The organism is Pseudomonas sp. ITEM 17296 (assembly GCF_028895205.1).
GTDB classification, from domain to species: Bacteria; Pseudomonadota; Gammaproteobacteria; order Pseudomonadales; family Pseudomonadaceae; genus Aquipseudomonas; species Aquipseudomonas kermanshahensis.
This window is the reverse complement of the sequence record NZ_WJRS01000010.1, coordinates 55,930-112,617: the sequence shown is the minus strand read 5'-3', so window position 1 is coordinate 112,617 and position 56,688 is coordinate 55,930. Positions and strand designations below refer to the sequence as shown.

At 62.1% G+C, this 56,688-nt stretch carries 54 protein-coding genes, 1 pseudogene and 1 riboswitch (1 of these 56 only partly in view); of the genes and pseudogenes, 29 read left to right on the top strand and 26 right to left on the bottom strand.

Translation table 11 applies throughout. From position 1 onward, the window contains the following. From GIB19_RS13830 to GIB19_RS13800, 7 genes are all read left to right on the top strand, one after another. Positions 1-432 carry the 3' end of an ethanolamine ammonia-lyase subunit EutB gene (locus GIB19_RS13830; protein ID WP_027594933.1) on the top strand. Its footprint begins 963 nt before the window's first position, so only the last 432 of its 1,395 coding nucleotides appear in the window; its start codon lies beyond the left edge, outside the window; it ends in the stop codon at positions 430-432. 8 nt (positions 433-440) lie between these two features. Next, on the top strand, positions 441-1,259 hold the full coding sequence (gene eutC, locus GIB19_RS13825; RefSeq protein ID WP_099430860.1) for an ethanolamine ammonia-lyase subunit EutC: 819 nt from the start codon (positions 441-443) through the stop codon (positions 1,257-1,259). 108 nt (positions 1,260-1,367) lie between these two features. Next, positions 1,368-1,826: a GNAT family N-acetyltransferase gene (locus GIB19_RS13820; RefSeq protein ID WP_085274007.1), complete on the top strand. Its 459-nt coding sequence runs from the start codon at positions 1,368-1,370 to the stop codon at positions 1,824-1,826. 325 nt (positions 1,827-2,151) lie between these two features. Then, entirely contained in the window at positions 2,152-2,799 is a 648-nt protein-coding gene (locus GIB19_RS13815; RefSeq protein WP_027594930.1) for a DedA family protein, read from the top strand. 8 nt (positions 2,800-2,807) lie between these two features. After that, on the top strand, positions 2,808-3,623 hold the full coding sequence (locus GIB19_RS13810) for a M90 family metallopeptidase (protein ID WP_274886851.1): 816 nt from the start codon (positions 2,808-2,810) through the stop codon (positions 3,621-3,623). Between the two features lie 92 nt (positions 3,624-3,715). Beyond that, positions 3,716-4,243, top strand: coding sequence for an inorganic diphosphatase (gene ppa / locus GIB19_RS13805; RefSeq protein ID WP_016497835.1), 528 nt, complete (start codon positions 3,716-3,718; stop codon positions 4,241-4,243). A gap of 177 nt (positions 4,244-4,420) precedes the next feature. Beyond that, complete coding sequence (locus GIB19_RS13800; protein ID WP_274886847.1) at positions 4,421-5,122, top strand: LexA family transcriptional regulator; 702 nt, start codon at positions 4,421-4,423, stop codon at positions 5,120-5,122. Between the two features lie 356 nt (positions 5,123-5,478). On the opposite strand, the gene GIB19_RS13795 is transcribed toward GIB19_RS13800, so the two are convergent. From GIB19_RS13795 to GIB19_RS28270, 5 genes are all read right to left on the bottom strand, one after another. Then, on the bottom strand, positions 5,479-8,625 hold the full coding sequence (locus GIB19_RS13795) for a type I restriction endonuclease subunit R (protein ID WP_274886845.1): 3,147 nt from the start codon (positions 8,623-8,625) through the stop codon (positions 5,479-5,481). A gap of 98 nt (positions 8,626-8,723) precedes the next feature. After that, positions 8,724-10,013, bottom strand: coding sequence for an FRG domain-containing protein (locus tag GIB19_RS13790; protein ID WP_274886844.1), 1,290 nt, complete (start codon positions 10,011-10,013; stop codon positions 8,724-8,726). Further along, positions 10,010-11,275: a restriction endonuclease subunit S gene (locus GIB19_RS13785; protein WP_274886843.1), complete on the bottom strand. Its 1,266-nt coding sequence runs from the start codon at positions 11,273-11,275 to the stop codon at positions 10,010-10,012. Before GIB19_RS13785 ends, GIB19_RS13790 begins: the two co-directional genes overlap by 4 nt. Beyond that, on the bottom strand, positions 11,265-12,539 hold the full coding sequence (locus GIB19_RS13780; RefSeq protein ID WP_342456463.1) for an SAM-dependent methyltransferase: 1,275 nt from the start codon (positions 12,537-12,539) through the stop codon (positions 11,265-11,267). The genes GIB19_RS13785 and GIB19_RS13780 overlap by 11 nt, the downstream gene beginning before the upstream one ends. After that, positions 12,440-12,970: a type I restriction-modification system subunit M N-terminal domain-containing protein gene (locus tag GIB19_RS28270; protein WP_342456462.1), complete on the bottom strand. Its 531-nt coding sequence runs from the start codon at positions 12,968-12,970 to the stop codon at positions 12,440-12,442. The genes GIB19_RS13780 and GIB19_RS28270 overlap by 100 nt, the downstream gene beginning before the upstream one ends. Before the next feature lie 670 nt (positions 12,971-13,640). On the opposite strand from GIB19_RS28270, the gene GIB19_RS13775 reads away from it, so the two are divergent. Next, positions 13,641-17,252 (top strand): AAA family ATPase, encoded by a 3,612-nt coding sequence (locus GIB19_RS13775; RefSeq protein ID WP_274886842.1) that lies wholly within the window; start codon positions 13,641-13,643, stop codon positions 17,250-17,252. A 306-nt stretch (positions 17,253-17,558) separates the two neighbouring features. Here GIB19_RS13775 and GIB19_RS13770 read toward each other — a convergent pair whose 3' ends face one another. Together GIB19_RS13770 and GIB19_RS13765 are read right to left on the bottom strand one after the other, a co-directional pair. Continuing rightward, positions 17,559-18,056, bottom strand: a complete 498-nt coding sequence (locus GIB19_RS13770; RefSeq protein ID WP_274886841.1) for a hypothetical protein — start codon at positions 18,054-18,056, stop codon at positions 17,559-17,561. A 59-nt stretch (positions 18,057-18,115) separates the two neighbouring features. Next, positions 18,116-18,640, bottom strand: a complete 525-nt coding sequence (locus GIB19_RS13765) for a hypothetical protein (protein ID WP_274886840.1) — start codon at positions 18,638-18,640, stop codon at positions 18,116-18,118. Positions 18,641-18,705: 65 nt separating this feature from the next. On the opposite strand from GIB19_RS13765, the pseudogene GIB19_RS13760 reads away from it, so the two are divergent. Further along, positions 18,706-19,347: pseudogene (locus GIB19_RS13760) on the top strand (type II toxin-antitoxin system antitoxin DNA ADP-ribosyl glycohydrolase DarG); the annotation flags it as partial. 2 nt (positions 19,348-19,349) lie between these two features. Here the strand turns inward: GIB19_RS13760 and GIB19_RS13755 are convergent. Then, the gene (locus GIB19_RS13755) at positions 19,350-22,208 is read right to left on the bottom strand and encodes a TonB-dependent receptor domain-containing protein (protein WP_446731383.1); all 2,859 of its coding nucleotides are present in this window, start codon (positions 22,206-22,208) and stop codon (positions 19,350-19,352) included. Positions 22,209-22,477: 269 nt separating this feature from the next. Here GIB19_RS13755 and GIB19_RS13750 point away from each other — a divergent pair, with 269 nt between their 5' ends. The 3 genes from GIB19_RS13750 to GIB19_RS13740 are packed head-to-tail and all read left to right on the top strand — an operon-like array spanning position 22,478 to position 24,878. Further along, positions 22,478-23,017, top strand: coding sequence for a sigma-70 family RNA polymerase sigma factor (locus tag GIB19_RS13750; RefSeq protein WP_274886838.1), 540 nt, complete (start codon positions 22,478-22,480; stop codon positions 23,015-23,017). Continuing rightward, positions 23,010-23,957: a FecR domain-containing protein gene (locus GIB19_RS13745; protein WP_274886837.1), complete on the top strand. Its 948-nt coding sequence runs from the start codon at positions 23,010-23,012 to the stop codon at positions 23,955-23,957. Before GIB19_RS13750 ends, GIB19_RS13745 begins: the two co-directional genes overlap by 8 nt. A gap of 30 nt (positions 23,958-23,987) precedes the next feature. After that, entirely contained in the window at positions 23,988-24,878 is an 891-nt protein-coding gene (locus GIB19_RS13740; RefSeq protein ID WP_274886835.1) for an alpha/beta hydrolase, read from the top strand. A 113-nt stretch (positions 24,879-24,991) separates the two neighbouring features. On the opposite strand, the gene GIB19_RS13735 is transcribed toward GIB19_RS13740, so the two are convergent. Next, positions 24,992-26,206, bottom strand: a complete 1,215-nt coding sequence (locus GIB19_RS13735; protein ID WP_265970090.1) for an RtcB family protein — start codon at positions 26,204-26,206, stop codon at positions 24,992-24,994. A gap of 95 nt (positions 26,207-26,301) precedes the next feature. Further along, positions 26,302-26,443, top strand: a riboswitch (FMN riboswitch). 80 nt (positions 26,444-26,523) lie between these two features. On the opposite strand from GIB19_RS13735, the gene ribB reads away from it, so the two are divergent. The 5 genes from ribB (at position 26,524) to GIB19_RS13710 (ending at position 32,706) form a co-directional block, all read left to right on the top strand. Continuing rightward, positions 26,524-27,174, top strand: a complete 651-nt coding sequence (ribB, locus tag GIB19_RS13730; RefSeq protein WP_027594919.1) for a 3,4-dihydroxy-2-butanone-4-phosphate synthase — start codon at positions 26,524-26,526, stop codon at positions 27,172-27,174. A 329-nt stretch (positions 27,175-27,503) separates the two neighbouring features. Next, a complete protein-coding gene (locus tag GIB19_RS13725) occupies positions 27,504-27,746 on the top strand; it encodes an exodeoxyribonuclease VII small subunit (protein ID WP_027594918.1) in 243 nt (80 codons plus the stop codon). Then, on the top strand, positions 27,743-28,630 hold the full coding sequence (ispA, locus tag GIB19_RS13720; protein ID WP_027594917.1) for a (2E,6E)-farnesyl diphosphate synthase: 888 nt from the start codon (positions 27,743-27,745) through the stop codon (positions 28,628-28,630). Before GIB19_RS13725 ends, ispA begins: the two co-directional genes overlap by 4 nt. Before the next feature lie 183 nt (positions 28,631-28,813). Further along, complete coding sequence (dxs, locus tag GIB19_RS13715) at positions 28,814-30,709, top strand: 1-deoxy-D-xylulose-5-phosphate synthase (RefSeq protein WP_238212975.1); 1,896 nt, start codon at positions 28,814-28,816, stop codon at positions 30,707-30,709. Between the two features lie 122 nt (positions 30,710-30,831). Then, complete coding sequence (locus GIB19_RS13710; protein WP_274886833.1) at positions 30,832-32,706, top strand: TonB-dependent receptor domain-containing protein; 1,875 nt, start codon at positions 30,832-30,834, stop codon at positions 32,704-32,706. Here the strand turns inward: GIB19_RS13710 and GIB19_RS13705 are convergent. The 12 genes from GIB19_RS13705 to nrdR all read right to left on the bottom strand — a co-directional run bounded on the left by GIB19_RS13705 (position 32,684) and on the right by nrdR (position 41,474). Beyond that, positions 32,684-33,496 carry a cobalamin-binding protein gene (locus tag GIB19_RS13705; protein WP_274886832.1) on the bottom strand — a complete coding sequence of 271 codons (813 nt, stop codon included), beginning with the start codon at positions 33,494-33,496 and terminating at the stop codon, positions 32,684-32,686. The genes GIB19_RS13710 and GIB19_RS13705 overlap by 23 nt on opposite strands. Beyond that, complete coding sequence (locus GIB19_RS13700) at positions 33,496-33,915, bottom strand: MFS transporter (RefSeq protein ID WP_252826562.1); 420 nt, start codon at positions 33,913-33,915, stop codon at positions 33,496-33,498. Before GIB19_RS13700 ends, GIB19_RS13705 begins: the two co-directional genes overlap by 1 nt. Then, positions 33,912-34,529: a GTP cyclohydrolase II gene (gene ribA / locus GIB19_RS13695; protein ID WP_027594912.1), complete on the bottom strand. Its 618-nt coding sequence runs from the start codon at positions 34,527-34,529 to the stop codon at positions 33,912-33,914. Before ribA ends, GIB19_RS13700 begins: the two co-directional genes overlap by 4 nt. 217 nt (positions 34,530-34,746) lie before the next feature. Then, the gene (locus GIB19_RS13690; RefSeq protein WP_265970083.1) at positions 34,747-35,490 is read right to left on the bottom strand and encodes a substrate-binding periplasmic protein; all 744 of its coding nucleotides are present in this window, start codon (positions 35,488-35,490) and stop codon (positions 34,747-34,749) included. Between the two features lie 16 nt (positions 35,491-35,506). Then, positions 35,507-36,010, bottom strand: a complete 504-nt coding sequence (locus GIB19_RS13685) for a phosphatidylglycerophosphatase A family protein (RefSeq protein ID WP_027594910.1) — start codon at positions 36,008-36,010, stop codon at positions 35,507-35,509. Further along, positions 36,007-36,975 (bottom strand): thiamine-phosphate kinase, encoded by a 969-nt coding sequence (gene thiL / locus GIB19_RS13680; RefSeq protein ID WP_274886830.1) that lies wholly within the window; start codon positions 36,973-36,975, stop codon positions 36,007-36,009. Before thiL ends, GIB19_RS13685 begins: the two co-directional genes overlap by 4 nt. Before the next feature lie 18 nt (positions 36,976-36,993). Beyond that, positions 36,994-37,494 (bottom strand): transcription antitermination factor NusB, encoded by a 501-nt coding sequence (gene nusB / locus GIB19_RS13675; protein ID WP_099428217.1) that lies wholly within the window; start codon positions 37,492-37,494, stop codon positions 36,994-36,996. Beyond that, on the bottom strand, positions 37,491-37,967 hold the full coding sequence (gene ribH / locus GIB19_RS13670; protein WP_003255395.1) for a 6,7-dimethyl-8-ribityllumazine synthase: 477 nt from the start codon (positions 37,965-37,967) through the stop codon (positions 37,491-37,493). Before ribH ends, nusB begins: the two co-directional genes overlap by 4 nt. 91 nt (positions 37,968-38,058) lie before the next feature. Further along, positions 38,059-39,150 (bottom strand): bifunctional 3,4-dihydroxy-2-butanone-4-phosphate synthase/GTP cyclohydrolase II, encoded by a 1,092-nt coding sequence (gene ribBA, locus GIB19_RS13665; protein WP_012270288.1) that lies wholly within the window; start codon positions 39,148-39,150, stop codon positions 38,059-38,061. An 18-nt stretch (positions 39,151-39,168) separates the two neighbouring features. Continuing rightward, entirely contained in the window at positions 39,169-39,834 is a 666-nt protein-coding gene (locus GIB19_RS13660; RefSeq protein WP_027594907.1) for a riboflavin synthase, read from the bottom strand. A 42-nt stretch (positions 39,835-39,876) separates the two neighbouring features. Continuing rightward, entirely contained in the window at positions 39,877-41,007 is a 1,131-nt protein-coding gene (gene ribD, locus GIB19_RS13655) for a bifunctional diaminohydroxyphosphoribosylaminopyrimidine deaminase/5-amino-6-(5-phosphoribosylamino)uracil reductase RibD (RefSeq protein WP_099428216.1), read from the bottom strand. A 2-nt stretch (positions 41,008-41,009) separates the two neighbouring features. Further along, on the bottom strand, positions 41,010-41,474 hold the full coding sequence (nrdR, locus tag GIB19_RS13650) for a transcriptional regulator NrdR (RefSeq protein WP_009685710.1): 465 nt from the start codon (positions 41,472-41,474) through the stop codon (positions 41,010-41,012). Between the two features lie 105 nt (positions 41,475-41,579). On the opposite strand from nrdR, the gene GIB19_RS13645 reads away from it, so the two are divergent. From GIB19_RS13645 to trxA, 3 genes are read left to right on the top strand one after another with little or no spacing between them, the layout of a single operon-like run. Next, complete coding sequence (locus GIB19_RS13645) at positions 41,580-42,032, top strand: YbaY family lipoprotein (protein ID WP_027594905.1); 453 nt, start codon at positions 41,580-41,582, stop codon at positions 42,030-42,032. Continuing rightward, complete coding sequence (locus tag GIB19_RS13640) at positions 42,033-42,692, top strand: class I SAM-dependent methyltransferase (protein ID WP_099428215.1); 660 nt, start codon at positions 42,033-42,035, stop codon at positions 42,690-42,692. 31 nt (positions 42,693-42,723) lie between these two features. Then, a complete protein-coding gene (gene trxA, locus GIB19_RS13635) occupies positions 42,724-43,596 on the top strand; it encodes a thioredoxin (RefSeq protein WP_274886810.1) in 873 nt (290 codons plus the stop codon). 128 nt (positions 43,597-43,724) lie between these two features. Here trxA and GIB19_RS13630 read toward each other — a convergent pair whose 3' ends face one another. Continuing rightward, the gene (locus GIB19_RS13630) at positions 43,725-44,066 is read right to left on the bottom strand and encodes a hypothetical protein (protein WP_099428213.1); all 342 of its coding nucleotides are present in this window, start codon (positions 44,064-44,066) and stop codon (positions 43,725-43,727) included. A 133-nt stretch (positions 44,067-44,199) separates the two neighbouring features. On the opposite strand from GIB19_RS13630, the gene GIB19_RS13625 reads away from it, so the two are divergent. The 5 genes from GIB19_RS13625 (at position 44,200) to GIB19_RS13605 (ending at position 48,093) form a co-directional block, all read left to right on the top strand. After that, positions 44,200-44,799, top strand: a complete 600-nt coding sequence (locus GIB19_RS13625; RefSeq protein WP_274886809.1) for a DUF2796 domain-containing protein — start codon at positions 44,200-44,202, stop codon at positions 44,797-44,799. After that, a complete protein-coding gene (locus GIB19_RS13620) occupies positions 44,800-45,510 on the top strand; it encodes an ATP-binding cassette domain-containing protein (protein ID WP_274886808.1) in 711 nt (236 codons plus the stop codon). After that, complete coding sequence (locus tag GIB19_RS13615) at positions 45,510-46,775, top strand: ABC transporter permease (protein WP_274886807.1); 1,266 nt, start codon at positions 45,510-45,512, stop codon at positions 46,773-46,775. Before GIB19_RS13620 ends, GIB19_RS13615 begins: the two co-directional genes overlap by 1 nt. A gap of 9 nt (positions 46,776-46,784) precedes the next feature. Further along, positions 46,785-47,300, top strand: a complete 516-nt coding sequence (locus tag GIB19_RS13610) for a DUF3299 domain-containing protein (protein WP_274886806.1) — start codon at positions 46,785-46,787, stop codon at positions 47,298-47,300. A gap of 109 nt (positions 47,301-47,409) precedes the next feature. Beyond that, a complete protein-coding gene (locus tag GIB19_RS13605) occupies positions 47,410-48,093 on the top strand; it encodes an OmpW/AlkL family protein (protein ID WP_010951793.1) in 684 nt (227 codons plus the stop codon). Here the strand turns inward: GIB19_RS13605 and GIB19_RS13600 are convergent. Continuing rightward, positions 48,081-49,304: an MFS transporter gene (locus GIB19_RS13600; protein WP_274886805.1), complete on the bottom strand. Its 1,224-nt coding sequence runs from the start codon at positions 49,302-49,304 to the stop codon at positions 48,081-48,083. The genes GIB19_RS13605 and GIB19_RS13600 overlap by 13 nt on opposite strands. Before the next feature lie 98 nt (positions 49,305-49,402). Here GIB19_RS13600 and GIB19_RS13595 point away from each other — a divergent pair, with 98 nt between their 5' ends. After that, on the top strand, positions 49,403-49,846 hold the full coding sequence (locus GIB19_RS13595; RefSeq protein ID WP_099428208.1) for a winged helix-turn-helix transcriptional regulator: 444 nt from the start codon (positions 49,403-49,405) through the stop codon (positions 49,844-49,846). Between the two features lie 157 nt (positions 49,847-50,003). On the opposite strand, the gene GIB19_RS13590 is transcribed toward GIB19_RS13595, so the two are convergent. Together GIB19_RS13590 and GIB19_RS13585 are read right to left on the bottom strand one after the other, a co-directional pair. Next, positions 50,004-50,936, bottom strand: a complete 933-nt coding sequence (locus tag GIB19_RS13590; protein WP_099428207.1) for an NAD-dependent epimerase/dehydratase family protein — start codon at positions 50,934-50,936, stop codon at positions 50,004-50,006. Continuing rightward, positions 50,929-51,813 carry a sugar nucleotide-binding protein gene (locus tag GIB19_RS13585; protein ID WP_033694227.1) on the bottom strand — a complete coding sequence of 295 codons (885 nt, stop codon included), beginning with the start codon at positions 51,811-51,813 and terminating at the stop codon, positions 50,929-50,931. Before GIB19_RS13585 ends, GIB19_RS13590 begins: the two co-directional genes overlap by 8 nt. A 468-nt stretch (positions 51,814-52,281) precedes the next feature. Here GIB19_RS13585 and GIB19_RS13580 point away from each other — a divergent pair, with 468 nt between their 5' ends. After that, positions 52,282-53,100: a TSUP family transporter gene (locus tag GIB19_RS13580; RefSeq protein ID WP_099428206.1), complete on the top strand. Its 819-nt coding sequence runs from the start codon at positions 52,282-52,284 to the stop codon at positions 53,098-53,100. A gap of 27 nt (positions 53,101-53,127) precedes the next feature. On the opposite strand, the gene GIB19_RS13575 is transcribed toward GIB19_RS13580, so the two are convergent. Then, positions 53,128-53,937 (bottom strand): helix-turn-helix domain-containing protein, encoded by an 810-nt coding sequence (locus GIB19_RS13575; RefSeq protein WP_027594892.1) that lies wholly within the window; start codon positions 53,935-53,937, stop codon positions 53,128-53,130. A 175-nt stretch (positions 53,938-54,112) separates the two neighbouring features. Here GIB19_RS13575 and GIB19_RS13570 point away from each other — a divergent pair, with 175 nt between their 5' ends. Continuing rightward, positions 54,113-55,555, top strand: a complete 1,443-nt coding sequence (locus tag GIB19_RS13570; protein WP_027594891.1) for an alanine/glycine:cation symporter family protein — start codon at positions 54,113-54,115, stop codon at positions 55,553-55,555. A gap of 72 nt (positions 55,556-55,627) precedes the next feature. Beyond that, positions 55,628-56,617: an asparaginase gene (locus tag GIB19_RS13565; RefSeq protein WP_274886804.1), complete on the top strand. Its 990-nt coding sequence runs from the start codon at positions 55,628-55,630 to the stop codon at positions 56,615-56,617. Positions 56,618-56,688: the final 71 nt, after the last annotated feature.

Below are 56,688 nucleotides of genomic sequence, written 5' to 3'. Positions count from 1 at the left end.
CCGTTTCTGGTCAATACCGTGGTCGGTTTCATCGGCCCGGAGTACCTGTACAACGGCAAGCAGATCATCCGCGCCGGCCTCGAAGACCACTTTTGCGGCAAGCTGCTGGGCGTGCCGATGGGTTGCGACATCTGCTACACCAACCACGCCGAAGCCGACCAGGACGACATGGACACCCTGCTGACCTTGCTGGGTGTGGCCGGGATCAACTTCATCATGGGCATCCCCGGCTCCGACGACATCATGCTCAACTACCAGACCACGTCGTTCCATGACGCGCTGTATGCGCGCCAGACCCTGGGCCTGAAGCCCGGCCCCGAATTTGAAGCATGGCTGGCGCGCACCGGCATCTTTACCCAGGCCGATGGCCGGGTGCGCTTTGGTGACAACCTGCCGCCGGCGTTCCGCCAGGCGTTGGCACAGCTTGCATAGGGATGACCATGGACCCTCGCACCGTAACCCCCGACAACCCCTGGCTGGCCCTGCGTACCCTGACCCCGGCGCGTATCGCCCTGGGCCGCACCGGCACCAGCCTGCCGACCGGCGCCCAATTGGACTTCCAGTTCGCGCATGCCCAGGCCCGCGATGCCGTGCACCTGCCCTTCGACCATGCCGGGCTGACCGCCCAGCTCAGTGACCGCGGGCGCGACAGCCTGGTGTTGCACAGCGCCGCCCACGACCGTGACCAATACCTGCAGCGCCCGGACCTGGGCCGGCGGCTGAACGAAGACTCGATCGAAACCCTGCGCCAGCATGCCCAGGCCAACCCGGGCGGTGTCGACCTGGCCATCGTCGTCGCTGACGGCCTCTCGGCCCTCGCCGTGCACCGCCATACCCTGCCGTTTCTGACCCGTTTCGAGGAACAGGCCGCTGCCGACGGCTGGACCAGCGCGCCGGTGGTGCTGGTGGAACAGGGCCGCGTGGCCGTGGCCGACGAGGTTGGCGAGTTACTGGGCGCACGGATGACCGTGATGCTGATCGGCGAGCGCCCGGGGTTGAGCTCGCCCGATAGCCTCGGCCTGTATTTCACCTACGCGCCGCGGGTCGGCCTGACTGACGCCTACCGCAACTGCATCTCCAACGTGCGCCTTGAGGGCCTGAGCTATGGCATGGCGGCCCACCGCTTGCTGTACCTGATGCGTGAAGCCTGTCGCCGGCAGCTTTCCGGGGTGAATCTGAAGGACGAAGCCGAGGTCCATAGCCTGGAGAGCGATACCCCCGCCAGCCAAAAAGGAAACTTTCTGCTCGGAAAAGGGTAAAAATCATGTCACGGAAGGCGGATTGCGCTTCTCGCACGCATTAGGCAGCATGCTGTTGAGAGCGGCTGGCAATCCGCTGTTTCCCCAAATGGATCCTGAGGGCCGCACATGCGTATCATCAAGGCAACCCTGGAACACCTCGACCTGCTGACCCCCCTGTTCGTCAAATACCGCGAGTTCTATGGGCAATTACCCTATCCGGACAGCTCACGCAGCTTTCTGGAAAAGCGCCTGAAGCGGGACGAGTCGGTGATTTACCTGGCACTGGCGGATGACGATGCCAGCAAATTGCTCGGTTTCTGCCAGCTGTATCCAAGCTTTTCGTCGCTGTCGCTCAAACGCGTGTGGATTCTCAACGACATCTATGTGGCCGAAGACTCGCGACGCATGCTGGTGGCCGACCACCTGATGCGCGAGGCCAAGAAGATGGCGAAAGAGACCAATGCCGTGCGGATGCGGGTGTCGACCAGCGCCAACAATGAGGCAGCGCAAAAGACCTACGAGTCCATCGGCTTTCGCAAGGACACCGAGTTCGAGAGCTACATCCTGCCGATCCATCAGGATTGACCTGCGCAGGCCTTATCACCTGTACCTGTAGGCGCAGCCTTGTGCTGCGAAGAGGCCGGTGCCAGCACTGTTAATCTCTACTGCTGGCACCGGCCTCTTCGCAGCACAAGGCTGCTCCTACAAGGATTGCGTATGGCCAGAGGTATGGGTGGGCCTGCCGAGTGAGGTCGGTACAGGCAGTATGAATCTTCCCCTTCCGTAACCCGCCGCTACAAACTCCCCGGGCATGATCCTCACTTCGCCGTATAATGCCCCACTTGTCATGTGTGAAAATTTACCCATCCCCTGGTAACCGAGCCTACGCCCCAGAACACAGGTGCTGTACATGGATTTCAACCCGCTGGACCTTATCCTGCATCTCGATGCCTACCTCGATCTGCTGGTCACCAATTACGGTCCCTGGATCTACGCCATCCTGTTCACCGTGATCTTCTGCGAAACCGGCCTGGTGGTGATGCCGTTCCTGCCAGGTGATTCGCTGCTGTTCATCGCCGGCGCCGTGGCGGCCGGTGGCGGCATGGACCCAGTCCTGCTGGCGGGCCTGCTGATGGCGGCGGCGATCCTGGGCGACAGTACCAACTACGTGATTGGCCGAACGGCCGGCGAGCGGTTGTTCAACAACCCCAATTCGAAGATCTTCCGCCGCGACTACCTGCAACGCACCCACGAATTCTATGAACGCCATGGCGGCAAGACCGTGACCCTGGCGCGCTTCCTGCCGATTCTGCGTACCTTCGCGCCGTTCGTCGCCGGTATTGCCCACATGCACTACCCGCGCTTCCTGGGCTTCAGTGTCGCCGGTTCGTTGCTGTGGGTCGGAGGCCTGGTGACGCTGGGCTACTTCTTCGGCAATGTGCCGTTCATCAAGCAGCACCTGTCGCTGATGGTGGTGGGTATCATCTTCCTGTCGCTGGTGCCGATGGTGCTCGGCCTGCTGCGCGGTCGCCTGGGCCGTGCCGCCAAGGCTCACTGACCCCAGCCATGTGGTCTTTCAGCGCCTGGCGGCGTCGGCGCACCCTGAAGCGCTACCCAATCACAGCCGAGCAATGGCAGGCGGTTCGCCAACACCTGCCGTTGCTCGACGGTATCAGCGATGAAGAAGATCGCTGGTTGCGTGAAGCCTGCATCCTGTTTCTGCTTGAAAAGCACCTGACCACCCTGCCCGGTGTCGAGCTGAGCGATGAGCAGCGCCTGTTCCTGGCTGCCCAGGCGCAGCTGCCACTGCTGCACCTGGGTGACCTGAACTGGTACCAGGGTTTCCACGAAATCATCCTCTACCCCGACGACTTCAAAAGCCCTCAGCGCCACCGCGATGCCAGTGGTGTGGAGCATGTGTGGGACGGCGAACACAGCGGTGAAGCCTGGCAACAGGGGCCGGTGATCCTGGCCTGGAACGGGGTGCTGGCCAGTGGTGGTTGGGAGGCCTATAACCTGGTCATCCATGAGTTGGCGCACAAGCTCGACATGCTCAATGGCGACGCCAACGGCCTGCCGCCGCTGCACAGTGGCATGCCCGTGGAGGAGTGGGCGACGGCCATGCAACAGGCCTATGACGACCTCAACCGCCAGCTGGACCTGAACCCCGACGCCGAAACGCCCATCGACCCATACGCGGCAGAAAACCCTGCAGAATTCTTCGCCGTCACCAGCGAATACTTCTTCAGCGCCCCCGACCTGTTGCAGCAGGCATATCCGCAGGTTTACCAGCAACTGTCGCTGTTCTACCGCCAAGACCCACTGGCGCGCCTGAGCCAGTTGCAGGCCGAACACCCCGATTACCGCGAAGGCCACGCCTGACGCGGCCGCACATCAGGCCAAGCGTGGCATGCCCATGCGGAATGTGCCTATAATCGCCGCCACTTTTTGGTCAACTACGGGGGCACTGCCCAATGAGCTACAGCAAGATTCCGGCGGGCAAAGACCTGCCGAACGACATCTACGTCGCCATCGAGATCCCGGCCAACCACGCGCCGATCAAATACGAGATCGACAAGGACAGCGACACCCTGTTCGTCGACCGTTTCATGGCTACCCCGATGTTCTACCCAGCCAACTATGGCTTCATCCCGAACACCCTGGCCGACGACGGTGATCCGCTCGACGTGCTGGTCGTGACCCCATACCCAGTTGCCCCAGGCTCGGTCATCCGTGCCCGCCCGGTTGGCATCCTGAACATGACCGACGACGGCGGCGGCGACGCCAAAGTCATCGCTGTGCCGCACGACAAGCTGTCGCAGCTGTATGTCGACGTCAAGGAGTACACCGACCTGCCAGCCCTGCTGATCCAGCAGATCGAGCACTTCTTCGCGAACTACAAAGATCTCGAGAAGGGCAAGTGGGTCAAGATCGAAGGCTGGGACGGCGCCGACGCCGCCCGTGCTGCGATCACCAAATCGGTCGCTGCCTACAAAGGCTGATACCGATTGCTGAAAAACCCCGCCTCGGCGGGGTTTTTTATGCGCGAGGGAACACCCTTCCAGTAAAAAATCCTACATCGCCCTACTCCAACGCCCTACAACTAAGCATCTTTCGCACAAGCCGCATCAACATCCGGTTCATATGCCAGCTGGCACCCGGCCGCTACACTCGCGGCCATGAACACATCCGGTGACCGCCTCAAAGCCCTGCTGCACGAATGTGGCTTGACCCCTTCCGATTTCGCTGCCCAACGCAGCGTCACACCCCAGCACGTCAATAACTGGTTCAGACGGGGTGTTCCGTTGGCTCGCCTCGATGAAATGGCCGACTTGTTCTGCGTGCATCGCCGTTGGCTGCGCAGCGGCGAAGGCCCCAAGCACCCTAACCCGATCTTGCGCAGCGGCCCGCCACGGCCACCGCACACCACCCCGCCCACCCCGCTGTCAGCACACAGCGGCCGGCTGCTGCAGGTGCCGTTTTACGCACTGCAGCACGGCCTGCTTGCACCCGTGGCCAACCATCACCTGCGCCTGCCCACCACGGCGTTAAAGGCGCTGGGCGTTGCTGCGCAAAATGCCATCTGCCTGGCCATGCCTGCCGCCAACATGGCTCCGCTGATTCCGCTGGAGGCCACCTTGGCGGTAGACCTGAGCATGACCGAAGTCATCGAGGGCGAGACCTATGCCTTGCTGCACAACGGCACCCTGAGGGTGAACAACCTCAGCCTCGGCCCGCACGGCACCCTGTACCTGCACAGCCATGACCGGCGCAACTACGCCGTCGAGCGCTATACATGCGCCCAGCGCCAGGCCCAAAGCCTGGAGATTCTCGGCTGGGTCTTCCACTGGTCGCATTTCCGCCGCCATCGCCCCAGTTGAAACACGCTGTGCCATTTTTTGCTGGGCATCCTGCGCAAGCCCTTGTATGCTACGCGGCACATTTAGCCCCGACCAGCGCAAGCCGCGGTCCAGAGGGCTCGGCGACACCCCACACGGGCGTTGACCATCTCTATCAGGTCCTTGTGACCACACAGTTAAGGCGGTTGCGGCTTACCATAAATTAGTCGGAAGCGTCCCCGAGAAGCCGGCCACAAGCCGGCTTTTTAATGCCTGAAAGCTAAGCAGAGCAAGGGACGTACAGAAACCGTCATTCTTGACCCACACTTTGACCCACACCAAAACGCTGGGTTACCGCTGCTTCAGCGACTCAGCCGATACTGCCCCATATCGGTCGCTTACAGTGACCAACTGTTTGACAGCGACTCCGCCTGCTTGAGCACCAACTCAACCGCATCGGCCTGCTGGTCAGGTGGGTACTTCCACTTCTGCAAGCAGCGCCGCACCAAGATTCGCAGGCGCGCACGCACGCTCTCGCGCACTTGCCAGTCCACCGTGGTGCTGATCCTGAGTTTTTCCGTGATCTCGACAGCGATTTTCTTCAAAATTTCATCACCCAACTCGCGCACTGCGCTCTCGTTGTTGGCCAATGCATCGTAGAAGGCAATCTCGTCCTTACCTAAGCCCAAGGCCGCCTCGCGCTCCAGCACAGCCTGGAACTCCTTGGCCATCTGGATAAGTTCCTCGATGACCTGGGCCGTCTCAATGGCGCGGTTGTGGTACTTGCGCAGAGTTTCCAGCAAGCGGTCGCCATACTTCTTCTCCTGCACCACGTTGTTGCGTGCTTGCGCCTTGATCTCGTCGCGCAGCAGCTTTTCCAGCAGATCCACAGCCAGGTTGCGACTTTCCATCCGACGCACGTCTTTGAGGAACTCATCCGACAGCAGGCCGATATTGGGCTTGTCTAGTCCGGCTAGCGCAAAGATATCCGCCACGCCGTCGGCGACGATGGCGTTGTCCAAGATCTGTTTCAGAGCGCTGTTCTTCTCTTCGGTGGAGCGCTTCTTGTCCACCGTGGTGAACTTGGTAATAGCCGCTTTGATGGCCGAGAAAAAGGCGATCTCCTTGCGCAGCGCGGCGGCATCATCCAGCGTGCCGTACAGCGAGTAGGCCTTAGCTACCGCCACCATGGTGTCGAGGAAGCGTTGCTTGCCATCCTTCAGGCCTAGTAGATGATTGGCGCAGGGCACCAGCAGTGCCGCCGCCTGGGTCTCGAACCCGCTGTAGTTGCAGCCGTGCATCATGCCGCGCAAGATATCCATCTTCTCCAACAACACGGCTAGAGCCTCGGCGGCGTTGTGCGTGGGGTCGCCTTTGCCTTTGGCTTCGGTGTAGGTCTTGAGTGCGGCCTTCAATTCATTGGCGATGCCTATGTAGTCCACCACCAAGCCACCCGGTTTGTTCTTGAATACCCGGTTGACCCGTGCAATTGCCTGCATCAGGTTGTGGCCCTTCATAGGCTTGTCCACGTACATAGTGTGGCAGCAGGGCGCATCGAAGCCGGTTAGCCACATGTCGCGCACGATCACCAGCTTCAAAGGGTCTTTGACATCCTTAAAGCGCTTTTCCAGCCGTTTCTTTACCTGCTTGCTGTACAGGTGGGTCTGCAGTAATTCCTTGTCGGCAGCCGAACCGGTCATCACCACCTTGATAGCGCCCTTTTCCGGATCGTCATCGTGCCAGTCAGGCCGCAGATTGACGATGGCCTTGTAAAGCTGGGCACATATATCGCGGCTCATGCAGACAATCATGGCCTTGCCATCCAGTGTCGCGCTGCGGATCTCGCAGTGCTCGACCAAGTCCTTGGCCACTTGCGCAAGGCGCGGTTCAGCACCAACCAGTTTTTCCAGTGCCGCCCACTCGCTTTTGGTCTTCTCGCGGCTGGCAATGTCCTCTTCGTCCTCCACCACCTCATCGACTTGCTCGCTCAGCGCATCGATTTCGGCCTGCCTCACGTCCAGCCTGGCCAGGCGGCTCTCGTAGTAGATTGGTACCGTCGCGCCATCGTCCACTGCATCTTGAATGTCGTAGATGCTGACGTAGTCGCCAAACACCGCGCGGGTGTCCTTGTCCTCCAGGGCAATCGGTGTGCCGGTAAAGCCGATAAAGGTGGCGTTCTTCAACGCATCGCGCAGGTGCTTGGCATAGCCGAACACATACTTGCCCGCCTTCTCGTCAAAGCGCCCCTTCATGCCGTACTGACTGCGGTGAGCTTCGTCGGAGATGACCACGATGTTGGAGCGGTCAGACATCTGCGGGTGCTCATCCTCATCATCCAACAGGGCGAACTTCTGCACCGTGGTGAAGATGATCCCGCCGGCCTGACGCGAGGCCAGCATTTCGCGAAGTTCATCGCGACTGCCTGCCTGCAGCGGTGTGGTCTTGAGCAAATCTCCGGCTGCGCAAAAGGTGGCAAACAGTTGCCCGTCCAAATCATTGCGGTCCGTCACTACCACCAGCGTCGGGTTCTTCATTTCGGGCTGTTGCAGCAGCTTGCCAGCGTAGCAGGCCATAGTGATGCTCTTACCAGAACCCTGTGTATGCCACACCACACCGGCCTTGCGTGAGCCCGGTTTCATCTCTTTACCGTAGGTGGTACGTTCTTCTCGCACCTCCAGCAGGCCCTTGTCGGGCGAGCTGGCCGCAGTCACCGTGGCGCGCACCGCCTCACGCACGGCGTGAAACTGGTGATAGCCTGCGATCTTCTTGATGACGGCATCGCCGTCTTGCTCGAACAGCACAAAGTGACGGATGTAGTCGAGAAACAATTCGGGAGAAAAAAAGCCGCGCACCACGGTTTCCAGCTCCTGCTGCAGGCGGGGCCGGTCGTCTTCGTTGGCAACAGTGCGCCATGGCAACATGCGTTCCGCGTTGGCCGTGAGCGAGCCCACGCGTGCCGTCCAGCCATCGCTGACCACCAATGCGACATTGCTGTTGAACAGGTCGCCGATCTCGCCTTTGTAAGTCTGCAACTGGTTAAAGGCATCCCATACATCGGTCTGGTCGTTGGCTGGATTCTTGAGCTCGATCACCGCCAGCGGCAGACCATTGATGAACGCCACTAGGTCAGGCCGTCTGGGCTGTTTGCTGCCCGTCACAGTGAATTGGTTAATCACCAGAAATTCGTTGCGCTGCGGGCTAGCAAAGTCGATAAGGTGTACCAGATCGGTTTTCTTCTCCTCCCCTACCGAAAACTCCACCACCACACCTGAGAGCAGCAGCCGGTGAAAGCTGCGGTTGCGCACCACCATCTGCGGTTCGCTAATGGTCTGCAGGACGTGCACTGCCTGCTCCAATGCCGCAAGCGGAATCTGTGGGTTGATGCGAGCTAGGGTAGCCAGCAAACGGTCTCGCAGAATTACCTGCCTATAGTCGGTGCGTTCCGGGCTAACGCCCTCGGGGGCGAGATCTGGTCCGCGCACAAAGTGCCAACCTGCTTCCTGAAACCAGCCAATGCACAGATCTTCGAGTTGCTGTTCGTTCATCATGGCTCAGGTCTCAGCCTCAGAGGTATTTGGCAGGATGCTGGTTGTGCAGTAGACCTGGCGCAGCAAATCGAGGTCTTCGAGCAACCGAATTTCGATCATCTCTCACCTTTACCCTCTGTCGACCTGGCCAAAACAAGGACCTGCTCCGCTACCTGCTCCCGCAACGCCTGCGGGTAGCCGTATTTCTTCAGCACCACGCGCACCACGTTGCGCAGGCGAGCCTGCACTGCATCACGGGTTTCCCAATCCACCACCTTGTTCTTAGCGATGGACGAAGCAAGCTCTTCGGCCATCAGAGCGATGCGTCCCGGCTCTACCTGTTCTGTGCCAATTGGCTGACGCAGCACATCTTCGATGCTGGTGAGAGTGGCTGCGGTCATTGCCGAAGGCGCTACCTCTTCATCAACTTGATCCATTGCCGTCACGTTCTCCGTGATCGTCAGTTCAAAGTGCTTGCCGCGCTGCTGCACTGCGGCGGCCATCTCGGCCTCCGTGGTGATGACATTGCAGTATTCTGAGGCACCCAACAGGTCCGGAAATAGGCTGGCGTGATGCACATTCATGCGCCGTAGGTGACGCAGGCAGGCATCACGCTCTTCGTTGCGGATGTAAATTTTGCAGATGTAGCGGGCCAGAATGCCGGGCTGCTCTTCCTCAGATGCTGCACGCAGTTCTTCGTCCTCAAACAGCTCGTCGTCGGCCAGCACATTAGCTAGCTTGTTTTCGATGGTGGCGTCCGTGGGCGAAAAGGTGAACAGACCTGCCTGATTCACCAAGCGGCCGTGGTCGTCCCGGCGTGGCTCCCACAGCCGAATGCCGGTTTCACCTTCATGCCCAGCCAGAAAGCTCTTGTTGAGAACGTACAAGGCACGGTATGGATTGGGGGCCTCTTCCTTGCTGTCTTCCTTATGAAAGGCAAAGAACAGCGCTACATAAGGCGAGTAGGTCCAGTCCAGCAGTGGAGTCATCAGGCCGTGGTGTTGTCCCACCGACCACATCTCGTCGTCTTCATCCACCATGGCAGCATCGCTCAGACGGCCACGCACCGCGCGCTTAAAGCGCTCCAACTGTGCATCAGCCAAGGCCTGCGTCACGATACCATTGGTGGTAAGCCGTCCCAGTGTGGGCATCAGGCTCCAGTCGTAACGCCGGTGGCCACGAAAAACCAGTTGCACACCCTGTCGGTTGAAGAAATCGCTCTCCAGCAAGTCGGTGAACTCACGCCAGGATTCGAGCCGCGTGACCGGAATGCGCCCGCTTAGCTCATCGGCCATTATCTCGAATCGCTTGGCGGCGCCATCAGCGTTCCACAATGGGATTTTCTCAAAGTAGTCACCGGGTTGGGGTGCGGCGATATCGGCAGGCACGGGGGCGGCGCTATTCATATCTTGGCGTCCACCATAGCTGCAGCGACAGACAGCTCGCCTGACAACAACTTGGGTAGCAGGGTGTCGCGGAGGCTAGCCAATGACTTGCTAGAGCCAGAGTTGGTGCGAATGGTTTTCCGTAATTTGGAAATTACCGCATCAAACTTGTGCAGAATAAGCGAGTCAGGCTGGACCAATTCAAGACGATAAACATTTTCGCGATTGAGGCCCGGAACTGCAGCATCGGTGTTCATTTTTTCCAGCCCCAGTGTCTGCATGGCGTAGTAACAATACGTCAGAGGGACCTTTTGAGGGCGCACGTAGTATGTTGTGTCGATGGGGAAAAATGGTTCGTCTTCCCAATACAGGCTGCCAACGGTCCCTTTCCGCCCAACGATGATTGACCCATGCGAAACCAGCGCTGCATCGTGATAGCCCGTGATGCCGCCAGAACCATAAACAGGAATGCTCCCTTCTTTGCGATCGGTAGATTTGAGTGCCTTCCCGTAAATCAATTCGAAAAGGTTTCCAACACGTTCTACACACCACCCCCTCGGAATCTCTCCCAACTCCGACGCTTCCATCCCATCCGGAAACAGTGCGGCGGTGGCGGCGAGCTCATCGAATTGTTCGTGTGGCAGGGCGGCGAGTTCGGCGTCGGGTTTTCCGCTGATGGCACTCATGGCAGCGCGCAGCGGATCGCGGCCTTCCTGTTTGGCGGTGATCTTGGCTTTGACCGGGTCAAAATCGACAAACCACGATTTGAAAATGGATTGCGCCATGGCTTCGAGGGTTTGGTTGATGCGGCGGTTGACGTCGATTTTGTCGTCAAATGATCCAAGTATCTTTGCTATCCGGCACCGATCATCCTCAAGTGCTGGAACCGAAACCTCGATGCTATTTAGTATTTGCTGATTAAGTAAAGGTTGACCTGAACCTGCACGATGGTTATTAAGCTCAAGCGATAAAAGCTTATAAAACCAGAACCTAGCTTCTTTCCTGTTTTTAACACCACCAATAATTGCGTTATCAGTTACCCAGCACTTATTCGGAGAGTAGTGAACAGATCCACAGTAAGAGCCGACACGCCCCACCACCAAAGTGCACTCCGGGGCATTTATGGCATCCGCCTTCCCGATAATTCCGTTTGAACCATATACATCAAAAGAGCCTGAATCCGAACGATCAGGTGAGCTTTTCCCGTTTTTAAACTCAACGAAATCACTTAACCTTCCGGTGATGCTTGAAATGACACTAACAGCTTCACGCTCAAACACCATATCCCAGCCCCGCCAGATTCTTCTTGATTTCGTCTTCCAGCTTCGCACTCTCCGACAACTGCTCAGTGAGCAGCGCCACCAGCCGCGCCATCTTGTCGGTGAAAGCTTCGCCATCATCTTCCAGCTCCTCTGCACCGACATAGCGCCCCGGCGTTAGCACATGATCATGCTTACGAATTTCCTCCAGCGTGGTGGAGTAGCAGAAACCGGGTACATCTTGGTATCCCTCGCCCATCTGCCAGGCATGGAAGGTGTCGGCTACCTTCTTGATGTCGCCTGTCGTGAAGTCGCGCAGCACGCGGTCCTTCATGTAGCCGAGCTGGCGGGCATCGATGAAGAGGAACTGCCCACGCCGGTCGCGTTTTTGCTTGTTCAGCGCCAGGCCGTTGCGCTTGTCTCGAGTCAGGAACCAGATGCAGGCCGGGATCTGCGTGTTGGTGAAGAGCTGACCGGGTAGCGCGACCATGCATTCCACATAGTCGTCTTCGATCAGCTTTTTGCGGATTTCACCTTCATTGTTGGTGTTGCTGCTCATCGAACCATTGGCCAGCAACAGCGCCATACTACCGGCCGGGGCTAGGTGGTAGAGCATGTGTTGTAGCCAAGCGAAGTTGGCGTTGCCTTGTGGCGGGGTGCCGGCGATCCAGCGCGGGTCATTGGCCAGCTTTTCATTCCACCACTCCTTCATGTTGAAGGGCGGGTTGGCCATCACGTAGTCTGCACGCAGGTCGGGGTGCAGGTCGTTCAACAGAGTGTCGCCTGGAGCGCCTCCAAAGTTGAAGTCGATGCCACGAATGGCCATGTTCATCGCTGCAAGGCGCCAGGTGGTGGGGTTGCTCTCTTGGCCGTAGACGCTGATTTGTCCGGTTTTACCGTTGGCCACCTTGCCGCCGTGCTGCTCGATGAACTCTTCGCTCTGCACAAAGAAGCCGCCTGAGCCCATGGCCGGGTCGTACACGCGGCCTTTGAAGGGCTGCAGCATCTCAACGATGAGGGTAACGATGCTCTTGGGTGTGTAGTACTGGCCGCCCTTCTTGCCCTCAGCCAGCGCAAACTGGCCCAGGAAGTATTCGTAGACGTGACCGAGGATGTCTTTGCTTTTTAGGCCCAGCGGCTGACCGTTGTAGTCCTTGCGATTGAAGTCGGTATCAGAGAAATGGGCGATCAGGTCGGCCAGCTTGTGGCTGTCGATCTGGGTGCGAGCGAAGTCCTTGTTGAGCACGTTCTTGAGTTTCTTCTCGTTCTCGCGTTCGATGGCTTCCATGGCGTTGTCGATAAGCCAACCCACGCTACGCATTTCTTCCGGCTCGTCCTTGCCCGGCTTGTTCCAGAGCAGCGGCGTCTTGGGGGGAGCTGGGCGCAGTCGCGCAGGGTTTGCCAGCGTGCTTCAAGCGGCACCCAGAAGATGTTTTTCTCGGTGTAGTAGTCGCGTGCTTCCAGCTCATCTTGGAGCGCTTGCTCGTATCCCTTACCAAAGTCGGCGGGGTCCATGTAGTAGTCGTGGTCTGGATTAGTGAACTGCTCGCGCAGCTCTTTCTGACGTTCTTCGAAGGCGTCGGAGACATACTTCAAGAAGATCAGGCCCAGCACCACATGCTTGTAGACGGCGGCATCCAAGTTGGAGCGCAGCTTGTCAGCGGCGGTCCAGAGCTTTTTCTCCAGGTCGGTAAAAAACTGTTGTTCGACGGGGTTCATTGGATCATTCCCTAATGACTAAGCTCGACTGGTGCAGTGGAGAGTGTCCTACATGCAATAAATTGGCACCCCAACTGCTAGATGCCTGGGGGCAACGATCCCCTCTTTTGTGTTGCGCGGAACGATACACACCATGGTGCAGGTAATGCCATAGCGAATTGCCAGACGTGGAGTAAGGAGAGCTGCGCGGTAAAGGTTTGCAAGTACAGTTGGTGCCCCTTCTGGCAAGGCCAGAACGACTTTTTTCTGGACGCTTCTGCCAGCCGGCGAAGAACCTACACCTACGTTACCAAAGACTCCCATAAATTTTGGAGCTCTACGCGAAGCTTTGCGCGGGTAGGCGAGCTAGTCAACTGCTGATGAAGCCGAGACGGGCATCAACAAGATCGTGCACGCTGTGTATGCGGTACTAAGATTGCGAGCAGAACAGAGGCGGATTAACCGCCCTTCGTCACGAATTTGAAGGAACCGACCGATGGCTCTAATTGACGGTGCTCGCTCCCTCCCTACTCAGCACATTACGGTTCGCGTGCCTTGGCACGACCAGCGTTGGAACGGGACGCTCTGTAAAGATCCTTGCGCCAACACCTCATGCATGGTGCTGCCACGGGTAGGTACCGGCAGGAATGATGCATTCGAACAGAAGTGCGCCGGACAATCGCTGCAAGGCATGACCGAAAGCGATCTACCGCCATGTGTCGACGAACATGGAACCTTCATGGCGGATTTTGGGCTTAGCAAACTTAAGGCACACCCTTACCGTAACGTTGATACACATAAGCATTTCGCTGAGACGCCAGTCAGGCTCGATCCTTTCGCGGCTGCAGCAATTCCTTTTCGTTGGATGCTGAAAAACAACGTCGAAGGCGTCAAGCGCGACATGTTGTCTGGCCTAGCTAAATCTCTTGCGCTTGGCTACAACCCAACCAGGGAACCGTCCATGCCGGAGTCGATTCCCAATACCTGGATACAGGAAGGTACTAACCAGCAGATTATGCTGGATACCTTTTTCAGCGCCATTGAGCCACAAGACTCCCTGGTCTTTTTCTATGCAAAGCGTACCCCGCTGTCGGAATCGCCGCGCCGCGTCATCGTCGGCGTTGGACGGGTGACTGGTGTAAGCAAACCAGTCGAATACCACTACACAGGCGGCAAGCGACGAGAGAATCAGATGTCGGGCTTCCTCTGGGAGCGGACGCTGACCCACTCCATCCGAATTGACGGCAAACGTAAGCTCGATGGTTTTTTGTTGCCCTACCATGATCTGTTGGCGCTGGCCGAACAAAATGAGCACCTGGAGCTTGAGCGTTGCATCGCCTTCGCCCCGGACGAAGCTTTCGAGCAGTACTCGTACGGCTCGGAGCTGCTTCACCATGACAATGCGATCGCCTCTCTGCTAGCCATAGAACACGCTCTGCTAGAGATCTCACGGGTCATGCCAGGGCCTTGGGCGGACTACCGATCCTGGGTGGATCAAGAGCTCAATAGAATCTGGAAGCTGCGTGGTCCATTCCCAGGAATTGGCGCTGCTCTGTGCGCCTTCGGTGTTGAGCGAGGCAACCTCCTAGGCTGGCACTTGGCCGCCCAGTGTCAGGAAGGTGATACGCAGTCGGCGTGGGATCACTTTGAGACGGTCCTGAAGCATCCCGAAAGCTTACCGCGACATTTACAGAACACTGTTGGCCCAACTCTCGCGCGCAAATGGGAAGGACTGGACAGCGGCCGGAGGGCGCTGCTCATGCTGCTCAGCCGCTTCGAGCTCAGCACCGACCAGGCGCACTTCTGGTACTCCGCCGAAATGCGTAAAGCCTCGGGCATCAAGGACTCAGACCAAGCCCTACGCGAAAACGCCTATTTACTGTTCGAATATTTACACAAGCACGCCCTACCTTTTAACGTTGTCGATCGCGGGCTTTTCGGCGCACGTGACTTAGAAGGCCCCAACGCTCTCCCAGCTGAAAGTTGCTTATTCGAAGCCACTGATCCCCGACGCGTCCGAGCGCTGATAGTCGATCTGCTGGAGCAAGCAGCGATTGAGGAAGGCCATACGATTCTCCCTGAAACTTGGACGATAGAGCGCATCCGTTCACGAGCTATCGAGCCAGCCTGTCCGGTGGATGCCGACCTCCTGCCTCTCTTCGACGAAGACCTGCTGCCATTCGTTGTACTAATCGAAGATGAGGGCAGCAGAAGCTATCAGCTCAAGCGCTACGAACAGACTCGAATCTGCATCGCCGACGAGGTGGAGTACCGCCATAAGCGTGCGAGTAAAACTGAAGAGTTTGAGTGGGCTGATCTGGTCGATGCGGCAATTGGCAAGGGAATGGACAACCCAGCAGCCGACATCCAAGAGGAGGAGGCCCGGAAGGAGAAGGCAGCGGCACTTCGAATGCTCTACCAGCGCCGCATCAGCGTGCTACTGGGTGCTGCAGGCACTGGAAAGAGCACCCTAATCAAGGCCCTGTGCCGCATCCCGGCAATCCAGGACAGTGGCATCTTGTTACTCGCCCCAACCGGCAAAGCGCGGGTGCGACTGGAGCAAGCCAGCGGAATGGCCGGACAGGGCGAAACCATCGCCCAGTTCCTGAATCGCTTTGATCGCTACGACGGTACCCAAGGCCGCTATTTCATGAACCCATTTGGCCGCCGCGCAACAGGGTACAGAACCGTTGTGATCGACGAGGCATCCATGCTGACGGAAGACCAGCTAGCGGCAACCCTAGACGCCTTGCAGGGAGTCGATCGTTTGATACTCGTCGGCGATCCGAATCAGTTGCCTCCGATTGGCGCAGGCCGCCCCTTCGTCGACATTTGCCACTGGCTTCAGCCGGAGCAAGTTGGCAGCTCTGGAATTCGAGTTGTCGATGGCTATGCCGAGCTACTGGTCACGCGCCGCCAACAAACCGGTGAGGACCGCGACGACTTGGCCTTTGCCAATCTGTTCAAGGGCGAGGCACAGGATGCCGGCGCCGATGCGGCCTGGAACCAACTCACTACAGCCAATTCACCCAGGATGGGTGTACTAACCTGGGAGTCGACCGAGCATCTGGCATCCCTGTTGCGCGAAGCGATGGCCCGGGAGCTGAAGTTCTCTTCACCTGATGACAGCCTCACTTTTGAGCAGAGCTACGGCGGCAGCCTGTACGAAGGCAAGGTGTTCTTCTGGCCTCGGACGCAGGGGCAAAGCAGCGGTGGCGCAGCAGAGAAAGCCGAGGACTGGCAGGTCCTGACGCCGCTGCGTAACTCGGCAGTTGGTTCAGATGCGCTCAATCGACAACTGCAGACTCATTACCGGACGTTTGCCCTGGAACTCAGCGGACGCAGCGGTTGGCGCCGCATTCCGAGGCCTATGGGGCCAAGTCGGTTGCTGTGGGGTGACAAAGTCATCAACGTACAAAACAGGTCAGGCCGTACGTGCTATCCGAAGAATCCTGACTCCTATGTGGCCAACGGCGAGATAGGCGTGGCGACCGGATATTTCCGGCGAAAGGATAGTAAGCATTTCTTCGAACAGCTTCAGGTCGAAATGGCCACCCAGCCCGGAGTGGAGTTCCATTACAAACCATCTGAATTTGGGGCCGATAGGACAGCGCCGCTCGAGTTGGCATACGCTCTGACGGTGCATAAAACCCAAGGCAGCGAGTTTGGCACCACCTTCATCGTGATTCCAAATCATTGCCGACTGCTAACACGGGAAATGCTCTATACGGCTCTGACCCGGCACAGGAATAAGGTGGTGCTGCTGATCCAAGGCAAGCTGTCGGATCTTTTCTCCTACAGTCAAGATTCTGCCTCCGAAACTCGGCGGCGCATGACCAATCTATTCCAGTCCTCCACCCCGGTGACATTGCAGGTGGGCAACCGCACTGTCACTCTTGATGACAAGCTGATCTATCGTACTGATCGCAACGATCTGGTCCGTTCGAAGAGTGAATGGATCATTGCCGACAAGCTGCACGCAGCCGGAATCCGATACATCTATGAGTATCGGATGAACCTGGGCGGCACCGAGCGCTGGCCAGACTTCGTCATCAATGACGATCATCGCGGTCTGACTTGGTACTGGGAACACTTGGGGCGTATGGACAAGCCGGATTACCGTGCACGCTGGGAAATCAAACGTAAGGCCTACGAAGCACAGGGAATTGTTCCCATAGAGGAATACGTGCCTGGGCAGTCGACAGGCATCCTGATCACCACCGAGGAGGATGGCCAAACGAGAGACCTGAGCGAGCAAATTACCGCACGAATCTCGCTTATCCGTAACCCTGGTCTACTCTAAGTACCAACGATGGGCTCGACTGTTAGAGAGAAGCAGTCGAGTTCGCAGCATGCCTACGGCGGCGCTCAGGCATTCGCGAGTGGTGTTTCGCTCAGTCCAAAATCTCGCGACGAATCTTGTCCTGCACTCGCAACTCTTCGGGCAGTTCTCGCAACAGTGGCCTCATCCCACCTGTCCAGGCATTGCGCGACGAAGCAGCCTTACCCTCAGCGCTACGCGGTCCGGTGCTTTGCTCCCAAGATCGCCATTGCCGGATCAGCTCCGCCTGCCGTGCCCGTCGCTCGGGTGTCCAGCCGTTCGCCATGCTCAACCTCCAATAGTTCGTTCTGCGCTTTTTTGGTTTTCCGCGCGCGCGGGCTTCTCTTGGATACCGTTGTTGACCTGGACCTGATTGCCGATGTTCGCCTGCTTCACGAAAGCGACCTGCTTGGGGGTTTTGAGTTCGCCCAAGGTCTGCAAGGTGGCCCGGGCCTGGTTCTGGGCCTTGAGTGCGAGACGCATATAGGACTCCAGCCCGCCAATGTTTTTAGACGACAGTGCCCGACTCGCAAGGTGCACGAATAAAGCATCCAGAGAGTGCGCTTGCGACACCAACATGTCTTCTGCTCGGGTCATGTCGCCGCGGTTAATTGCTGCCGTCTGCCGACCCAGTTCGAGGACAGCCTCGGGGAACGGTGTCTTGCCGAGCAGGTTACTGCTTACAAGCAATGCGGCATTCAGGCACTCCGGAGTCAGGTAATTGCGGGCATTGGCCTGTTCCTCATTCTCCTCAATGACAAACCTCACTGCCGGGGCATCGTTCATTTGCTCGCCTCCATCGGGGTGTTGTTATAACGCTGGCGCAGATCAACGCCAGCCGCGCATTAACGACCGGTTGCCGCATAACAGTCAGGGCAACTCATCCAGTGGTTGTTGTACGCCGCAGAGGCCTCTTGCCATGCCTTTGACGCCGTAGCGGCGGTGTGGATGGTGTGCTGCGGCTTAACTTCCTCCACAGCATGGACCTCGACCGATTGCTCGACCCGCTGCGGCCGGTCGATCCACGCCGGGCTAGCGCGGATGATGGCGGCCACCAGCACGACGTCCGCATCGGCCAGCTCGACAAGGTCGTGCGACTCCAAATGCCCCTCTTCCAGCAGTACGGCTGGACGGGTGTTAAGCAAGCGTGCGACACGGGAAAGCCAGGCACTCGACGGCATCGGGTCGTTGGCCGCATTCAGGGCGATGATGATCTCGATCTTGTGCGCGGCCAACTCGACCAGCAGATCGTCAGACGGCGGATGAACCGCACGCAGTTGGAGGCAGCCATCCTGGCTGACCACCATCTCGACGCCGGCCGCACTCGCGCGGTGCATCAGCTCGGCGGCGCTCAAAGCTTCAACTCCCACATCTGTTTGCTTTTCGCGTTTGCGGATGCAGGTAGCTGCGGATTCTGCGGATTCTGCGAAAGGCCGTATACGAGCCATCCAGCCAATATCTGAATGTCGCCAAACGTAGCGGCGTAGAAAAGCTCACACCGGCTCGCGCACTCATTGCCGAATTGGTTAGGCGTTATTGGGTTTTAGGGATGGAATGCAGCCTGCTTGAAATACAGAAGCTGGCCTGGTTTCTGGCACGCGCCATAGAAGAGCTGCCAGACACTGAGAACCCTCTGAACCTCAAGTTTGTAGCGCATCGATATGGCCCGTATGCCAATCGACTACAGCCTCTGCTCAATGACCTTGATGGCAGCTATCTGCAGTGCGAAAAACGCATCAAGGATGCAGAGATCGGTGATGTGATCTGGTTTGAAGAGAAACGTAAACCCACTCTACACACCTATCTCAATACAGAAGCAAAGGCGTATTCCCAAGCATTGGAACGCACGATCGAGCTGATTGATGGCTTTGAGTCACCCTTCGGCATGGAGTTATTGGCAACGGTTGATTGGTTGCTGAGCCACGAAGGGGTTTGCCCGACTGTTCCTGCCGTGCGCGATGCGTTAACGCATTGGGAAGGCGGAGCCGGTTCTGCGGCTCGCAAAAGCAAGCTGTTCGACGATCAGGCACTTGATATTGCGCTCAAGCGCCTAACCGCCAGCACCGCCCTCAGCTGACTTCAGAACCGCGTCACCACCCCCATTCGTACCGTCCGCCCGGGAGCCGGCATGAAGCTCTGCGCCAGCGGGTCCAGGTAATAGCGATCGGTCAGGTTCTGCAGCGAAACATTCACCTCAGTGTTCTCAAGCAGCGTGTACTTGAGGAACAGATCGAACAGCGCCACCGAGCGGTACTCGACCTGCGGCGTGGTAGCGCCGGACTGCCAGGGCTTGTCGAGGGTACTGGTAGGCCCGGAGGTGTAGGTCACGCGCCCGCCTACCGTCAATGCTTCGTCGAAGAAACGCAGGCCAGTGGTCAGGTTGGCGGAGAACCGTGGTGGGTTCTGGGTGTTGGTGTAGGAGCCCATGTAGCTGCCCGGTGTGCAGTTTGGCGTGTCTTGGGTCTTCTGGTACGGGTTGGCGGTGGCGCGCAGTTTGCTGGCAAAGTCCGCGTCGCAGGTCTCGGTCTTGAGGTAGTAGGTGGCCGAGAGGTCGGCGAACACACGGCCGGCATCGTAGTTTGACTGCAGTTCAAGGCCGCGGGTGCTGAAGCTGTCGGTGTTGCTGAAGCTCATCTGGCCCCACAGGCCAGGGCTCGGGTCGTAATAGCGGGTGATGTAGTGCTTGATCTTGTTGTCGAAGAAGGCCAGCTTGATCGCGGCTGAGTCGTGATCGGTAAAGAGGTTGTCGCGCAAGGCGCTGACGCCGATTTCCCAGCTCTGCGAGCGCTCGGGCTTGAGGCTTTTGCCGGGGCTGACTTGCTGGGTGCCCTGGCTGGTCTCGAACAGTGACGGCAGGCGCAGGCCTTGGGTGTAGGTGACATAGAAGTATGTGTCGGGCATCAGCTCGACATTGATGCCGAATGCCGGCGAAAAGCCGCCACCGCTGCTGCTGCCCTGCGGGGTATGGTCGTAGCCTGTGACCACGCTGCTGATGCCTTCGGGGCTGACCTGAACGCTGGTCGCGCCGAAGTCATTGAAGCGCACACCGTTGAACGGCTCGTTGCTGTTGCCGAAGACGATGCCGTTGTTCAGCCGGGGGTCGGTGGCGTCGGTGTACTGGCCATTCTGGTCGGGGAACCAGGTCATGCTGCCCCAGCCCTTGGGGCCACTCGCCGAGATGTAGCGCACGTCGCGATCCTCGCGGCGGGCGGTGGCCAACACGGTATTGTCTTTGGTGCGGAAGTGGCTGTAACGGCCCCCGCCCCACAGGGTCAATTGCTCGATCGGTTGGTACTCGAGCTTGCCGTTGAAGCTGAATTCCTGCCGCGAAGAATCACGCAGGGTGCGGTTGGCATCGACGTCGTGCTGGGTGATCAGCACGCTTTTCTGCGGTTGCAGGTCTTCCAGCTGGAACGCGCCGCCCAGGTCAAGCTTGAAGTCGCCATGGGCCGTTTCGAACCTGGAGAGGTTGTTCAGGTCGCCGCCGATACGGCGGTTGTCCTGGCGTGTCCAACTGCGGTCAGAACGAAACAGTTGGGAAACCGGCGCCGTCCATGCCGAACTCAACGAGCTGGTTTTAGCGTCGGTCATCCACAGGTTGCTGGTCAGGTCCACCCACGGGTTACCGGCGGGCAGGTAGTGGTAGCGTGCGGTGTAGGTATCGATCTTCACCTCGCCCAAGGGGTACTGATAGATACCGGCGGTACCGAAGCGGTAGATGTCTGAGGGCATGATCTCGGCAGTGCGCCCGTCGTAGCGGCGGTAGCCCAGGTCCAGGGTGTGATCGTCGGTTATCCGCCAGGTCGCCTTGAGCAGGTACGAGTCGGTTTTCGATGAGGAGTTGAGCACTTCCTCGCCCGCGTTATAGGTCATCGCCACGCTGGGCTGTTCACTGCCGTAATCGTTGTAGAGGCGGTAGCGGTCCTGGCCTTTCTTGCCGGAAAAGTAGTTGCCTTGGTTGCGGTGCGCGTAGGCCGCCACCACATCCAGCTGTTCGGTGGTAAAGGCAAACGCGGCGCTGCCCGATTCGGCTTCAGAGCCGAACAGGCTGGCGCGGTTGTCGCGCGGAGGCGCCGACAGGCTTTCATCCTTGGAACTGGAACTGCGATGGGCGGGGGCTACGCCGTTGTCCCAGAGGTCGCCCTTGAGGCGCACGCCAACCTGGTTGCCGTCGACCAGAATGTCCTGCACGCCGATCGTCTGCATTTCCACCGTGCCGCCAATCGCTCCGGATTTGGTTGACGGCCCTTTGTTCACGGTCAGGCTGCTGATCAGGTCGGGGTCGATGTAGCTGCGTTGCTGCGTGCCGCCATAACCGCGATAGACATCCAGGGCCTGCTCCGAACCATCGACCTTCACCGCTACCCGGCTCTGCCCCTGGATACCGCGAATGTTGACGTCCAGGGCGCCGCCGTTGCGGGTGTCACCGACTTGCACACCCGGCACACCGTTGAGCAGGTCGCCCACGGAGACCCGGCCGAAGCGGTCGATCTGTTCGCTGCTCAGGTGCACCGATGAGCGTGGGGCCCGGTAAGTATCTGCCTGAGGCCCTTGTGCGGCAGCGTCGACCATCGTCGGCGACAACTCTGCTGCGGTAGGCGTTGCAGCGCCCTGCGCCATCAGCACGTAGCTGCCGGTCGAGCTCGCCACCAGCTGCAGCCCGGTATTGGCCAGCAACCGCTGGATACCCTCACTGACGGTGTACCGCCCCTTCAGGGCCGGCGCCGTACGCCCGCGGGTCAGGTCAGGATCATAAGACACCAGCAGCCCGGACTGGCTGGTGAAACTGCCCAGCGCTGCGCCCAGCGGGCCTTTGGCAATGTTGTAGTCACGCGGCGTGGCATCGTCCAGGCGGGTCGCGGCGACCGCAGCCGTGCCGGCACCCTGGGCCAGGGCCAGGCTGCTGTTCAGCAAGCCGGCGCCACAGCAACTGATCATCGTGCAACGCAGGGCGAAGGTGATGGGCGACAGGCAAAGTCGAGGGCGTGGAGCAGGTGAAGGACAACGTACTGGAAGCATGCTTTTCTCGCTCGTAGGGTGTGCGCCCACCACTGGCTGCGGGCTGTTACCTCCTCTGTCGCACGAGATCGAAAAAAGGATATGTGTGCAGGGCCACCGGCTGAATTTGCCGGTTCGGCCTTGTGATCTGAGCAATTCTAGTGATAATGGTTTTCATTTGCGACAGTCTTGTACCGACTCAACCCACGATGAATGCGCCCTTCTCCCCGCCGAACAGTACCGAGCCGTGCAGCGTCGAGACGTTGTACATCGAGAATCACGCCTGGTTACGTAACTGGCTCGCCTATCGGCTGAGGTCGTGGGGACGCGGGGTGGCCGATGACCTGGCGCATGACATTTTCCTGCGGGTGCTTACCAGCCGGGAGGGTGCGCGGGTCGAACCGATCCGTCAGCCACGCGCCTACCTAACCCGCATCGCCAATTGTGTGCTGGTCAGCTGGCGGCGCCGGCAGTCGCTGGAGCGTGCTTGGCTCGAGGCGTTGCAGTTGCTGCCAGAACCCGAGCCCCCTTCGCCTGAACTGCAAAGCGTGATCCTCGAGACCCTGCACGAGATCGACACGCTGCTGGATACGCTGCGCCCCCGCGTGAGGCAGGCGTTTCTGATGGCAACGCTGGACGGCATGAAGCAGAAAGACATTGCCGTGGCCCTGAACATCGCGCTGCCGACGGTCAAGAAGTACATCCACGAGGCCTACCTGGCCTGCCTGACGCAGATGCCCGATGAATAACCGCACGGCCCCGCTTGACGATGCCATCCCCCAGCCAGTGCTGGCCCAAGCGGCCTCCTGGCTGATGCTGATGCAGGAAGCGCCGCTGCTGCCAGCGCAACAGCGCGAATTGGAGCGCTGGCGGCGTGCCAGTGCTGAGCATGAACGGGCGTGGCAAAGGGCACAGCGCCTGCTGACACGCCTGGGCAGCCTGCCTCCAACGCTGGCCAAGCAGACCTTGGATCGCCCGACAGGCAGGCGCGCTGTGCTGCGCGGGCTGCTTCTGCTGATCGGTGCCGCACCGCTCAGCTGGTTGGCATGGCGCTCAGGCGTTGGCAACGATTACCAGACGTCTGTGGGCGAACGCCAACACGCACGGCTCGCCGACGGCACACAGATCACCCTCAATAGCGACAGCGCCGTGGACGTGCTTTTCAACAGCGCGCGACGCTTGCTGCACCTGCGCCGTGGCGAGGTGTACATCGCGACCGCTGCCGACCCACGCCCGCTCATGGCACAGACCCAGCAAGGCCAACTGCTCGCGTTGGGTACGCGATTCAGCGTGCGCCAGCTGGCCGATGAAACCTTGCTAGCGGTGTACGAAGGCGCCGTACAGGTTCGCCCAGAACACGCCAGCGTGGCCCCTGGCGAAAACATCATCCGTGCTGGGCAACAAGTTCGTTTCAGCCGCGAGCGCATGGGGCGCATCGAGCAGGCCCGGGAGACCACCCTGGCGTGGCGCAACGGCTTGCTGGTGGCCGACGACATGCCAGTACGGCTGTGGGCGCATGAATTGATGCGCTACACCGACCAACAGCTTGAGTGCGACCCCGCGCTGGGTGAGCTGCGGGTGTCTGGCACATTCCCCATCGATGACTTGCCGCTGGCCTTGGCCATGCTGGCACAGACCTACACGCTGCAGGTTCGACACACCGGCAGGCACGTATTCATTAGCCGTTGATCAACACCAACGACCGAGCGAGATTCCCCGATGAGCAAAATGCCCTTGTACCTGGCCATGGCACTGGTCCTCGCTGCATCGGCAGCACTGGCGCAACCGGTGCGCGATCAGAAAATGGACACGTCGCTGCTGCAGCGCCAGAACCTGGCCTATCGCTTCAGCCAGCATGACCTGGATTCGGCCGATGGCCAGCGCCATTACCGTCTATGGATCGGCCAGCCGAATCGCCCGGCGCCCGCAGCGGGCTACCCGGTGTTGTGGATGCTCGACGGCAACGCCGCGCTGGGTGCCCTGGACAGCGAACAACTGGGCAAGCTTGCCGCAGGCCAAGCCCCGTTGCTGGTCGCCGTGGGCTACCAGACCGACCAACGCATCGAACGTGTCGGGCGAACGTATGACTACACCCCCACACTGCCTGGGCAAGCGGAACAGCGCGACCCGCTGACGGGCCAGCCCAGCGGTGGCGTGGAGGCGTTCTTCGACCTGCTGAGCCAGCGCATGCGGCCGATGGTCGCCGCTGTAGCGCCGATCGACCTGCAACGGCAAACACTGTGGGGCCATTCCTATGGCGGCCTGGCGGTGCTGCATGCGCTGTTCACCCGGCCGGCCGAGTTCAGCGACTACGCGGCGGCCAGCCCATCGTTGTGGTGGCATGACGGGGCGATTGTGCGGGAAGCCCAGGGGCTGCAGCAGCGCTTGGGTGGCAGCCGCCCGAGGCTGGTGCTGATGCGCGGTGGCGATGAGTCGTCGAACCCGCGTGCGGCGGTGAAAGGCGACGCGGAGCGGCCGGCGCGTGAGCTGGTAGCGGACCTGGCCAAGGTGCCTGGGTTGCAGGTGCGCTTCGAGCGGTTCGACGGGTTGGGGCATGGGCCGATGTTGCCGGCCTCGCTGAAAAGCGTAATTGAAGGGATGTCTCGGTAAACCTGCGCCGGCCTCTTCGCGGGGCAAGCCCGCTCCCACAGGTTACCCCTCCGGTCCTGAGGGCAGTGCAGATTCTGTGGGAGCGGGCTTGCCCCGCGAAGAGGCCGGCCCGGTCACCCCTTCACACACACCACCTGGCGCAGCGTGTGCACCACCTCCACCAGGTCGCGCTGCGCACGCATCACCGCATCGATGTCCTTGTAGGCCATCGGTATCTCATCGATCACCGCCTTGTCCTTGCGGCACTCCACATGCGCAGTGGCCCGTCGCTGGTCTTCCACAGTAAAGCGGCTCTTGGCCCGGGTTCGGCTCATCACCCGCCCGGCCCCATGGCTGCAAGAGCAGAACGCCTCTTCGTTGCCCAACCCGCGCACGATGAAACTCTTTGCCCCCATCGAACCGGGGATGATGCCCAACTGCCCTTTCTGCGCCGACACCGCGCCCTTGCGCGTCACCAGCACTTCGCGCCCGAAATGCTGTTCGCGCTGCACATAGTTGTGGTGGCAGTTCACCGCCTCCAGGCTGGCCTCGAACGGCCGGCCAAGCACCCTACGGGTCGCGGCAACCACTGCCAGCATCATCAGTTCGCGGTTCTGCCGGGCAAAGTCCTGCGCCCACTCAACCGCTTCGACGTAGTCGGCAAAGTGGCGGCTGCCTTCCTCGAAGTACGCCAGGTCCTTGTCCGGCAGGTTGGCCAGGTGCTGGCGCATGTCGGCATGGGCCAATTCGATGAACAGGTTGCCGATGGCATTGCCAACGCCACGCGAGCCGCTGTGCAACATGAACCACACGCGGTCGGCCTCATCCAGGCAAACCTCGATGAAGTGATTGCCGCCGCCCAGGGTGCCCAGGTGATGCCGGTTATTGGTTTTCTCCAGCCGCGGGTACTTGTCGGTGATGGCCTTGAAGCGCGTGGCCAGCGTGCCCCAGCGTTTGTCAGCCTTGGCTGGCACGTTGTCCCAGGCGCCTTGGTCGTGGCGGCCGAAGGTCTTGCCATGGGGCACGGCCTGCTCGATCGCCGTGCGCAAACCGTGCAGGTTGTCGGGCAGGTCGCGGGCGTGCAGCGAAGTCCGCGCGGCGATCATGCCGCAGCCGATGTCCACGCCAACGGCGGCGGGGATGATCGCGCCAACGGTGGGGATCACGCTGCCGATGGTCGAGCCCTTGCCCAGGTGCACATCCGGCATCACGGCCAGGTGCTTGAAGATGAACGGCAATTTGGCCGTGTTCAGCAACTGCTGGCGCGCTTCGTCTTCGATCGGCACGCCGTCGGTCCACAACTTGATCGGCTTGCCGCCGGCGACCTGGAGAATGTCCATGCTGTCGATTCCGAATAGAACATGCCTGCCATGATACCGCCGATGCTCGCCTAAGGTCTTAGCCAGGCGGGTTGCCAGCAGGGTGGCTCTGTGGGGTATGCTTGCCGGGTCTTCAGGGCGGGGTGTAAGTCCCCACCGGCGGTAAATCGAAAGATGAGCCCGCGAGCGCCCCGGCCATGCCGGGGGTCAGCAGATCTGGTGAGACTCCAGAGCCGACGGTCATAGTCCGGATGAAAGAAGGCGTCAGGCAGGGGCCATTCGGGCGCCCCTGCGCGCGCGTTTTGTTCGCCCCGAGACGTTCATCGATCATTTACGAGGAGCGTTTCATGTCCCCTATGCTGCAAAAGCAATACCCCAACATTTCTGCCGCCATCGCCGCTTTTCAGGCCGGGCGCCCCGTACTGCTGCTGGACGACGATGACCGCGAGGACGAAGCGGACATCATTGCCGCCGCCGAAAACATCTCGTTGCAAACTATGGCCATGATGATTCGTGACTGCAGCGGCATCGTTTGCCTGTGCCTGGACGAAGCGACCGTGGACGCCCTGCAACTGGCGCCGATGGTGCAGAACAATCAGGCGCGCCATGGCACCGGGTTCACCGTCACCATCGAGGCGGCGGACGGCATCACCACCGGCGTTTCGGCGCAAGACCGTGTCACCACCATCGCTGCGGCGCTCAGCTCGACCGCCGAGCAACGGCATATCGTCAGCCCTGGGCATGTGTTCCCGCTGCGCGCGCGCAATGGTGGTGTGCTGACCCGCCGCGGCCATACCGAAGGTTCGGTCGACCTGGCGCGCCTGGCCGGGCTGCGGCCGGCAGCGGTGCTGTGCGAGTTGATGAACCCCGACGGCAGCATGGCGCGTGGGGAGCAGGTGGCGGTGTATGCGCGGCAGTACAATATGCCGGTGCTGACCATTGAAGAGCTGGCGCGGTACCGCGAGGCGATGGTGGAGCGCGAAGCGGCTACGGCTTGATGGCTTAAAGGCGCTTGGCTTGAGGAAGATGGCGGCGCGCACATCGGGCGCCGCCAGCGCGGCGCTTCGCAGCACAAGGCTGCTCCTACATTTTTTTAGGCCAATTATTCCTGCGACAAACGCGCGTGATCGCCTTTATCACAGGCATGACTGGCCCAAACCAGATGTAGGAGCAGCCTTGTGCTGCGAAGCGCCGCGCGGGCGGCGCTCGATCTCGAATGCGCAACAACTATCACGCCCGACCTCATAGCCCTCCCCCACACAAGTTTGCTCCCCCTGCCCCGCTCTGCTAGTGTCGCGCCGTTCAGAACGCCACCGAGACAGTCGCCATGGCCCGCAAAAAAGCCTCCCTCGATTTCGAGCAATCCCTCGCAGACCTGCAAGCCCTGGTCGAGCGCCTGGAGAACGGCGAGTTGTCGCTGGAAGATTCGCTGGCCGCCTTCGAGCAAGGCATCGCCCTGACCCGCGATTGCCAGGGCGCACTGGCCCAGGCTGAGCAGAAAGTGCAAATCCTTCTGGAACGCGACGGTGAGCTGGCAGCCCAGCCCTTCGACGCGGAGCCGGAAGCATGATCAGCACCTACCAGGCCAACTGCCAGGCCCGCGTCGACGCCGCCCTCGAACCGCTGTTTCAAGCACCTACCAAAGAACTCGAGCGCCTCTACGCCGCCATGCGCTACAGCGTGATGAACGGCGGCAAGCGTGTACGCCCGCTGCTCGCCTACGCGGCCTGCGAAGCCCTGGGTGCACCTGCCGAACAGGCCAACGGTGCAGCGTGCGCGGTCGAACTGATCCACGCGTATTCGCTGGTGCATGACGACCTGCCGGCGATGGATGACGACGACCTGCGTCGCGGCCAACCGACCACCCACAAAGCCTTCGACGAAGCCTGCGCCATCCTCGCCGGTGACGGCCTGCAGAGCCTGGCCTTCAGCGCCCTGCTCGACCCGCGCCTGAGCCCACAGTCCGACGCCCTTCGCCTGGCCATGGTCCAGGCCCTGGCCAAGGCTGCCGGCCCGGCGGGCATGGTGGGGGGCCAGGCCATCGACCTGGGCTCGGTGGGCATCAAGCTGGACCAGCAGGCGCTGGAATTCATGCACCGGCACAAGACCGGCGCGCTGATCGAAGCCAGCGTGCGCCTGGGCGCCCTGGCCAGCGCCCGCGCCGAGCCGGCGCAACTGGATGCCTTGCAGACCTACGCTCAGGCCATTGGCCTGGCGTTTCAGGTGCAGGACGACATCCTCGACGTAGAAAGCGACACCGCCACCCTTGGCAAACGCCAGGGTGCCGACATCGCCCGAGACAAACCGACCTACCCGGCGCTGCTTGGCCTGGAGGCCGCCAAGGCCTATGCAATCGAACTGCGCGACCAGGCGCTGGCCGCATTGCAAGGGTTTGGTGAAACTGCCGAGCCGCTGCGGGCGCTGGCGCGCTACATCGTCGAACGCCGCAACTGATTCAACGGGGCCGCCATGCGGCCCATCGCCGGCAAGCCGGCTCCCACAGCAAAACGCTGAACGTGTGGGAGCTGGCTTGCCGGCGATGGGCTGCAAAGCAGCCCCGTGCTACCCCCTCTCAATGGGCACTTTTCCCACAATGGGGTAAACTGCCGCGTCTTCACACCTATAACGACTCGCCTGATGCCCACGACGTTTCAAGAGATCCCCCGCGAACGCCCGGTCACGCCGTTGCTCGACCGCGCTGACACGCCTGCCGGCCTGCGCCGGCTGGCCGAAGCCGACCTGGAGACCCTGGCCGACGAGTTGCGCCAGGAACTGCTCTACACCGTGGGACAGACCGGTGGGCATTTTGGCGCCGGCCTGGGCGTGATCGAGCTGACGATCGCCCTGCACTACGTCTTCGACACCCCGGACGACCGGCTGGTGTGGGACGTCGGCCACCAGGCCTACCCGCACAAGATCCTCACCGGCCGCCGCCAGCGCATGCTCAGCCTGCGCCAGAAGGACGGCATCGCCGCCTTCCCGCGCCGTAGCGAGAGCGAGTACGACACCTTTGGCGTCGGCCACTCCAGCACCTCGATCAGTGCAGCGCTGGGCATGGCCATCGCCGCCCGCCTGCAGAACAGCGCACGCAAGTCGATCGCGGTGATCGGCGACGGTGCCCTGACCGCCGGCATGGCCTTCGAGGCGTTGAACCACGCCCAGGAAGTCAACGCCGACATGCTGGTGATCCTCAACGACAACGACATGTCGATTTCGCGCAATGTCGGCGGCCTGTCCAATTACCTGGCCAAGATTCTCTCCAGCCGCACCTACGCGAGCATGCGCGAGGGCAGCAAGAAGGTGCTTTCGCGCCTGCCAGGCGCGTGGGAAATCGCACGTCGCACCGAGGAATATGCCAAAGGCATGCTGGTCCCCGGCACCCTGTTCGAAGAACTGGGCTGGAACTACATCGGCCCGATCGACGGCCACGACCTGCCGACCATGATCGCCACCCTGCGCAACATGCGTGACCTCAAAGGCCCGCAGTTCCTGCACGTGGTGACCAAGAAGGGCAAAGGCTTCGCCCCGGCCGAGGTCGACCCGATCGGCTACCACGCCATCACCAAGCTCGAGCCCGCCGACAAGCCCGCCGCGCCGAAAAAACCCAGTGGGCCCAAGTACTCCGCCGTGTTCGGCCAGTGGCTGTGCGACATGGCCGCCAGCGACAATCGCCTGGTTGGCATTACCCCAGCGATGAAGGAAGGCTCCGACCTGGTCGACTTCAGCGAACGCTACCCGGAGCGCTACTTCGACGTGGCGATTGCCGAGCAGCACGCGGTCACCCTGGCCGCCGGCATGGCCTGCGAAGGCAGCAAGCCGGTGGTGGCGATCTATTCGACGTTCCTGCAGCGCGCCTATGACCAGCTGATCCACGACGTGGCGGTACAGAACCTCGATGTGCTGTTCGCCATCGACCGCGCCGGCCTGGTGGGTGAAGACGGCCCGACCCACGCCGGCAGCTACGACTTGTCGTACCTGCGCTGCATCCCCGGCATGCTGGTGATGACCCCGAGCGACGAGAACGAACTGCGCAAGATGCTCACCACCGGCCACCTGTACAACGGCCCGGCGGCAGTGCGCTACCCGCGCGGCACCGGCCCCAACGCACCGATCAGTGGTGACCTTACGCCCCTGGAAATCGGCAAGGGCGTCATCCGCCGCCAGGGTGAGAAAGTCGCCCTGCTGGTATTTGGCGTGCAACTGAGCGAAGCCTTGCAGGTTGCCGAGCAGATCAATGCAACCGTGGTCGACATGCGCTTCGTCAAGCCGCTGGACGAGGCACTGGTACTCGAATTGGCGGGCAGCCATGAACTGCTGGTGACTATCGAAGAAAACGCCATCATGGGCGGTGCAGGGGCTGCCGTGGGTGAGTTCCTGGCTAGCCAGGCCCTGGTCAAGCCACTGCTGCACTTGGGCTTGCCGGACATTTATGTCGAGCATGCCAAGCCGGCGCAGATGCTGGCTGAGTGTGGGCTGGATGCTGCTGGCATCGAGGCTTCGGTTACAGCGCGTATGGCCAAGCTCGGCTTGTAACCTTTGGGGCCGCTTTGCGGCCCTTTCGCGACACAAGGCCGCTCCTACAGGATTGCGCTGGCCCTGTAGGAGCGGCCTTGCGTCGCGATCGAGGGCGCAGCCCTCGCAAAATGGTAATGCCCATGAAAATCCCGAGCTTCACCGCCACCCTCCTGTGCCTGCCGCTGCCGCTTCTAGCCGCTGAACGCGACGACGCCCTGAAACTCCCCGATGTGCTGATCAGCGCCAACCGCCAAGTCGAGTCGCGCACCGCCACCAGCGCCGCCAACACCGTCTTCACCCGCACCGACATCGACCGCCTGCAACCCACCAGCGTCACCGACCTGCTAGCCCGCGTCCCCGGCGTGCAAGTCGCTCCCACGGGGGGGCGCGGCAGCCTGCCCGGTATCTTCATCCGCGGCACCAAGGCAGCGCAAAGCCTGGTACTGGTCGATGGCGTGCGCATCGCCAACGCCACCTCCGGCGACAGCGGCCTGCAATTTCTCGACGTCGACCAGATCGAGCGTGTCGAAGTACTGCGCGGCTCCCGCTCGGCGATCTACGGCAGCGATGCCATTGGCGGCGTGATTCAGATCTTCACCCGGCGCAGCAGCGGCCCTGGCCTGCAACCGCGCCTGCGCCTGGCCGCCGGCAGCAACCAGACCTTCCAACGCAGCCTGGGCCTGGCCGGTGGCAACGGCGCCACCCGCTTCAACCTGGGCGCCAGCCTGGACGAAACTGCCGGCATCGACGCCACCGGCCCGTCCTTTGCCAGCGATGGGGATCACGATGCGTACCGCAACAGGTCATTCAACCTGAGCCTCAGCCACACCTTCGGCGAACGCTTCGAGGCCGGCCTCAACCTGCTCGACAGCCATGGGCGCAGTGAATACGACAACCCGTTCGGTGGCTTCAACCCGGTCACCTTCGAAAGCTTCGGGCAAAAGCCCTACACCGATTTCAGCGTCAGCAGCCTGGGCACCTACTTCGATGCCCAGCTCAACGACAGCTGGCATTCGCGCCTGGAACTTGCCCACGGCGAAAACCGTGACGACAAGCGCGACAAGCTTAGCGATGAGCGCTTCGTGTTCAACACCTATCGTGATCAACTCACCTGGCAAAACGACCTGGCCTTGAACGACCAGCACACGCTGCTGATCGGCGGGGATTGGTACGAAGACCGCGTGCACGGCAGCACTGACTTCACCGAAGACAGCCGCTGGAACCGGGCGGCCTTCGTTCAACATCGGTACCGGGGTGAGCGGTTTTCAACCGAGCTGGGCGTGCGCCGCGACCAGAACCAGCAGTTCGGTGGCCAGACCACCTGGAGCGGTAGCCTTACCGTACCCGTGAACGCGTCCAACGATGTGCTGCTGTCCTACAGCGAAGGCTTCCGAGCGCCGACGTTCAACGACCTGTATTACCCAGAATTCAGCAACCCAGACCTGAGCCCAGAGCACTCCAAAAGCTACGAACTGCAATGGCGCAGCCAGCTCACCTCGGACAGCCGCCTGGAGACGTCGCTGTACCGCACCGACCTACGCGACGCGATCATCTTTGGCCAGGACTCGATCCCGCGCAACGTCGCCTCGGCTCGCATCAACGGCGTTGAGTTATCCCTCGACCAGCAATGGGGCGCATGGCGCAGCCAGCTCGGCCTGGCGCTGATCGACCCGCGCGACCGCGACAGTGGCCATACCCTCGCCCGCCGCGCTCGCCGTACCGTGAGCCTGGACCTGGACCGCGCATTTGGGCGGTTCAGCGTGGGCGGGAGCTGGCAAGCCGTCAGCGCCAGCTACGATGATGAAGCCAACCGCAACCGGCTCGCCGGCTTTGGCCTGCTCGGCCTGCGCGGTAGCTGGGCGGCAACGGATGAACTGAAACTGGAAGCGAAGCTGGACAACTTGCTGGACCACACCCACAGCCGCGCCCTGTACAGCTATGAAGGCGCCAGCCACAGCTACCGTGAAGAAGGCCGCACCGTGCTGTTCAGCGTCACCTGGACGCCGGCGCTTTAGCTTCGAGCAACGCGCATAAGCGGGCAGTGGCCTCGATCATCTGCCCACTGGGCCGTTCCAGCCCTTTGTCGGGCACGACCAGCAAGCGCTCATCGGCCACTGCACGCAGGCGTGGCCAGGCCCTCCAGCTGTCCAACTGCGCCTGATCGCCCGCCAGAATCACCTGCGGGTCTTGCAGCAGTACAGACTCCACGCTCACCTGAGGGGCTGGCTGGTTGAGGTCGGCGAACACATTACGCGCGCCACATACGGCCAGCGCGTCGCTGACCACCTGCCTGCCACCCAGGGTGTACAAGGGCTGATCCCAGACTTGGTAGAACACGCGCAGCGGCTGCTCACGGCGATACTGCTGACGCAGTTGCCGCAGCCTGTCACGCAGGGCCTGGGCGTATTGCTGGCCCTGCCCTTCGCGGCCGACGCGCTGGGCGATGGCCTCGATTTGATCGATCAACTGGTCGATGTCGTGGGGTTCGGCGCTGAGGGTGGTGATGCCCAGGCGCTTGAGCTGGTCACGCTGTGCTGGCGCCACACTGCCGGGCCAGAGCAGCAACAAGTCAGGCTGCAAGCTGAGCAGACGCTCCATGTTCAGTTGGCCTTGGCGGCCGACCGAAGGCACCTCACGCAATGCTGGCGGGCGATCACCGCCGTCGAGCACGCCGACCAATAGGTCATCGGCGTGCAGCTCAAGCATGATTTCGGTCATCGAAGGCGCCAGGCTGACCACCCGTAGCGGCTCGCCGGCGCTGGCGCTACAGGCGCACAGCGCCAGCAGCCAGAGAAGGCTGCGCATCAGCCCAGCTGACGTGGGATGCGGTACAGGTAGAGCACCACCACGGTGGACAGCGCCAAAAGGATTTGCGGCACGGCCTCTAGCCCCACCAGCACCGACAGCGCGGCAACCCAGGCGGGGAAGCAGGCATACAGCATGGCGATGCGCCGCACCCGCGCCAGGGTGATCCAGGCTGCCGGCTCTTCGGTGCTGCCGAGCACCTTGGAGGTCGCGATCAGCGCACGCTTGTAGGCACCGAAGCGCGGCAGGCTAAGGAACATGGTCGCCGCACCCGCGATGAACAGTGGCATGGCCAGCACCGGAATCAACGCATCACCGCCACCAAACGCCCAGGCCATCACCGGCAGCGGCACCAGGCCCACCGCCAGGTATTGCCACCAGGCCAGTGCCAGGCGCCGCTTGACCTCGGCGCGGGTCACGCCTGGGGCACCTCGCCCTGGTGTTCGTTGCCCAGCATGTGGCCGAGCTTGCCGGCTTTGGTCGCCAGGTAGTAGCGGTTGTGCGGGTTATGGCCGGTGTGCAGCGGCACGCGCTCGGCGACGACGATGTTCATGTCGGTCAGTGCCTTGACCTTGCGCGGGTTGTTGGTCATCAGGCGCAGGGATTTCACACCCAAGTGTTCGAGCATCGGCAGGCAGATGGCGTAGTCACGCTGGTCGGCAGCGAAGCCCAGACGCTCGTTGGCTTCGACGGTGTCGGCACCACCGTCCTGCAGCTCATAGGCGCGGATCTTGTTCAACAGGCCGATGCCACGGCCTTCCTGACGCAGGTACAACAGCACACCACGGCCTTCACGTGCGATGGCCTGCAGGGCGGCTTCCAGTTGCGAACCGCAGTCGCAGCGCTGGCTGAACAGGGCATCGCCGGTCAGGCACTCGGAGTGCAGGCGCCCCAACACCGGTTCACCGTCAGCGATATCACCCAGGCTGAGCACCACGTGCTCACGGCCGGTGGCTTCTTCGAGGAAGCCATGCATGGTGAAAGTCGCGAACGGGGTCGGGAGTTTAGAGGCGGCAACAAAGACGACGGGCACGTTGTGCTCCTGAAATAAGTAGTAAATTTCTCGTGGGGCGATTGTATCAGCAGGTCGGCGCCAGTGCGCTGGCTGAATACCGCGGTTTAAGATCGAAAAGTTCGATGCTTATTTTTCCGCACCCCCTGTAGGAGCAGCCTTGTGCTGCGAAGAGGCCCGCTGCAACACCACCGACCGTTGCGCTTGTCACCGGCCTCTTCGCAGCACAAGGCTGCTCCTACAGCGGCTTGCTGTCGGCAGTGAAGGGATACGGCTGCTTCCAGTGTTCGAAAATCGGCTTCAACTCACCACTGCGCACCAGCTCGGCCATGCGCTTGTCGAACAGCTCCAGCAGTGCCTTGGCCTCATCGTTATTGGCGAATGCCAGGTACAACGGCAGTTCGGCGACGTGGCTTTTACGAAAGCGTGCAGGCTCCGACGCCTGGCCAAGCACGTAGTCGACCTCGGTCAGCGCATCGATGTAGAAGTCCACACGGTCGTGCTCGAGCATCGGCAAAATGCCTTCACGGCGCTGAATTTCGCGGTAGTCATGGGCATTGGGCAAGTAGCTGGCGTAGTCGTAGCCACGCACCCAAGCCAGGCGATACTGGCCAACCGTGCTCGGCGTAGGTACCGGCTTGCTGGCAAGCCCCAAGGCATAGATGTGGTCCATGTCGAAGTGCCAGCGCGGGTAGAGATTATCCTCGCTCTCGCCCTTGTAGGAGCCTACCCAGGCATCAGCTTCGCCCCGCTTTACCAGCCCCACTGCACGGCTGTAGGGCGCGCTCTGCGTAACGACCTTGACCCCGGCCGGCTCGAACACCTTGCGCAGCACATCCCAGGCGACCCCGGTACCGTTGGCGTTGGTGTAGTCGAGCCATTCTTCGCTGACCAGATGGACCTGCTTTGGCACACCTTCGGCCGCTCCCACCCAGGGAGCACAACCCAGCAGCATTGCCAACAGCACAGTCCTTATGGCCATTCACGCGCTCCCTGCCTCAGGCAACCGCCCACACCAGAACTTGCATGCCCAGCCAAGCGAACACGCCGGCCAGGATATCGTCGAGCATGATCCCGACCCCTCCATGCACATGGCGGTCGATCCAGCGAATCGGCCACGGCTTGAGGATGTCGAAGAAACGGAACATCAGGAACCCTGCCAGCAACCATTGCCAGCCTTCTGGCACCAGCCAGAGGGTGATCCACATGCCGACCATCTCGTCCCAAACAATGCCTTCATGATCGTGAACGCGCAAGTCATTGGCGACCTTGCCGCACAGCCAGAAGCCAAACAGCATGGTAATGCCCAGCAGCAACCAATAGCCCCAATCCGGCAACATCTGCCACAGCGGAATGAAGGGTATGGCCACCAGCGAACCCCAGGTGCCCGGTGCCTTGGGCAAGGTGCCGGAACCGAAGCCGAAGGCGATGAAGTGCCAGGGGTTGCGCCAGACCGAGGGCGGAACGAACTCCGCAGGCACCTGATTGGGGTGATCGGTCACGGTGTCTCCCTAAAATGTTGATAGCCGCGTTGCCGCGGGGTGATGTCCTGGCCCTGCCCGTCACGCAGGCTGACGCCCTGGCCTTCGAGCACCCGCCCGATGACATGGAACGTCGCCAGGCCTTGGGCCTGCAGGGATGAAAGCTGAGCCGGCGGCAAGGTGAACGCCAGCACATAGTCGTCACCCCCGGTCAAGGCAGCCTGCACGGCAGCCTCATGACCGAGGAAGCCCTGCAAAGCGGATGACACCGGCACCTGGTCCAGGTTCACCTCGAGCGCCACGCGGGACGCCTTGGCGATATGCCCGCAGTCGGCCAGCAGGCCGTCGGAAATATCCAGTGCGGCCGTAGCACGCCCGCGCAACAGCTGGCCCAAGGTGAATTGCGGCGAGGGCGACCAGTAGTGGTCGAGCAACGGCTGGGCAAGGGCAGCATCGGCATGGCGCTCGCCCAGGACCAGCGGCAAGGCGCCCGCAGCGTTACCCAGTTCACCGCCCACACACAGCAGGTCACCCGGGCGGGCACCGCCACGGCGCAACGCCTGCCCGGCCGGCACGCGGCCGAACACGGTCAGGGTGATGCTCAAGGGGCCACGGGTGGTATCACCGCCAATCAGGCTCAACTGGCACTGCCGGGCCATACGGTTGAGGCCGTCAGCGTAGGCTTGCAGCCAGTCGGCGCTGACCTCGGGCAGGGTCAGGGCAAGGGTGAAGCCGATGGGGGTAGCGCCCATCGCCGCCAGGTCACTGGCCGCCACGGCCAGCGAGCGCTGGCCGAGCAGCAGAGGGTCGCAGACCGCAGGGAAATGCACGCCGGCCACCAGGGTGTCGGTGGACACCGCCAGTTGCTCGCCAACAGGCAAATCCAGCAGCGCGCAGTCATCACCGATGCCCAGGGCCACGCCTTCACCGCCTTGCGCACAGGGCGCGGCGGCAAAGTAATGGCTGATCAGCTCGAACTCACCCATGGTCCGCCAGCGCCGGGATCAGCGCTTATTCGCCTTGACTTCCGCTTCGCGCAGCGAAGGGGCGAGCTTGTCCAGCACGCCGTTGACGAACTTGTGGCCGTCGGTGGCACCGAAGACCTTGGCCAGCTCGACACCTTCGTTGATCACGACACGGTACGGCACATCGGCGCGCATCATCAGTTCCCAGGTGGACAACCGCAGCACAGCCAGTTCAACCGGGTCGAGCTCTTCCAGCGCGAGCGCCAGGCAAGGCTTCAGGGCCGCGTCGATCTCGTCCTTCTTGGTCGGAACCCCATGCAGGATTTCGCGGAAGTAGGCGCCATCGACATCGGTGAAATCGTTATCGACCCGGAACTGCGCTTCGATCTCGTTCACCGACTGACGCGCCATGTGCCACTGGTACAGCGCCTGAGTCGCGAGCTTGCGGGCTTCGCGGCGCTTGGCGCTCTTCGAGGGCTTGCCGGCATCCGCAGGTTTTGGATCGCGCGGGTTGAAACGATCGCTTTCGTCGCTAATCACTTGGCCTCCAACTGCGCCAGCAGACTGACCATTTCCAGAGCGGACAGGGCAGCTTCAGCACCTTTGTTGCCGGCTTTGGTGCCGGAACGCTCGATGGCCTGCTCGATGGAGTCGACGGTCAGAACGCCGAAGGCCACCGGAACACCGAACTCCATGGACACCTGGGCCAGGCCCTTGGTGCATTCGCCCGCCACGTATTCGAAGTGCGGGGTACCACCGCGGATCACGGCGCCCAGGGCGATGATCGCGTCGTACGCGCCTTGCTGGGCGACCTTCTGTGCCACCAGCGGGATTTCGAACGCGCCCGGGGCACGGATGATGGTGATGTCGCTTTCGCTGACACCGTGGCGTACCAGGGCATCAACGGCACCGCTTACCAGGCTTTCGACGACGAAGCTGTTGAAGCGGCCAACCACCAAAGCATAGCGACCTTTGGGGGCGATGAAGGTACCTTCGATGGTCTTCAGGGTCATTCCGATGTTCTCATCTTCAAGAGCGAGGCCGCTCGCTGGCGGCCTCGGGAGGGTTTGGACTCGAGCGTGAGGGCGCGCGCGCCGTCTCAAGTCACTCGGAGGGCACGTATTCTACAACTTCCAGATCGAATCCGGATATCGCATTGAACTTCATCGGCGAACTCATCAGGCGCATCTTGCGCACACCGAGGTCGCGCAGGATCTGCGAACCGGCGCCGACGGTGCTGTAGGTGGTCGGTGCCTTGGTCGGTGCATCGCCCGCGCTTTCGCGGATGTGCGCCAGCAGCACGTCGCCGTCCAGCGGGTGGCCCAGCAGCAGCACCACGCCGCTGCCGGCCTCGGCCACGGCAGCCATGGCCGCGCGCAGGCTCCAGCGGCCCGGCTGCTTGACCAGCAGCAGGTCGCGCAGCGGGTCCATGTTGTGCACGCGTACCAGGGTCGGCTCTTCAGCGCAGATTTTGCCCAGGGTCAGGGCCATGTGCACATCGCCTTCCACCGCGTCGCGGTAGGTGACCAGGTTGAACTCGCCCAATTCGCTTTCGACCGGCTGCTCGGAAACGCGCTGCACGGTACGTTCGTGGATCATGCGGTAGTGGATCAGGTCGGCGATGGTGCCGATCTTCAGGCCATGCTCGGCGGCGAACACTTCCAGCTCGGCACGGCGCGACATGGTGCCGTCATCGTTCATCACCTCGCAGATCACGCCGCTCGGCTCGAAGCCTGCCATGCGCGCCAGGTCGCAGGCGGCTTCGGTGTGGCCGGCACGGGCCAGGGTGCCGCCGGGCTGGGCCATCAGCGGGAAGATGTGGCCCGGGCTGACGATGTCTTCGGCCTTGGCGTCCTTGGCCGCGGCCGCTTGCACGGTACGCGCGCGGTCGGCAGCGGAAATACCGGTGGTGACGCCTTCAGCGGCTTCGATCGACACGGTGAACTTGGTGCCAAAGCCGGAGCCGTTGCGCGGCGCCATCAGCGGCAGCTTCAGCGTTTCGCAGCGTTCACGGGTCATCGGCATGCAGATCAGGCCGCGGGCATGCTTGGCCATGAAATTGATGTGCTCAGGCAGGCAGCACTCGGCTGCCATGATGATGTCGCCTTCGTTTTCGCGGTCTTCGTCATCCATGAGGATGACCATTTTGCCCTGGCGGATGTCTTCGACCAGTTCTTCGATGCTGTTGAGCGCCACTCGGCACCCCCTTCTCAATCAGGATTTCAAGAAGCCGTTGGCGGCCAGGAAGCTTTCGGTAATGCCACTGCCCTTGCTCGGTTCGGCCGCCTTGTCACCCAGCAGCAGACGCTCCAGGTAACGGGCCAGCAGGTCGACCTCAAGGTTGACCCGACGACCTGCGCGGTAGTCGGCCATGATGGTTTCGGACAGGGTGTGCGGGACAATGGTCAGCTCGAATTCGGCGCCATTGACCTCATTGACCGTCAGGCTGGTGCCGTCGACGGTGATCGAACCCTTGTGGGCGATGTACTTGGCCAGCTCCTTGGGTGCACGCACACGGAACTGGATGGCGCGGGCGTTATCGCTGCGCGAGATGATTTCGCCGACGCCGTCGACGTGGCCGCTGACCAGGTGACCGCCCAGGCGGGTGGTGGGGGTCAGGGCTTTTTCCAGGTTGACCTTGCTGCCGCTCTTGAGGTCGATGAAGGCGGTGCGCTTGAGGGTCTCGACGCTGACGTCGGCCCAGAACCCATTGCCCGGCAGTTCGACGGCGGTCAGGCACACGCCGTTGACGGCGATGCTGTCGCCAAGCTTGACGTCACCCAGGTCGAGCTTGCCGGTCTCGACGTAGACGCGCACGTCGCCGCCCTTGGGGGTCATGCTGCGAATGGTGCCGATGGATTCGATGATGCCGGTGAACATGGGGTCTTCCTCAAGAACGGGTTGCGCAGGGCAAGCCAGGCATTATACGCCGGGCGCCGGCAGGGGGATGGCCGTGACCCGCCAGTCATCGCCCACTGCGCGCATTTCGGTAATTTTCAGTCGCGGTGCTTCGCTCATCTTCGCCAGGGGCCAGTCCAGCAGCGGGCGGGCCTGGGAACCCAGGAAGGTGCCGGCGACGAACAACTGGTATTCGTCGATCAGGCCTTGCCGGGCGAACGCGCCAGCCAGGCCTGCGCCGGCTTCCAGCAGAATCTCGTTGACGCCACGCGCGGCCAGCACACCCATCAACGCAGGCAGATCGACCTGGCCATCGGTGCCTGGCAGGCTCAACAGCTCATGGCCTGCCTCGGCGTAACGCGGCGCTTCAGCGGCGGCCGTCACCACCAGGGCCGGGCCGGCCTGGAAGAACGGCGCATCCAGCGGCAAGCGCAGGCGGCCATCGATCAACACGCGCAACGGCGTGCGGCTCAAGGCCAGGGCGCGGGTTTCGTCGTCCAGGCCCAGCTCTGCGCCACGCACCGTCATACGCGCATTGTCGGCCAGCACGCTGGCGGCACTGGTGAGCACCACACTGGAGCGAGCGCGCAGCCGCTGAACCGCAGCGCGGGCGGCAGGGCCGGTAATCCACTGGCTTTCGCCGCTGGCCATGGCCGTGCGGCCGTCCAGGCTCATGGCCAGCTTGGCTCTGACAAACGGCAGGCCACGCTCCATGCGCTTCAGAAAACCTGGGTTGAGCGCGCGGGCCTCAGCTTCAAGCACACCGCTGCTGACCTCGATACCGGCCTCTGCCAGGCGCCGCAGCCCCTGCCCCGCCACTTGCGGGTTGGGGTCTTGCATCGCGGCCACCACGCGGGCCACGCCAGCCTTGACCAGCGCTTCGGCGCACGGCGGCGTGCGGCCATGATGGCTGCACGGTTCGAGGGTGACATAGGCGCAAGCGCCGCGGGCGCGCTCACCGGCCTGGCGCAGGGCATGCACCTCGGCATGGGGCTCACCGGCGCGCACGTGCCAGCCTTCGCCGACCACCTCGCCATCGCGCACGATCACGCACCCCACACGCGGGTTGGGGTGGGTGCTGTAAATACCCTTGCGGGCCAGCTCCAGGGCGCGGGCCATGTAGTGGGCATCGAGGATCGCGGTCTGGCTGGGCATGCTCACTCTTTAGCTGGCTCACGGGCCAGGCGGTCGATTTCTTCGCGGAATTCGTCGAGGTCCTGGAAGCGTCGGTAGACCGAGGCGAAGCGGATATAGGCCACCTCGTCGAGCTTTCGCAGCTCGGCCATCACCATTTCACCCACCACCAGTGACTTGACCTCGCGCTCGCCGGTGGCACGCAGGCGGCTCTTGATGTGCGCCAGCGCCGCTTCCAGGCGCTCGACGCTGACCGGGCGTTTTTCCAGCGCCCGCTGCATGCCTGCACGCAACTTGTCTTCGTCGAAAGGCTGGCGCGTGCCGTCCTGCTTGATCAGCCGGGGCAGCACCAGTTCGGCGGTTTCGAAGGTAGTGAAACGCTCGCCGCAGGCAACGCACTCGCGGCGGCGGCGCACTTGCTCGCCCTCGGCGACAAGACGAGAGTCGATGACCTTGGTGTCGTTGGCACCGCAAAAGGGACAGTGCATGGTGGCAGGCAACAAAAAAAGGGAGGGCCATGGTAGCGCATCCCACTGGCAAGACAAGCCAAAGGGGTTAACATCCAGGGAAATCTGCCCGTGAAGGAAGCCCCAATGCACTATCGAGCGCTCGTCGTGCTGTGCTGCGCCGCCCTGCTTGCCGCTTGCGGTAGCGACCAGCCCAAGCCCGATCAAGGCCAGGCACCTGCGCCAGCCAAAGTGGCCAAGAAGGCCCAACCGCTTGGCCCGCTGCCCGCCTACCAGCGTGAGCTGAGCGGTACTTTGCTGGAAATCCCGGCCGGCGCCGACGTGGAGCTGGCCCTGCTGGTGATCGACGAACGCGACCGCCCGCAACGCCTGCTGGCCAGCAGCAACCTGACCGGCACCGGGCAGGCGCTGCCTTATCAGTTGCGCTTCAACCCCGAAGCCTTCCCGGCCGGTGCCCGCGTCGAACTGCGCGGCCGCGCCAGCAGCTCCGGGCAGTTGATCATGCACCTGCCCCCTGTGCGCATCGCCCAGCCGCAAACCCAGGCCACCGGCCCGCTGCGTTTCGAGAAGGCACCGTAAGTGGCGCCACTGGCACTGCAACAGGCCCTCAGTGGCCTGATCGGCGAGGCGCGCCTGGTGGTCAGCGACCTGCCTGACTGCGAATTGAAGCTGTGGCTGATCGACGACCAGAACATGGACCGCGCCTTCAGCAGCGAAGAAACCCGGCGCATTCTCGAAGAACCTCCGTACTGGAGCTTCTGCTGGGCCAGCGGCCTGGCCATGGCTCGCTACCTGGCCGCACACCCGGCATGGGTGGCAGGCAAGCGTGTACTCGATTTTGGCGCGGGCAGCGGCATCGCCGGCATTGCTGCAGCCCGTGCAGGCGCCCTTGAAGTGGTGGCGTGCGACCTCGACCCACTGGCCCTCGACGCCTGCCGCGCCAACGCCGCGTTGAACGGCGTGGAGCTCGGCTACAGCAACGATTTTTTCGCCGAGGACGACCGCTTCGACCTGATCCTGGTCGCCGATGTGCTGTATGACCGCGCCAACCTGCCACTGCTCGATGCCTTCCTCGGCCGCGGTCGCCAGGCGCTGGTGGCCGACTCGCGGGTTCGCGACTTCAGCCACCCGCTGTACCGGCAATTGGGCGTGCTCGACGCGCTGACCCTGCCGGACCTGGCCGAGCCCCACGAATTCCGCCGGGTCAGCCTGTACCACGCCAGCCGCGAGCCTTTATAGTGGTGCCATTCACGAGTTTGCGAGAGTCGCGATGAGCCAAGACACGCCGTACATTTTCGACGCCACCGATGCCACCTTCCAGCAATTGGTCATCGAAAACTCCTTCCACAAACCGGTCCTGGTGGACTTCTGGGCTGAGTGGTGCGCGCCCTGCAAGGCGTTGATGCCACTGCTGGCGAAGATCGCCGAGGGTTACCAGGGCGAGCTGCTGCTGGCCAAGATCAATTGCGACGTGGAGCAGCAGGTGGTCGCCCAGTTCGGCATTCGCAGCCTGCCGACCGTGGTGCTGTTCAAAGACGGCCAGCCGGTCGACGGTTTTGCCGGGGCGCAGCCGGAGTCGGCAATCCGCGCGCTGCTCGAACCGCACGTGCAGATGCCGGCCGAGCCTGCCGCATCGCCGCTGGAGCAGGCCAAGGCGCTGTTCGCCGAAAGCCGCTTCGCCGAGACCGAAGCACTGCTCCAGGCCCTGCTGGGTGAAGACAACAGCAATGTCGAGGCGCTGATCCTGTACGCCCGTTGCCTGGCTGAGCGGGGCGAGCTGGGCGAGGCCCAGGTGGTGCTGGACGCGGTCAAGACCGACGAACACAAGGCAGCCCTGGCCGGTGCCAAGGCACAGCTGACCTTCCTGCGCCAGGCTGCCAGCCTGCCGGAAGTCGCCGACCTGAAGAGCCGCCTGGCGCAAAACCCAGAAGACGATGAAGCGGCCTACCAGTTGAGCATTCAGCAACTGGCCCGCCAGCAATACGAGGCGGCGCTGGAGGGCTTGTTGAAGCTGTTCAAGCGCAACCGCGGCTACGAGAACGGGTTGCCGCAGAAGGCGATGTTGCAGGTGTTCGAACTGCTGGGCGGTGATCATCCGCTGGTGAGCGTCTATCGCCGCAAGCTGTCTTCAGCCCTGTTCTGAGGCAGCACGCCCTTTTAGGAGCAGCCTTGAGCTGCGAAGAGGCCGGTGAAAGCACAGTCAATCTGCGCTGCTTTCACCGGCCTCTTCGCAGCACAAGGCTGCTCCTACCCCGAACGCGTGTGACCTTGTCAGCCGACCCAGTGGTACACCGGCGCATCCGCGCCACTTTCCACCTTCACCTCGCTGCTGTGCCGCAACCGCACCAGCAGCCGCTTGCCAGCCGCGGTACTCCCCGCCAGCCCTTCCAGGCGGTCCAGCAACGCTGGCCCATTCATCTGCCCAGCCTGGCGCAGCACGTCGCGCGCTGCGGCCCACTGCCCATCATCTTGCCGCGGCGCTGCTGGCGAGGCGGCCGCCGCTTCGGCGGTAACCGGCACCTCGAGGTGCCGCCCCAACTGCGCCCACTCGGCCGGCTCCAGCTCGACAGTCAGGTCCACGGGCCAGTCACCAATCTGTCCACGAATTCTCATGATGCTTTCCTTGAACGCAGGTCAATGCAGCCATGCTACAGCAACATGAAACCTGCGCCACACAGGCTGGCGGGAGGCGGAAAAATTGTTATAACATTACCAAATCATTCCCAGTCTGTTCCTGGAGTCTTCCATGCGTCGCCTGCTGCTCGCCCTGCCCTTCGCTCTGCTGCCCTTCGCTCTGCTGCCCTTCGCTCTGCTGCCCCTCGCCATGGCCCAGGCCCACGATGACCATGATCACGCCCATGGCACCCTCGGTGCCCATGAGCATGGCGTGGCCAAGCTCAACGCCGTGCTCGATGGCAACACCCTGGAGCTGGAACTGGACAGCCCGGCGATGAACCTGGTCGGTTTCGAGCACGCTGCCAATAGCGATGCCGACAAAGCCAAGGTCGCCGCCGTGCGCCAGCAGCTCGAGCAACCCTTGCAGCTGTTCGGCCTGGCAGCAGCCGCTGGGTGCAAGGACGATGCACAGGAGCTGGAAAGCCCGCTGTTCGGCGATGCCCCGAAAGCCGACGACGATGGCGACGAGCATGAGCACGGCCATGAGCACAGCGATATTGGTGCGCATTACCAACTGACCTGTGCCAACCCGGACAGCCTCACCCAGATCGACCTTGCCCCGCTGTTCAAGGCCTTCCCGGCTACCCAGAAGATCAACGTGCAACTGATCGGCCCTAAAGGTCAGAAAGGCGTTGAAGCGACACCCGCCAAGGCCGCGGTCGCGTTCTGAATGGGCCAGCCGCTGATCGAACTGCATGACCTGGTCTTTGCCTGGCCTGGCCAACCGGCCCTGCTGGATATTCCCGCCTTCCAGCTGGAGGCCGGCGAGGCGTTGTTTCTCAAAGGCCCCAGCGGCAGCGGCAAGACCACGCTGCTGGGCCTGCTGGGCGGCGTGAACCTGCCTGGCCAGGGCCGCATTCGCCTGCTCGGCCACGACCTCAGTGGCCTCGGCCAAGGCGCGCGCGATCGCTTCCGGGTCGACCACACGGGTTACATCTTCCAGCAGTTCAACTTGCTGCCGTTTCTGTCGGTGCGCGAGAACGTCGAGCTGCCTTGCCGCTTTTCGCGCAGCCGCGCCACACGCGCGGCCCTGCGCCATGGCAGTGTCGACCAGGCCGCCGCCACGCTGCTCGCCCACCTGGGCCTGGGCGATCCCGCCCTACTTGCCCGGCGCGCCGACAGCCTGTCGATCGGCCAGCAGCAACGGGTAGCCGCTGCACGAGCACTGATCGGCCAACCGGAATTGGTGATCGCCGACGAACCGACCTCGGCCCTCGATGCCGACACCCGCGAAGCCTTCATCCGCCTGTTGTTCGACGAGTGCCGGGCAGCCGGCGCCAGCCTATTGTTCGTCAGCCATGACCAGAGCCTGGCACCGCTGTTCGACCGCCACCTTTCCCTGGCCGAACTCAACCGCGCCGCCAAGCCCCGGGAGGCCTGATGTACCTGCTTCGTCTTGCCCTGGCCAGCCTGGCCAACCGCCGTTTCACCGCCTTCCTCACCGCGTTCGCCATTGCCCTGTCGGTGTGCCTGCTGCTGGCGGTAGAGCGCGTGCGCACCGAAGCCCGCGCCAGCTTCGCCAGCACCATCAGCGGTACCGACCTGATCGTCGGCGCCCGCTCGGGCTCGGTGAACCTGCTGCTGTATTCGGTGTTTCGTATTGGCAACGCCACCAACAACATCCGCTGGGACAGCTACCAGCATTACGCCCAGGACCCACGGGTGAAGTGGGCGATCCCTATCTCGCTGGGCGACTCGCACCGCGGCTATCGCGTAATGGGCACCACTGGCGACTACTTCAGCCACTACCAATATGGCCGCAGGCAGCACCTGGAGCTGAGCCAGGGCCGCGCCTTCGTCGACGACCCGTTCGAAGTGGTGCTCGGCGCCGAAGTGGCCGACGCCTTGCACTACACACTGGGCGACAAGCTGGTACTGGCGCATGGCGTCGCCGCGATCAGCCTGGTCAAGCATGACGACAAGCCGTTCACCGTGGTCGGCGTGCTCAAGCGTACGGGCACCCCGGTCGACCGCACCCTGCATATCAGCCTGGGTGGCATGGAGGCGATCCATATCGATTGGCACAACGGCGTGCCCGCCCGCGGTGCCGGGCGCATCAGTGCCGACCAGGCACGTACCATGGACCTGCAACCTGCCGCCATCACCGCGTTCATGCTTGGCCTCAACAGCAAGATCGCCACCTTCAGCCTGCAACGGGAAATCAACGAGTACCGCAACGAACCCTTGCTGGCGATCTTGCCCGGGGTGGCCCTGCAGGAGCTCTGGAGCCTGATGGGCACCGCCGAGCAGGCGCTGTTCGTGGTTTCGCTGTTCGTGGTGCTGACCGGGTTGATCGGTATGCTGACGGCGATTCTCACCAGCCTCAACGAGCGCCGGCGGGAGATGGCGATCTTGCGCTCGGTCGGTGCCCGGCCCTGGCATATCGCCGGGTTGCTGATACTGGAGGCGCTGTCGCTGGCTGTGGTGGGAATTGTCGCCGGGCTAGGCTTGCTGTACGCCGGCATCGCCCTGGCGCAGGGCTATGTGCAGGCCAACTATGGGTTGTTCCTGCCGCTGGCCCTGCCGAGTGCCCATGAATGGACGCTGCTGGCTATTATCCTCGGGGCTGCACTGCTGATGGGCAGCGTGCCGGCCTGGCGTGCCTATCGGCAGTCGCTGGCCGATGGCTTGTCGATCCACCTCTGAGAAAACGCCATGCTCCGCGCGCTTCTGTTATCACTGGTAGTACTCGCCGCCCCCACCTGGGCGGCCGAACCCCGCGAACTCGATTGGCCTGCATTGATCCCGGAAGGCGCCCCTGTCATCCCGCCGCAACTGGCCCCGCTGCACGACCTGTCAAAGCTGAGTGACGCTCTGGCCGCCGAATCGGCGCCCGCCGCCCGCCAGCAGGCGCCGGATGCCCCGGTGGTGAAAAGCCTGGATGGCCAGCAGATCAAGCTGCCCGGCTACATCGTGCCGCTGGAGGTCAGCGAAGAAGGCCGCACCACCGAATTCCTCTTGGTGCCCTACTACGGCGCTTGCATCCACGTGCCGCCACCACCCTCGAACCAGATCGTGCACATCTTCAGCGAGATGGGCGTGCGCGTCGAAGACCTGTATCAGCCCTACTGGATCGAGGGAAAGATGCAGGTGAGCGCCTCCAGCAGCGAACTGGCCGACGCCGGATACCAGATGGAAGCCGAGAAAATATACGCTTATGAGCTGAAGTGAGAACTGTTTCGAATTCGTTCCGACGCTTCTTTGAGCTGGGTCAAACTTTCGGTTTAGACGCATCCGTACCATTGGACTACTCAATTACTAATGTCCTCTGGGAGCTTCCATGAACAAGTCCTTGCTCGGCGCCTCGCTTGTGGCCCTTGCGCTCGCCGCCCCTGCCGCCCACGCCTATCAGGCAGGCGATATGATCCTGCGCGCCGGTGCCATCACTACCGCACCGAACGAAAGCAGCGGCGACCTCAAGTTCGACGGCAACAAGGTGTCGGGCACCAAGGCAACCCTGGACAGCGACACCCAGCTGGGCCTGACCTTCGCCTACATGCTCACCGACCACATCGGCCTGGAGCTGCTGGCGGCCACCCCGTTCAAGCACACCGTGGGCGTCAAGGGCCTGGGCGGCGGCCTGGACGGCAAGCTGGCCGACATCAAGCAACTGCCACCGACCCTGTCGCTGCAGTACTACCCGATGGAGCCGAACTCCCGCTTCCAGCCGTATGCCGGCGTGGGCATCAACTACACCCTGTTCTTCGATGAAGACCTGAGCAGCGCGCGTAAAGAACAAGGCTTCAGCAACCTGAAGCTGCAGGATTCGGTCGGCATCGCTGGCCAGCTGGGCATGGACTACATGCTTACCGACAACCTGCTGGTCAACGCCTCGGTCTGGTACGTCGACATCGACACCAAGGCCAGCGTCAACGGCCCGACCGCGCTGGGCTACAGCAAGACCAAGGTCGACGTCGACGTCGACCCGTGGGTCTACATGGTCGGCCTTGGCTACAAGTTCTGATCCCTGGCAGGGAGGGCGGCCATTGCCGCGCTCCCTGTTCTCGCCCCCAGCCAGCAACCCAAGGCTGTCGCACTGATCCCCGCCCCCAGCCCGCACACCGCCGCCCACCCCCATCGGGCATAGACCCAGGTCGCCAGCACCGCGCCCAACCCGCTACCCAGTGAATAGCAGCACATGTAGGCGCCAATCAGGCGGCTCGCCTGTGCGCTGCGCCCGGCCAGCAACAGGCTCTGATTGGTGACATGCACGGCCTGCACCGCAAAATCGAGCAACACCACCCCCACTAGAAACGCCAGCAGCGAATGCTCGACGAACGCCGTCGGCAGCCACGACACCGTCAGTACCGCCAGGGCGAACCCGGTGGTGCGCTCGCCGCGGCCTTGATCGGCCAGCCGACCGGCCCGGGAAGCGGCAACCGCGCCCGCCACGCCGGCCAGGCCAATCAGGCCGATCTGGGTATGGCTGAGCGCCAAGGGCGAAGCGCTCAGCGGCAGCACCATCGCGCTCCACAGCACGCTGAAGGCGGCAAAGATCAACAGGCCGTATAACCCGCGTCGGCGCAGGGCAGGGGCTTCCTTGAACAAGGCCCACAGCGAGCCCGTCAATGCCAGGTAACCGAGGCGCTGCGCCGCCGGCCGGGCACCCGGCATGCCGCGCCAGAGCAGGCAGGCCATCAGCATCAGTACCCCAGCGGCGGCAAAATAGACGACACGCCAGCCCGCCATGTCGGCGACGAAGCCAGACACCAGCCGCGCCAGCAGAATGCCCAGCACCACCCCGCTGGTGACCGTGCCCACCGCCTGCCCCTGCTGTGCGGGGGTGGCCAGGGTGGCGGCATGCGCCACCATCACCTGCACCATGACGGCCATCAACCCGACCAGCGCCAGCGCCATCAGCAGCACCGCCCAGTCCCAGGCCATGCCTACCGCCAACAGGGCCAGGGCCGAAACCCACAACTGGCCGACGATCAGGCGCTTGCGGTCGATCAGGTCGCCTAGCGGCACGATCAGTAGCAAGCCCAGCGCATAGCCGGCCTGGATGGCGCCGACCACCCAGCCTATGCGCTGCTGCCCTACCCCCAGGTCCCTTGCCATGGACTCGAGCAAGGGCTGGGCGATGTACACCGTGGCCACTGCAATGCCGCAGGTGAGGGCCAGTAACAGGGTCATCGCACGGGTCAGGCGGGGTTGTGTAGCGTTCGGGGTGTGCATGGCGTATCCCTTCAATCTGGTTTCAAATTAAAACCACATATGGATTTCTAGCAAATGTAGTTTTAATCTGCAACCAGAACCCTTGAGAGAGCCGCACGATGCTCGACGAAACGAACGGACAATGCCCGGTAGCCCGGGCCCTTGAAGTATTGGGTGATCGCTGGGCGCTGATGATCCTGCGCGACGCCTTCGATGGCTTGCGCCGCTTCAGTGAGTTTCAGAAGAACCTCGGGCTGGCCAAGAACATCCTGGCCTCAAGGCTCAAGTTACTGGTGGAGAGTGGGCTGTTGGCGTTGCAGCCGGCATCGGATGGCAGTGCCTACAAAGAGTATGTGCTGACCGAAAAAGGGCGTTCGGTGTTTCCGTTGGTGATCGCCTTGCGCCAGTGGGGGGAGCAGTTCTTGTTCGAGGCGGGAGAAACGCGATCGGCGTTGCTGGACCGCGCCACAGGGGAAACGGTCGAGACCCTGCAAGTGCGCGCTCGGGATGGGCGGGTGTTGGGGCCTGATGATTGCCAGCGCACGGTGGTGCGGCACGGTTGAGCCCGGCGCCACGTGGCTGACGAGCCAAGACTCCTGTAGGAGCAGCCTTGTGCTGCGAAGAGGCCGGTGGCAGCAGTGAAAATCTACTGTGTTGCCACCGGCCTCTTCGCAGCGCAAGGCTGCTCCTACAGGACGGCGTGCGTTGCCGAGCCTGCGGTCAGGCCTTGCCGAGCAAGCGGGACAAGCCGTCGACCAATGGCGTTGGCGCCGGGAAATCGAAGCGTGTCAGCAAGCGCTGGTTATCCGCCCGCGAATGGCGAATGTCGCCCGAGCGGGCTGGGCCATAGCTGATCGCTGGCAAGCTGCCGATTACCTTTTCCAGGGCCGTCAACAGCTGGTTGAGCGAAGTCGCCTGGTTCAGGCCGATGTTCACCGCGCCCTCCTCGACCTGCAGCTGCTCCAGCGCCTGGATCATCACGTGCACCAGGTCCCCTACATAAAGGAAATCCCGGGTCTGCTCACCATCCCCGAACACCGTGATCGGCAGCCCTTGGGTGGCACGCTCGCTGAAGATGCTGATCACGCCCGAATACGGCGAGGAAGGGTCCTGGCGCGGGCCGAAGATATTGAAGAAGCGGAACACCACCGGCTCCAGACCATGCTGGCGGCGGTAGAAATCCAGGTACTGCTCGCTGGCCAGCTTATCCACAGCGTAAGGGGTCAACGGCGCTTTCGGTGTTTCTTCAGCAATCGACTCGCCTTCGCCGTTGTTGCCATACACCGCAGCACTGGAGGCGAACAGCACCCGACGCACGCCGTGCAGGCGCATGGCTTCGCAGACATTCAGGGTGCCGATGAAATTGCTCTGGTGAGTCTTTACCGGATCCTCGACCGAAGCCTGCACCGACGCCACGGCCGCCAGGTGCACCACCGCAGCGCAACCAGCGGCCGCACGGCTGACCAACCCGGCATCGGCGACATCGCCTTCGATCAGTTCCAGGCGTGGGTGGGTAATCTGCAGGTTATCCCGCTTGCCAGTGGACAGGTCGTCGAGAATGCGTACGGCGTAACCTTTGGCCAACAGCGCATCGCACAGGTGAGAGCCGATGAAGCCGGCACCGCCGGTGATCAGGATGGGGGCATCAGCCATGGCGGTAGAAACGGTCCAGTAGGGGCGGCAGGCCGGCGCGCCAGGCGCGGGGCTTGATACCGAAGGTGTGAAGGATTTTCTTGCAGGCCAGCACGGCGTGCTGGGGCTCTTCGCTGGCGTCCGGCCGCGCGGCATGGGCCTGTGGCGTGGGCGCCTGCACCGCCAGCTGACGGTACTGGCCAGCCTCGGTCAAAATCGCCTGCCCCAGCGCCAGTGGCGTGGTCGCTTCGTTGCCGGCGTAATGGTAGGTGCCCCACAGCGGCGCGCTGCAATCGAGCTGCTTGAGCACCGACAGGATCACCCGGGCAGCGTCATCGACCGGCGTCGGGTTGCCGCGGCGGTCATCTGCCAGCAGCAATTCCTGGGGTTGTTCGGCGCGGGTCAGGAAACGGCCCAGTGCACCGTCTACGCTTTCATCGAGCAGCCAGCCAAAGCGCAGCAGCACATGTTGCGGGCACGCCGCCCGCACGCTCTGCTCGATGCGCCACAGGGCCTGGCCACGCAGGCCGAGCGGCACCGGCTCGTCTTTCTCGCTGTAGGCCGTGGCCCGCGACCCGTCGAAAACCCGGTAGCTCGAAGGCTGCACCAAGGTGATCTGGTGGTGCTGGCACAACTCTGCCAGCCGCTCCACCGCCCGCTCTTGCTGAGCCAGGCGTTGTTCGCTGACCGACTCGGCCTGGAACCAGTCGAAGTAATAGGCCAGGTTGACCAAGGCATTGGGGCGGTGATCGTCGAGCAGCTGAGTGAGGCTGGCCGGGTCCCAGCCGTTCTCCGGCGGGCGCGGTGCCAGGAATGCAATGTCCTCTTCAGCCCCGAGACGAATCAGCGCTTGCCCGAGGGCATTGCCACCACCCAACAGCATTAGGCGCATACGCATAGAGTCAGCAGATCCGGAGAGGTTGATTGAGGGAAAGGGGTCATTTTGCGGTTTCCGGGCGGGGAAGTCCAACCCTAGGCTGGGATGAACTTGCACAGCCCATTCCTACCACTGCATGAGAAATGCCCTACACAGCGCATGAGCCTGGTCCTGCATCACAAATGAAAAAAGCCTGGCTTAATAATTCGCAGATCCAGAAAAAACCCGACAAAACCTACATACAAGAAAAATAATGATAGGAAGTTATAGCGAAACCTTGCCTGAAATACTGCACTTTAGATTCCACCTGCAGTTCGATCAGCACCCTGATTTAACACTGCGATACGGCAGTTACCAGTTCGCCCTTCTTCATAAGGCCTGCGAGCCCAAACAGCGCTGCTGATCAACAACAGCCAGACGCTTCACGCACCTGAAATTATCCAGGATAACCGGCGCCTATTGGTACGCTTGGTTGCAAGGAGGCACCGAGTGGAAGTTGAAGTTTCTACACTGATAATTCTCGCGGTTGTCGCATTGCTCGCTGGTTTTTTTGATGCCATTGCAGGGGGCGGGGGAATGCTAACGCTGCCCGCGCTGTTCATCGCAGGCATTGACCCACTGGCTGCAATGGCCACCAACAAACTGCAAGCGTCGTCGGCAAGCGTTTCTGCAGTGTGGGCATTTGCACGCAAGCGCATGATTGATTGGCGAGCTGGCTTGCCCATGGCCATTCTGTCATTTGCAGGCGGTGCGGCGGGCGCATTATCGATCAGCCTGCTCGACAGAGCATTTCTGCAAGCATGCGTACCTGTCTTGTTGATCGCAGTCGCTGGCTACTTCGCACTCAGCCCCAAGCTCAACGAGCAAGAACGCAAACGTAGAGTATCGACAGCCTGCTTCGCGGCAACGATTGTGCCGCTGATCGGTTTCTATGATGGGATCTTTGGCCCAGGCACCGGCTCATTCTTCATGGTTGCGTTCACTGTATTGCTCGGGCAGAACATCTTGCAGGCGGTATGCAACAGCAAGTTGCTCAACGCATCCTGCAACCTGGGAGCACTATCGGTGTTCGTGCTGAGTGACTCGATCATCTGGCACTTGGCACTGACAATGGCAGCATGCGCCATCATCGGTGCACAAGCAGGCGCGCGCTGCGCGCTGCACTTCGGGCCACGCCTGATCAAACCCTTGCTGATTACAGTGTGCTGCCTGATGGCAACCAAGCTCCTGCTCAGCGATAACAACCCAATCGGAGAATGGGTCAGGCAATGCTGGATTCAGCTCATCAGTCCAGGGCAGGTGTATTAAATGCTGCTTTAAGTAGCGAGCGAGAGGTTACTCGATCTCGAACAAGCCATTACTCAACGGCCCCACACTCAACCGCTCGCGCACGTCGTCATCGATACGCGGGTCATCCGGCCGGTACAGCTTGACCTGGCGATAGGCATTGATGCGGTTGATCTCTTCGCCCAGGTACTCCCACACCACTCGGGTGCAGGCCGGGTTGCGTCGGTCGCCGCTGGAAACGCCGGTCTTCAGGCCGTTCAGGCGGGTGATGCGGCTCTTGAAGCTGGGGATGAGGATGGTCTGGCTCATCTCGTTAAGGGTCAGCGACTCGTAGTCGATCAGGAACATCCGGTCCTGCAACTGGAACGCCGCGCCCAAGTAGCGGCAACGCACCTCGGCATGCAGGTCGGTAGCACTGCTGCGCTCCTGACGCTCCTGGCGCTCGAACAGGAAGCGGCCGCGCTCTTCACGCAGGTGCACCAGCGATAGCAGGATCGACCCCGGTACCGACATGCAGTTGGAGTACTCGAAGTAATAGCCGCAGTAGCGCGACAGGTTGCCCGCGTGCTCGTGCAAGGGGCGGAACAACTCGCTGATCGGGTCGCTTGGCTGTTCAGCCACCGCCGACACACGGGCGCCAATCAGCCGAGCGAACTGCTCGGGCGGCTGGTTCAGCTCGTAATCCTCGACACCGAAGAAATCGCCGATGCGTTTGAGGTTGAAAGCCGTCGGACGGCTCTGGCCGCTGAGGTACTTGTTGAACTGCGCGCGGTTGATCGACAGCTGTCGGCAAACTTCCGAGATAGAGCGGTAGTGGCTGCAGGCCAGTTTGAGGTTGGTAGCGAAATGATCGCTCATGTTCAGAATCCAGGTGACGCGAATGGCGCAAGTGTAGCATCAAGTCGCATCAAGTCAGAGCAACCCGCGAAATTGTAACCACTCTTGTCATAGCCAAACATGCGCCCCAACGATAGCGGTGCGCCTGCCGTCCGCTGGTCATTCCACACGAAGAATAAGAATCGAGGTCATTTTAATGCTCGAAGTACTCAACGATTTCCTTTCAGGGAAACTCCTCATCGTGTTGATCGTCGGTCTCGGCGGTTACTTCACCATCCGCTCGCGGTTCGTCCAGTTCCGCCATTTTGCGCACATGTTCGGTGTGTTCAAGGAATCGCTGCGTGGCCAGGCAGGCCAGCTGAGCTCCTTCCAGGCCCTGATGCTGAGCCTCGCCGGCCGCGTTGGCGCCGGTAACATCGCCGGTGTTGGCATTGCCGTGACCCTGGGCGGCCCAGGCGCGGTCTTCTGGATGTGGGTCACCGCGCTGGTGGGCATGTCCAGCAGCTTCTTCGAATGCACGCTGGCCCAGGTCTACAAACGCGCAGACGGTGACGGCCTGTACCGTGGTGGCCCGGCCTACTACATCCAGCACGGCCTGAAGCGCAAGAACATGGCCATCGTGTTCTCGATCCTGCTGCTGGTCACCTACGGCTTCGCCTTCATTGGCCTGCAGTCGTACACCGTGACCCACTCGCTGCAGAACGCCTTTGCCTTCGACCCTAAGCACACCGGTATCGTCCTGGCCGTGCTGCTGGCCATCACCTTCCTCGGTGGCATCAAGCGCATCGCCGCCGTGTCTGACCTGTTGGTACCGGTCAAGACGCTGGCCTACATCGGCGTGACGCTGTACGTGATCGGCACCCAGATCGAGCACGTGCCAGCCATGCTGGAAACCATCTTCAAGAGCGCCTTCGGCCTCGACCCCGCGTTCGGCGGCCTGCTGGGCAGTGCCATCGTCATGGGCGTGAAGCGTGGCGTATTCGCCAACGAAGCGGGCCTGGGCAGTGCGCCCAACGTCGCTGCCGTGGCGGCCGTGAAGCACCCGGGCGCGCAAGGCGTGGTCCAGGCGTTCAGCGTGTTCCTCGACACCTTCGTGATCTGCACCTGCACCGCGCTGCTGATCCTGCTGTCGGGCTTCTACACCCCAGGCTTCGAAGGTGACGGCATCGTCCTGACCCAAAACTCGCTGGCCGCCGTGGTCGGTGACTGGGGGCGCCTGTTCGTCAGCGTCGCGCTGTCGCTGTTCGTCTTCACCTGCATCCTCTACAACTACTACTTGGGCGAAAACAGCCTGCAGTTCCTGACCCGCAACCGTGCCGTGCTGATGCTGTTCCGCGGCCTGGTGCTGGCGCTGGTGGTGTGGGGCTCGATGCAGGACCTGTCGACCGTGTTCGCCTTCGCCGACATCACCATGACCTGCCTGGCCTTCGTCAACCTGGTTGCCCTGGCCTTGCTGTTCAAGGTCGGCCTGCGGGTGATGCGCGACTACGATGATCAGCGCAAGGCTGGCATCAAGCAGCCAGTGTTCGATTCGGCCAAGTTTGCCGACCTGGACCTGGACCGCAATGCCTGGCCTGCCAATACGCAAGCCGAAACAGCCGCTGACAAAGCCGTGGGCCAAGCCCAGCTTCAGCGCTGATATCCTGCCCTGCCCAGCCGCCCCACCTGCGGGCGGCTTTTCTTTCTCCGCTTACCGCCTCGGATGATCTCCATGCGCGCAGTAAAGAATCTTCTCGTCCTCTACACCGGCGGCACCATCGGCATGCTCGAAACCCCAGAAGGCCTGGCGCCAGCGGGTGGTTTCGAGGCGCGGATGCGCGAGCATTTCGCCCAGATGGCCGATGCACCCCAACTGCACTGGACACTGCAGGAAATGAACCCGCTGCTCGACAGCGCCAACATGCAGCAGCACAACTGGCTGGCCATGCGCGATGCCATCGTCGAGGCGGTGGACGTTGCCGGCCATGATGCGGTGCTGGTCCTGCATGGCACCGACACCCTGGCTCACAGCGCCGCGGCGTTGTCGTTCCTGCTGCTTGGCTTGCCGGTGCCGGTGCTGTTGACCGGCTCGATGTTGCCGGCCGGCGCACCGGGCAGCGATGCCTGGGACAACCTGTGCGGCGCCCTGCGCCAGTTCGAACAAGGCCTGGAAGACGGCGTGCAGCTGTACTTCCACGGGCAGTTGCTGCACGGCTGCCGGGCCTCGAAACTGCGCAGCGAGGCCTTCGATGCCTTTGCCGCGCTGCCGCGCCATCGCGACGGTGAGCGTGCCACCACCCTGCCCGCCGAGCTTGGCTACCAGCACCCGCGCCAGCCGGTCAACCTGGCGGTGATGCCGGTGTTCCCTGGCTTGCAGGCCGGGCATCTGCGGGCAGTGCTCGACAGCGGCGTGCAAGGTTTGCTGCTGGAGTGCTACGGCAGCGGCACAGGGCCCTCGGATGACCAGGCATTGCTGGACGTACTGCAAACGGCGCGTCAGCGGGGTGTGGTGCTGGTTGCGATCAGCCAATGCCCGGAAGGGTCGGTGGTGTTCGATACCTATGCGGCGGGTAACCGCCTGCGTGGCGCTGGCCTGGTCAGTGGCGGCGGCATGACCCGTGAGGCAGCGTTGGGCAAACTGTTTGCGCTGCTGGGGGCTGGGTTGGGTGCAGAAGCTGCTGAGCAGTGGTTTGCGCTGGATCTGTGTGGAGAGCGGGCTTAAGCGTCGCGCTTTAGGGCCTCTTCGCGGGTAAACCCGCTCCCACAGGTACTGCACACGTCTCAAGAACTGTA

Coding starts and splice junctions, on each gene's coding strand:
- GIB19_RS13810 (WP_274886851.1), top strand. CDS start 2,808: ATGTGGTCTTTCAGCGCCTGGCGGCGTCGGCGCACCCTGAAGCGCTAC.
- GIB19_RS13660 (WP_027594907.1), bottom strand. CDS start 39,834: ATGTTCACCGGCATCATCGAATCCATCGGCACCATTCGCAGCATGACC.
- GIB19_RS13590 (WP_099428207.1), bottom strand. CDS start 50,936: ATGGCTGATGCCCCCATCCTGATCACCGGCGGTGCCGGCTTCATCGGC.
- GIB19_RS13745 (WP_274886837.1), top strand. CDS start 23,010: ATGAATAACCGCACGGCCCCGCTTGACGATGCCATCCCCCAGCCAGTG.
- GIB19_RS13570 (WP_027594891.1), top strand. CDS start 54,113: ATGCTCGAAGTACTCAACGATTTCCTTTCAGGGAAACTCCTCATCGTG.
- GIB19_RS13575 (WP_027594892.1), bottom strand. CDS start 53,937: ATGAGCGATCATTTCGCTACCAACCTCAAACTGGCCTGCAGCCACTAC.
- GIB19_RS13595 (WP_099428208.1), top strand. CDS start 49,403: ATGCTCGACGAAACGAACGGACAATGCCCGGTAGCCCGGGCCCTTGAA.
- ppa (WP_016497835.1), top strand. CDS start 3,716: ATGAGCTACAGCAAGATTCCGGCGGGCAAAGACCTGCCGAACGACATC.
- GIB19_RS13740 (WP_274886835.1), top strand. CDS start 23,988: ATGAGCAAAATGCCCTTGTACCTGGCCATGGCACTGGTCCTCGCTGCA.
- GIB19_RS13585 (WP_033694227.1), bottom strand. CDS start 51,813: ATGCGTATGCGCCTAATGCTGTTGGGTGGTGGCAATGCCCTCGGGCAA.
- GIB19_RS13625 (WP_274886809.1), top strand. CDS start 44,200: ATGCGTCGCCTGCTGCTCGCCCTGCCCTTCGCTCTGCTGCCCTTCGCT.
- thiL (WP_274886830.1), bottom strand. CDS start 36,975: ATGGGTGAGTTCGAGCTGATCAGCCATTACTTTGCCGCCGCGCCCTGT.
- GIB19_RS13690 (WP_265970083.1), bottom strand. CDS start 35,490: ATGGCCATAAGGACTGTGCTGTTGGCAATGCTGCTGGGTTGTGCTCCC.
- GIB19_RS13820 (WP_085274007.1), top strand. CDS start 1,368: ATGCGTATCATCAAGGCAACCCTGGAACACCTCGACCTGCTGACCCCC.
- GIB19_RS13710 (WP_274886833.1), top strand. CDS start 30,832: ATGAAAATCCCGAGCTTCACCGCCACCCTCCTGTGCCTGCCGCTGCCG.
- GIB19_RS13790 (WP_274886844.1), bottom strand. CDS start 10,013: ATGAATAGCGCCGCCCCCGTGCCTGCCGATATCGCCGCACCCCAACCC.
- GIB19_RS13605 (WP_010951793.1), top strand. CDS start 47,410: ATGAACAAGTCCTTGCTCGGCGCCTCGCTTGTGGCCCTTGCGCTCGCC.
- GIB19_RS13785 (WP_274886843.1), bottom strand. CDS start 11,275: ATGGTGTTTGAGCGTGAAGCTGTTAGTGTCATTTCAAGCATCACCGGA.
- GIB19_RS13750 (WP_274886838.1), top strand. CDS start 22,478: ATGAATGCGCCCTTCTCCCCGCCGAACAGTACCGAGCCGTGCAGCGTC.
- trxA (WP_274886810.1), top strand. CDS start 42,724: ATGAGCCAAGACACGCCGTACATTTTCGACGCCACCGATGCCACCTTC.
- eutC (WP_099430860.1), top strand. CDS start 441: ATGGACCCTCGCACCGTAACCCCCGACAACCCCTGGCTGGCCCTGCGT.
- GIB19_RS13815 (WP_027594930.1), top strand. CDS start 2,152: ATGGATTTCAACCCGCTGGACCTTATCCTGCATCTCGATGCCTACCTC.
- GIB19_RS13800 (WP_274886847.1), top strand. CDS start 4,421: ATGAACACATCCGGTGACCGCCTCAAAGCCCTGCTGCACGAATGTGGC.
- GIB19_RS13645 (WP_027594905.1), top strand. CDS start 41,580: ATGCACTATCGAGCGCTCGTCGTGCTGTGCTGCGCCGCCCTGCTTGCC.
- GIB19_RS13610 (WP_274886806.1), top strand. CDS start 46,785: ATGCTCCGCGCGCTTCTGTTATCACTGGTAGTACTCGCCGCCCCCACC.
- GIB19_RS13620 (WP_274886808.1), top strand. CDS start 44,800: ATGGGCCAGCCGCTGATCGAACTGCATGACCTGGTCTTTGCCTGGCCT.
- GIB19_RS13630 (WP_099428213.1), bottom strand. CDS start 44,066: ATGAGAATTCGTGGACAGATTGGTGACTGGCCCGTGGACCTGACTGTC.
- ribB (WP_027594919.1), top strand. CDS start 26,524: ATGTCCCCTATGCTGCAAAAGCAATACCCCAACATTTCTGCCGCCATC.
- GIB19_RS13705 (WP_274886832.1), bottom strand. CDS start 33,496: ATGCGCAGCCTTCTCTGGCTGCTGGCGCTGTGCGCCTGTAGCGCCAGC.
- GIB19_RS13725 (WP_027594918.1), top strand. CDS start 27,504: ATGGCCCGCAAAAAAGCCTCCCTCGATTTCGAGCAATCCCTCGCAGAC.
- GIB19_RS13565 (WP_274886804.1), top strand. CDS start 55,628: ATGCGCGCAGTAAAGAATCTTCTCGTCCTCTACACCGGCGGCACCATC.
- ispA (WP_027594917.1), top strand. CDS start 27,743: ATGATCAGCACCTACCAGGCCAACTGCCAGGCCCGCGTCGACGCCGCC.
- GIB19_RS13775 (WP_274886842.1), top strand. CDS start 13,641: ATGACCGAAAGCGATCTACCGCCATGTGTCGACGAACATGGAACCTTC.
- GIB19_RS13770 (WP_274886841.1), bottom strand. CDS start 18,056: ATGAACGATGCCCCGGCAGTGAGGTTTGTCATTGAGGAGAATGAGGAA.
- GIB19_RS28270 (WP_342456462.1), bottom strand. CDS start 12,970: ATGAACCCCGTCGAACAACAGTTTTTTACCGACCTGGAGAAAAAGCTC.
- GIB19_RS13755 (WP_446731383.1), bottom strand. CDS start 22,208: ATGATCAGTTGCTGTGGCGCCGGCTTGCTGAACAGCAGCCTGGCCCTG.
- GIB19_RS13795 (WP_274886845.1), bottom strand. CDS start 8,625: ATGAACGAACAGCAACTCGAAGATCTGTGCATTGGCTGGTTTCAGGAA.
- nrdR (WP_009685710.1), bottom strand. CDS start 41,474: ATGCACTGTCCCTTTTGCGGTGCCAACGACACCAAGGTCATCGACTCT.
- GIB19_RS13600 (WP_274886805.1), bottom strand. CDS start 49,304: ATGCACACCCCGAACGCTACACAACCCCGCCTGACCCGTGCGATGACC.
- GIB19_RS13780 (WP_342456463.1), bottom strand. CDS start 12,539: ATGGAAGCCATCGAACGCGAGAACGAGAAGAAACTCAAGAACGTGCTC.
- GIB19_RS13615 (WP_274886807.1), top strand. CDS start 45,510: ATGTACCTGCTTCGTCTTGCCCTGGCCAGCCTGGCCAACCGCCGTTTC.
- ribD (WP_099428216.1), bottom strand. CDS start 41,007: ATGCCCAGCCAGACCGCGATCCTCGATGCCCACTACATGGCCCGCGCC.
- dxs (WP_238212975.1), top strand. CDS start 28,814: ATGCCCACGACGTTTCAAGAGATCCCCCGCGAACGCCCGGTCACGCCG.
- ribH (WP_003255395.1), bottom strand. CDS start 37,967: ATGACCCTGAAGACCATCGAAGGTACCTTCATCGCCCCCAAAGGTCGC.